Below are 57,671 nucleotides of genomic sequence, written 5' to 3'. Positions count from 1 at the left end.
CAGCTGCAATTGGTGTTGGGGTAGATATAATGGAGCCAAAAGGAAATATGATTATAGATATTGGTGGAGGTACAACAGAAATTGCTGTAATTGCTCTAGCAGGTATTGTTTGTGATCAATCTGTAAAAGTGGCGGGAGATTTATTTACCAACGACATTATGTATTATATGCGTACGCAACATAACTTATATGTTGGGGAAACTACCGCAGAAAAAATAAAAATAAGTATTGGTGCAGCTACAGAAGATTTAGAAAATCCGCCAGAAGACATGTTAGTTCAAGGTAGAGATTTACTAAGTGGTAAACCAAAACAAGTACAAGTTTCTTATAGAGAAATTGCAAAAGCTCTAGACAAATCTATTCTTAGAATAGAAGACGCTGTCATGGAAACTTTGTCTAAAACACCACCAGAACTAGCTGCTGATATTTACAATACAGGTATTTATTTAGCAGGAGGTGGCTCTATGTTAAGGGGGTTAGATAAAAGGTTATCTCGTAAAACAGATTTACCAGTTTATGTAGCAGAAGACCCTTTACGAGCTGTGGTTCGTGGTACAGGTATTGCTTTAAAAGAGTTAGATAAATACAAAAATGTATTAATGAAATAAAAACCTACTCGTTTAAAAAATGCAACAACTTATTTACTTTTTTCAAAAGTTTAAATATTTTTTATTCTTTTTGTTGTTGCAATTCATTGCTTTAGCAATTACGTTTAATAATCTTAGTTTTCAAAAAAGTAAGTTTGTAAATTCTGCTAATGCCATTTCTGGTGGATTATATTCTCAAGTTGCCAACATTTCTGATTACTTTAGTTTAAAGTCAGAAAATGAAATTCTTCTAGAGGAAAATACGCACTTACGAAATCTGTTAGAGCTTAAAAATATTGTAAGCTTAAATAAAGACTCCGCTATAGTAGACGCTACTTTGTATTTTCAAAAATATACCTTTTTAAATGCAGATATTATAAAAAATAGTTATGCAAATGCTTTTAACTTTTTAACTATAAATAAGGGTAAAAAGCAAGGTTTACAAAGAGAAATGGCGGTTATAAATAGTAAAGGAATTATTGGAATTACAGATAATTCTACTAGTAATTATACACGGGTGCAATCAATTTTAAATAAAAATAGTAGTATAAACGCGCGTTTAAAAAACAACCGCTACTTTGGGTCGTTAAAATGGAATGGAGAAAACTACAATGTTGTTCAGCTTACAGATATACCAAGACAAGCGCCTATAAAAGTAGGCGATACCATAGAAACAGGAGGTAGGTCTGCTATTTTTCCAGAGGGAATTTTAATTGGGTCTGTCATCAAAGTCAATAATACAAGTACTGTAAATAATAGTATAGATGTTAAGTTGTTTAATGATATGAGTAATTTGGGACCAGTTTATGTAATTAAAAACTTACATAAATTAGAGTTAGAAACTTTAGAAAATACAAACAATGAATAAAATAGTCTATTTTACACTATTGTTTTTAATTCTATTATTTTTACAAGTATTTGTATTAAATAATATTTTGTTTTTAGGTTACGTAAATCCTTATTTATATATTGCTTTTGTGTTTTTATTCCCTTTAAATAAAAACAGATTCTTATTTTTATTGTTAGCTTTTTTACTAGGTTTAGGTTTAGATATATTTTCAGATTCTGGAGGTATACATGCATTTGCAATCTTATTTATTGCTTATGTTAGATTGTTTTTTATAAAGTTATATTTTAGAAAATACGAGGCAGATTATCCATTTTTCGATATTCATACAGAGTCTTTTGGTAAAGTTTTTAACTATGTGGTAACTTTAACAATAATTCATCATTTTATCTTATTTACTTTTGCTAACTTTAGTTTTCAAAATATTACTAACGTATTATTAAATACACTTTTTTCAAGTGTTTTTACGTTATTATTATATTTCATAGCAACGTTTATTTTTACTAAAAAACAATAATGAAAAAAGGTTTTTTACTTTATTTTCTAATCACAGTTGTGTGTTTGGTTTTTATAGGACGTTTATTTCAACTTCAAATTTTAAGTAGAGATAATTATGATCCCATCCACAGTGCTGCAGTAAAAGTCGAGTACGATTATCCAGAACGTGGATATATTTACGATAGAAACGGAAAGTTATTGGTGGCAAATCAACTTTCTTATGATGTTATGGTGCAACCCAATCAAGTACAACCATTAGATACCCTAGAGTTTTGTAATCTTTTAAGAATTTCTAAAGAAGATTTTTTACATAGATTTGAAAAAGCGAACAATTATGCACCTTATTTATCTTCTGTTTTTTTAAAGCAACTAGCAAAAGAAGATTTTGCCTTTCTACAAGAAAAGTTACATAATTTTCAAGGTTTTTACATTCAAAAAAGAATTATAAGAGACTACCCTATAAATGCTGCGGCTAATGTTTTAGGGTATATTGGCGAAGTAAATGAAGCTTTGGCAAAAAAAAGTGATTACTACCAAGCCGGTGAATTAATAGGTAAAGACGGCATAGAAAAACAATACGAACAGTATTTAAGAGGTAGAAAAGGCAAAAAATATTTTAAAAGAAATAATTTAAATAAAGTTACAGGTTCTTATAAAAATGGAGAGCAAGACACTTTAGCAGAAAATGGAAAGGATCTAACTTTAACTTTAGATATAGAATTACAGCAGTATGCACAAAAATTAATGAAAGGTAAAAGAGGTGGTATTGTAGCAATAGAACCTTCTTCTGGAGAGATTTTAGCTTTGGTAACAGCCCCTACCTACAATCCAAACATGCTAGTAGGTAGAAAACGATCAAAAAATTCGGTACTTTTATTTAATGACACTATTAGTAGACCTGCATATGATAGAGGCTTATTAGCAGCGTACCCTCCTGGTTCTCCATTTAAAATGATGAATGCCTTAATTGGTTTACAAGAAGGTGTTATTAATAAAAATACTGGAGTTTACTGTAATGGTGGCTATAGATACGGAGGCAGAAAAAATGAATACATGAAGTGTCATTGTGAGATTTATGGAAGAAAAATTTTTCTAACTACTGCCATAGCAAAATCCTGTAATAGTTATTTTTCTAATACTTATAAAAGAATCGTAGAAAAAAACAACCAACCAACCAAAGGTTTAAATAATTGGAGTAAACATGTAAAAAGTTTTGGTTTGGGCAATTATTTAGGATATGATTTACCCGCTGGAAGTCCAGGGCTAATTCCTAGCGGAGATTATTACGATGCAAGATTAAATTACAGATGGAATGGTTCTTCAACAATATCGAATGCAATTGGGCAAGGAGAAGTTTTAACAACCCCCATACAATTGGCAAACTTTACAGCTGCAATTGCTAATAGAGGTTATTTTTACACACCTCATATTTTAAAAAAAGTTAATAATTCTCCTATTACACAAGCTGATTATACTGTAAAAAAACAAACCACCATAGCTAAAGAGCATTTTAATCCTGTAGTTGAAGCAATGCACGAGGTATTTAAAACAGGAACAGGTAAATGGAGTCAAGTAAAAGGAATTGAAATTTGCGGAAAAACAGGGACCTCAGAAAATTTTGCTATTATAAATGGTGTAAAAGAACAATTAGCAGATCATTCTATTTTAGTAGCTTTTGCTCCTAAGAAAAATCCAAAAATTGCCCTTGCTATCTTTGTAGAAAATGGTGGTTATGGCTCTACAATTGCTGCACCAATTACAAGTTTATTGATAGAAAAGTATTTAAATGGAGAGATTTCTGAAAAAACAAAATATAGAGAGCAAAATATGTTCGCAATGAGCTTACAATCAGAATACGATAAATTAATACCAAAAACTAAAGAAATTGCGTCAGGAACGAAATAATATTTTTGCAGGTATAGATTGGTTTTTAGTACTTATCTTTGCTGTTTTGGTTGGTTTTGGTTGGCTAAATATTTATTCGGCTTCTAAAACAGAAGATATTGAACCTTTGTTAAGTTTTTCTACAAAATATGGGAAACAACTTATTTTTATCTGTTTAGCAATTCCTTTAATTATTATAATTCTTTTTTTTAACGCTAAATTTTACGAAAAATTTGCAAGTGTTCTCTATGTTGTTTCATTGATTTCTCTTGTTGGATTGTTTCTTTTCGGAAAAAAAATAAATGGCGCAACTTCTTGGTATAATTTCGGTGTAATTGGTTTGCAGCCTTCAGAATTTGTAAAAGCTTTTACAGCCCTAGCTGTGGCAAAATTATTAAGTGATAGACAATATAATTTTAAGTTGATTAAAAATCAAATAAAGGCTTTTGTCATTATATTTATACCAGCTTTTTTAATCATGTTGCAGCCAGATGCAGGTTCTGCCATAATTTATTTTGCCTTCTTTTTTGTTTTAAATAGAGAAGGTTTAACCTTAAATTACATTTTACTAGGTGTTGCTATAATTGTCTTGTTTCTCTTAACAATTCTATTGGGTGTCAAATGGGTTTTAGTTTCCTTGTTTTCTATCATTACTCTATTTTCAGGGTATGCGTTATATAGAGGGGGAAAGCGATTTTTTCGTTTTAATTGGTATAAAATATTAGGTATATATTTAATAATAGGTATTTTTATTTTAGGTACAGGTTTCACTTATAACAATCTATTTAAACAGCATCATAGAGATCGTTTCGAGATACTTTTAGGTCTTAAAAAAGACAATCAAGGTATTGGGTACAATTCGTATCAATCAGAATTAACAATTAGTTCTGGTGGTTTTACAGGTAAAGGCTTTTTAAAAGGAGATTTAACTCAGGGAGATTTTGTACCAGAACAACATACAGATTACATATTTAGTGTTATAGGAGAAGAGTGGGGGTTTCTTGGCACAACCTCTGTAATTTTATTATTTATGCTAATGCTTTATCGAATTATTTATTTAGCAGATACACACACCAATAAGTTTGGTAGAATTTATGGCTATGGTCTAGCTTCAATTCTCTTTTTTCATGTAATTGTTAATATTGGTATGGTGATAGGTTTGTTGCCAACTGTAGGAATCCCTTTACCGTTTTTTAGCTATGGTGGTTCATCGCTTTGGGGTTTTACTATCTTACTGTTTATATTTATTAGATTAGATGCACATAAAAATTACGATTGGTAATTTGTGGTTTTTTAAAAATACTACTACAAAAAAAGCTCTGAATTAAATTCAGAGCTTTTAAATTATAATAATTTTATTTGTTACTACAATGCAGCAACATGTTTTGTTAATTTAGATTTTAAATTAGCAGCCTTATTCTTATGAATAATGTTGTTTTTTGCTAATTTATCTAACATAGAAATAACAGTGTTTAATTTTCCTGCTGCATCTTTCTTATCTTCAATAGAACGTAAGTCTCTTACAGCATTTCTTGTAGTTTTATGCTGATATTTATTACGTAACCTTTTAGCTTCGTTACTTCTAATTCTTTTTAATGCTGACTTATGATTTGCCATAATTTCTTTTATTCGTTTTTTTATTAAAACTTTGTAGTCCGTACGGGAATCGAACCCGTGTTACCAGGATGAAAACCTGGCGTCCTAACCCCTAGACGAACGGACCATAACAATTAAATATCTCTCAATTGCGGATGCAAATATACAACGTTTTTTAAATTCTGCAATTATTTTTTAATTTTTTTTAAAAAATTAATATGCCTTTGCAAAAAGCACTCTTTTTGTTGATGGTTTTCCTGTTAAAACACAGGTTCCGTTTTCTTCTTTAGTGTCATTTGGTATGCATCTAATGGTTGCTTTTGTATATTCTTTTATTCGATTTTCTGTCTCCTCAGTACCATCCCAATGAGCAGATACAAAACCACCTTTCTTTTTTATCGCTTTTTCAAATTCTTTAAAATTATCTACAACAGTAGTATGTTCTTTTCTAAAGTCTATTGCTTTTTGAAATAAGTTTTCCTGAATTTCTTCTAATAGAGAACTCACAACATTTACTAAATTGTCTTGCAATACTGTTTGTTTTTCAAAAGTATCTCGTCTAGCAATTTCTACAGTGTTATTTTCTAAATCTCTTTTTCCAATAGCAATTCTAACAGGCACTCCTTTTAACTCATATTCAGCAAATTTTGCACCAGGTCTAAAAGTATCTCTGTTGTCAAACTTTACAGAAATGCCTTTTTTGCGTAATTCTTTTGTAAAAACATGTACTTTTTTAGAAATTTCTTCTAACTGGTCTTCACCTTTATAAATTGGCACAATTACAACTTGTATTGGTGCTAATTTTGGAGGTAAAACCAAACCTGCATCATCAGAATGCGTCATAATTAAACCACCAATTAAACGTGTGGATACACCCCAAGAAGTGGCCCAAACATGTTCTTGTTTTCCTTCTTTAGAAGTAAATTTTACATCGAAAGCTTTGGCAAAATTTTGACCTAAAAAGTGACTTGTTCCTGCTTGTAATGCTTTACCATCTTGCATCAACGCTTCTATTGTATAGGTGTCTTCTGCTCCAGCAAAACGTTCACTATCAGATTTAATACCTTTAATTACAGGCATTGCCATAAAGTTTTCTGCAAACGCTGCATAAACTTCCTGCATTTGTTTAGCTTCTGTAACAGCTTCTGCTTTGGTTGCATGTGCTGTGTGACCTTCTTGCCATAAAAATTCTGCAGTTCTTAAAAATAAACGTGTTCTCATTTCCCAACGTACAACATTTGCCCATTGGTTTATTAACAGAGGTAAGTCTCTATAAGACTGTATCCATCCTTTATATGTATTCCAAATAATAGCTTCTGATGTTGGTCTAACTACTAATTCTTCTTCCAATTTTGCTTCTGGATCTACTCTTAATTTCCCTTCATTATCAGGATCATTTTGTAGTCTATAATGTGTAACAACAGCACATTCTTTTGCAAAACCTTCTGCATTTTTTTCTTCAGCTTCAAACAAACTTTTGGGTACAAAAAGCGGAAAATAAGCATTTTCATGACCTGTTTCTTTAAACATTTTATCTAGTTCAGCTTGCATTTTTTCCCAAATAGCAAAACCATAGGGTTTTATTACCATACAGCCTCTTACAGCCGAGTTTTCTGCTAAATCTGCTTTTACAACTAGCTCATTATACCACTTAGAATAGTCTTCTGTTCTTTTTGTTAAATGTTTACCCATAATTAAAAGTTTGGCACAAATGTTGTTATATTTATACTGAAATTAATGTTATATAGTTTTTGTGTCCCGCAAAATCAATGCAAAACTACTACAAAAAGGTTATAGACCAAGTAAAGTTTTAATTTTTTGATAACATTTATTTCGTTACTGTTTCTCTTAAAACAAAAAAATATGAAATTATCACATAAAAATAACAGATTTAATTCAGTAGCATTATTTATAATAGCAAATTTGTTGCTTGTTTCTTGTGGTACTTATCAAAGTGTATATAATGATGATGGTATTTATGGAGATGACCGACCCACAAAAAAAGTTATTGTTGTAAATGAAAGAGAATATGAAGACTACAACACTAATTATTTTACACAAGAACTTGAGCGTTTAGAGAATGTAAATAATAATGATATTTTTACAGACGTAGATACATATCATACTGCAGATACTTTATATGTAGAAGATGGTTTAAATTATAATACAAACCCATCTTGGGGAAATAACTCTAATGACGTTATTGTAAATGTAAATGTTGTAGATCCATACTGGAATAATTTTTACAATCCAGCTTTTGGAATGTGGGGCTATAATAACTTCGGATGGAATCATTGGGGTTGGAATGATTGGAGATTTAGAAATAGATGGGGCTGGAATCCTTATTGGTACCCATACCATAACAACTTTGCTTTAGGCTGGGGCTGGAACAATTGGGGTTGGAACAGAGGTTATAACAACTGGGATAGAAATAATAGATTTAATGATAGATATATTAGAAATACAACTTTTGGAAGAAGAGTTGCCTATAATAATAGTACAAGAAGAAATGGAGTTACTACTAGAAGATCTCCTATAAGTTCAAGAAGAAGTACAAGTACTTCTAGGTATAATTCATCTACTGTAAGGAGGAACTCTAGAACTGTTAATCCAACTAGGAGAAGTTCTACTACAACAAGAAGAAGTTCGTCAACCACTGGAAGAAGCTCTGGTAATACAACTAGAAGATCATCTTCTAGTACACGAAGAAGTTCATCTTCTACAAGAAGAAGTTCGGGCAGTTCTAGGGGTTCTTCATCTAGTTCTAGAAGAACCAATAATATAAGTAGTGTTAATAGAAATGCTACTAATAGTAGAAGTACTTACAAGCCTTCTACATCTAGTTCTGTTAGAAGAAGTACTAGTTCTACAAGAAGCACTAGTTCATACAGGCCTTCAATTTCTAGTAGCTCTTCTTCAAGAGCAACAAGTAGTAGAAGTTCTTCTACAAGAAGTTCATCTTCATCTAGAAGAAGAAATTAAACATTTAATTATAATCTATTAAAGCATAAAAATGAAAAAATTAATAACGTTTGCGATTTTGTTCGCAGTAACTCTTACATCCTTTTCGCAATCATTAGGATATCAAGATTTGGCATTATTGTTCTCTGAAAATGATGCAAATGGTACAGCACGTTTTACGTCTATGAGTGGTGCTTTTGGAGCATTAGGTGGAGATATTTCTTCAATAAATATAAACCCAGCAGGTATAGCTGTTTTTAATAATAGTGCTTTTTCTGGTAGTTTTAATTCTAGAAATACAGATATTATTAGTAATTATTATGGTACTTCTAGAAATAACCAAAACCAATTTTTAAATTTAACGCAAGCGGGTGCAGTATTAGTTTTTAGAAGTGCTTATAATTCTGAATGGGAAAAATTTGCCATAGGTTTTAATTATAGAATGAAAAAAGATTATAACAACGGGTTTAGTGCTGTTGGTAATAGTGGTATTGCAACTTTTAGAGATTTTCCTTTAGATAATAATACACCAACGATAGATTATAATGTAGCAGAAGAACAACGTTTTCGGAATAATTACACAGGCGAATTAAATGAAGTAAGCGTAGCTTTTTCTGCGGTTCATCAAAATAAATTATATGTAGGTGGTGGTTTAAATTTTTACGATTTAAATTTTAGACAACGTGCTACTTTAACAGAGTTCAATAATGATGGAAATGGTAATACATTAGATGCTAATTTGTATCAAGAAAATTTTGTAACTGGTGCAGGAGTTTCTTTAAACGCCGGTTTTATATACAAAGCAAGTAAAAACTTTAGATTTGGTTTGTCTTACCAAACACCCACATGGTTTACAGAAGTTTTAGAAGAATCTAATATTGTAAATAATGAAGGTTATATGGGCGATACAGAAATTGTTGTAAGTAATGACAATGTTATATACGATAATACTGCTGGAGGAAATTTTCCGTCTCAAAATTTTATTTATAGGCTAAAAACACCAAGTAAATTAACAGCAAGTGCTGCCTTAATTTTTGGTAAAAGTGGTTTGTTAAGTGTAGATTATTCAAACAAAAACTTTACAAATATGAATTTATCTGATGCAGATTTTTCTGGAGAAAATCAGTTTTTTCAAAATGAGTTAAGAAATGTCTATGCATTAAATATTGGTACAGAATGGCGTTTTGATAGATTTAGCGTTAGAGGAGGTTATAAATTTGAACAAGATCCATTAAAAACAGCTTTAGATTCAGATAATTTACAGGGCTATTCTTTTGGTGGAGGTTATAACTTTGGTAACTTTAAAATAGATTTTTCTTACAGCGATAATAACAGAACCGCTTTCTATAATTCGTACCCACAGTTTCCCTCTGTAAATTCTACAGAGTTGGCAATTAGTAATAAAGTTTTTACAGGTACTGTAACCATCAATCTATAAAAAAATAAACAAAATTTATGATTAAGACGTTACTTAAATGGTTGTAAAAAATCATTAAAGTAACGTCTTAAAGTTTATCTCAATTATACAATAGTATTTATCTTTTTTGCCTTAATTTTGCAATTCAATTTTTAGCAGATGTCAGAAACTAAAATAACAATACAAGAAACAACCAATAATACTATTATTAAATACAACAGTACTAGTGTTTTAATTAATGGAGGTAGTTACGAATTTAATAATATAGATGAAGCTAAAAACTCTCCTTTAGCACAACAATTGTTTTATTTACCATTTGTAAAAAAGGTATTTGTAACCGCCAATTTTATTGCCATACAACGCTTTGATATCGTGGAGTGGGAAGAGGTTCAAGAAGAAGTAAGAGAACAAATAGCAGCTTATATAAATAATGGTAACGCAGTTGTAAACGAGCAAACAACCTCTAAAAAAGAAGCTATAGAAGTATATGCAGAAGTTACGCCAAACCCAGCAGTAATGAAGTTTGGTACCAATAAAGCATTAACACAAACAGATGTAGAATTTAAAAATATAGATGAAGCAAGTGCGTCATCGCCTATAGCGCAAGCTATTTTTAATTTTCCGTTTGTAAAACAAGTTTTTATCTCAGACAATTACATATCTATTACAAAATATGATATGGTAGAATGGGATGAGGTTTACGGAGAAGTAAGAACTTTTATAAGAGAATATTTAGCAGCAGGTAAAATTATCATTAAAGAATTACCAAAAGAAGAAGCTATCACATCAGCAGAAAATAAGGCTGTAAAACCAACCATAGCTTTAGAAGGTACTGCAGCACAAATTGTAGATATTTTAGACGAATATATAAAACCAGCAGTAGCCGGTGATGGAGGTAATATTGCCTTTAGATCTTATGATGAGCAAAACAAAGTAGTAAGCGTAATTTTACAAGGTGCTTGCAGTGGTTGCCCATCATCTACAGCAACTTTAAAAAACGGAATAGAAAATTTGTTAAAAGAAATGTTGCCCAATCAAATTAATGAAGTTGTGGCAATAAATGGTTAAAAACAAGTTTAAGCCGAAACCAAAACAATATGTCAGCAGAAAAAATAAACCCATACAAAGATTCAGCATTAGGTAAAAAAGAACAGGTAGCACAAATGTTTGATACTATTTCTGGTAATTACGATGGTTTAAATAGAGTAATTTCGTTAGGGATTGATGTAAAATGGCGTAAAAAAGTTGTTGAAATTGTTAGCAAAAACAATCCAAAACAAATTTTAGACATTGCAACTGGTACTGGAGATTTAGCATTAATGATGTCTAATTTAAACCCAGATAGAATTGTTGGTTTAGATATATCTGAAGGTATGTTAGAAGTTGGCAAGCAAAAAATAGCTAGAGCAAAGCTATCAGATAAAATAGAAATGGTAGTTGGAGATTCTGAAGAAATGCCATTTGAAGACAATACTTTTGATGCCATTACAGTTTCTTTTGGCGTTAGGAATTTTGCTAACTTAGATAAAGGTTTAAAAGAAATTGCTAGAGTTTTAAAACCTACTGGTGTTTTGGTAATTTTAGAAACTTCAAACCCAACAAAATTTCCATTCAAACAAGGTTATAAATTATATACAAGTGTATTTTTGCCAATAGTTGGTAAATTATTCTCTAAAGATAAAGCAGCTTATTCTTATTTGTCTGAAACTGCAAATTCTTTTCCTTTTGGAGAGTCCTTTAACAATATTTTGAGAAAAAATGGGTTTACATATACAGAAGATAATCCTGTAACTTTTGGTGTTGCTACAATTTACACAGCACGTAAGTAATTATGAGTAAAAGAAGTCTTTTTTTTTCTTTTTTTTTGATAACAAGCATTTCATTTTATGCGCAAAGTGAACGTGTAGAATATTTACCTACTTTTGATAGAAAACCTTTGCATTATGGTTTTTATTTTGGGATAAATCAAAACGATTTTAAACTAAACCTAAGAGAAAGTAATGTTACAGATGCCAACATAACAGTAGAACCAACAGCAGGTTTTAATGTGGGTTTAATAGCAGATTTCAAATTACATAAAAACTTAAATTTACGTCTAGAACCAGGTTTGGTAAGTAATTCTAAAAGAATACTGTTCAATCATCTAAACACATCATCTAACCCACAAGATAGTATTAGAGAAATTGGATCTACTTATTTACACATACCGTTGGTTTTTAAATTTAGTACAGATAGGTATAAAAATATACGTCCTTATTTATTAACGGGTGTTTCTTACAACTACAACTTTTCTAGTAACGAGGCAAATCAAGATGATAACTCTGCAGGACAATTTAGAATGACAACCCACAACTTTATGTACGAAGTTGGTATAGGTCTAGATTTTTACTTGTATTACTTTAAATTTTCTCCTTCCATTCGTGGTTTTTTTGCATTTAACAACGAAATTAAATACGATGATGATCCAAACAGTCAATGGACATCACCTATTAATTTTATGGGAACTAGAGGTATATTTTTAAACTTTGCTTTCGAGTAAATTTAAAGTTTAAGATTTTTAAATTTTATTTCTAGAAAACTCACTCAATAAAATTGCAGTAGCAGTCGCTACATTTAAACTTTCGGTTTCTTGTGTTTCTCCAAATCTTGGGATAGAAATTGTATGAGAAATTAATTTTTTAATTGTTTCAGAAACCCCATTAGCTTCATTTCCCATTATTAAAACACCTTCTTTAGGTAAGTCGCTTTTGTAAACATTTTCTCCATTCATATCTGCAATAAAAGCAGGTAATTTTGAATCCTTTAAATAATCATATAAGTCTACATAATTGATGGTAACTCTAGTTAAAGAGCCCATACTTGCTTGTACAACTTTGTTATTATAGCAATCTACAGTATCTTTAGAGCAAATTAATTGTTGCACACCAAACCAATCGCATAAACGAATAATGGTACCCAGGTTTCCCGGATCGTTTATAACATCTAAAGCAACAATTAAACCTGAACTTTTAGGTGATTTTTTTTCGGGTATTTTAAATAAAGCTAAAACTTTATTTGGCGTTTTTAAAGAGCTAATTTTTTTTAACTCATTTTCGGAAACAATTGTAATTTTATCTACAGCTGTCATTGTTTCAAAATTTTCGGTACAAAATAGGCTATATACTGTAAAGTTAGAATTTAGCAATTCGTTTACCACTTTTATACCTTCAGCAATAAATAATTGATGCTTTTCTCTATACTTTTTTTGCGATAAACTTGTTATTAATTTTAGTTGATTTTTAGAAATACTCATTAAATGTATCTATTTATAAATAAACGCTTGAAAAATGTTATTTTTGAGGTTGAATGTATTGCTAAAGTAATGAAAAAACTTTCTTTTTACTTTTTATTCTTTTTGTTTTTAAGCGCATGTAACTCTACAAAACATGTTGCAGAAGATAAACACATGCTTACACAAAATTATATTTATGTGGACAGTGTTAGAAATAAAAGCTCAGAGCTTCAGAAGTATATTCTTCAAAAACCCAATTCCAGGTTTTTAAATTTACCTTTTGGCTTGTATTTTCATAATTTAGGCAATCATGATAAGTCAAAAACCCCATCAGAGTGGGGAAAGGAAAATCCTAATAAATATAAATTTATAAAAAATATTTTTTCAGAAAAACAAAGTATTGCCTACGCAAACACATTTATAAACTTAAATAATTGGTTTTTAAGTTATGATAGCCCAGTTATAGTTAACGAAAATAAAGTAAAAAGAACCGCAGATAATTTATGGGCTTATTATAAAAATAAAGGATATTTCGATTCTAAAGTAAAGGAAACCATTAATAGGGATGGTAATAAAAAAGCCACTGTAGACTATCATGTAACTTTAGGAAAACCTACTTTATTAGATACGATAAAAGTACATATAGAATCGCCTGTTTTAGATTCTATCTATAAAGCTTCTAAAACAACAAGTTTATTAAAAAAAGGAGCTCAATACAATGATGAACTTTTTAGAAACGAAGCCAAAAACATAGTTAAACTCTTTAAAAACAATGGTGTTTATTATTTTTCTGAAGCTGCATTAGGCTTTTATGTAGATTCTACTAGAACAGACCATAAAATAAATGTAGCGTTTTTAATAGCGAAAGATCGTTTTAAAGAAGTAAACAATAAATTTGTTAAAAGAGATTATAAAGTACATACAATAAAAGAAATCAATGTTGTAACAGATTATTCTTACACGCAAAAAGGCAAAGTATATCAAGATACCCTACAATACAAAGGAATCAATTTTTTAGCGCATCAAAAATTAAAATACAACCCTAAGTATTTAGCACAGTCTATCTTTTTTAACCCAGGTGATATTTATAAAGACACTTTAAGTAATTTAACCAGAAACCACTTAAAATCACTTAAAAATTTTAAGTCTACTATTATAGAATTTATTCCAATTTCTGGTACAGATGATGCTTTCAAAATGAATCTAAAATTGTCTCCAAGAGATAAATACACTTTAGGTTTCGAAACAGAGTTAACACACTCTAATATTAGAGAAATTGGTACTTCTGCAAAGTTTTCATTAACCAATAGAAATGCATTTAAAGGCGCAGAAATATTAAAATTTTCTTTTTTAGGTTCTTACTTTAATGCCCAAAATGGCCCTGGTTGGGAGGTTGGTGCAGACGCATCTTTAGAAATACCAAGATTTTTAGCCCCTTTTGGATTAAACAAATTAGTGCCAAAGAGAATGAATCCAAGAACTTTATTTTCTTTAGGTTCTAGTTTTCAAAAAAATATTGGTTTAGATAGGCAAACTTTTACCTTTTTATCTGATTATAGGTGGCAGTATAATCGTAAAAAAACCATGCAGTTAGAGATTTTTAACACACAGTATATTCAAAATTTAAACGTAAATCGTTTTTTCGATATTTATAGTTCAGAATTTAGAAATCTAAATACTGTTGGCCAAAATTACGATGCAATCAATGGCACTAATTTTTCTCCTTTATCTACAGATTTAAATGTGCAATCTACTGAGGCGTTAAATTTTATTAGAGAGGTTGAGGCTAATAATACAGGTTTTCAAACAACAAATCCTGATGATTATGACACTGTATTAAATATTCAGAACAGGTATAACATAGTTACTTCAGATTTTTTAATACCAATAATTGCTTATTCATATACATATAATAACCAAATAGATTTTAAAGACAATAATTTTACCTTTTTTAAAGCGAGAGTTGCAAATTCAGGTAATTTATTGGGTTTATTGTCAAATAATTATAATGCAAATGGTAAAAAAACCTTGTTTAAAATTCCTTTAGCGCAATATTTTAAAACAGATATAGAATACAAACGTTTTTGGGACGTTGGATTAAACGCTGTTTTTGGGATTCGATCTTTTTTAGGCGCAATTATTACTTATGATAATTCAGATATACCATTTACAAGAAGTTATTTTGCAGGTGGTTCTAATGATATTAGAGCGTGGCAAACTTATGAGTTAGGACCTGGTAGTAGAAACACTGGATTAGAATTTAACGTAGGAAGTTTTAAATTTTTAACTAGTGCAGAATATCGTTTCAATCTTTTTGGAAGCTTAAAAGGAGCCCTATTTCTAGATGCTGGAAATATTTGGGATATTTCTAGATCTAAATTTATAGACGATGCATCTAAATTTAGTGGTCTTGAGTCTTTAAAAGAAATTGCCATAGGCTCAGGCCTAGGAGTTAGATACGATTTAAACTTTTTTGTTTTAAGATTTGATGTAGGTTTTAAAACTTACGAACCTTATTTAGAGCAAGGTAAATGGTTTAAAAACTTTAATTTTGGAAGTGCTGTTTATAATATAGGTATCAACTACCCTTTTTAATAAAACTGGAACTAAAGTCTATAACGTTTTCGTTATTTTTTGTAAACTACAAAGTTAAAAGCAGCTATTTTTAGTATTTTTGAGGTCAATAAAAATCAACAATATAAAACACAATTTATGAGTCACAATATAAGGCCAGGTGTAGCAACAGGTAAAGAAGTGCAAGATATCTTTAACTATGCTAAACAAAAAGGATTTGCATTACCAGCAGTAAACGTAACCGGTTCTAATACAATTAATAGCGTTTTAGAAACAGCTAGAGATTTAAACGCTCCAGTAATCATTCAATTTTCTAATGGAGGTGCTCAGTTTAACGCAGGTAAAGGACTTTCTAACGATGGGCAACAGGCAGCAATTGCTGGTGGAGTAGCAGGTGCAAAACACATTCATGAATTAGCCGTAGCTTATGGAGTGCCAGTAATTTTACATACAGACCACTGTGCAAAAAAATTATTACCTTGGATTGATGGTTTATTAGACGCATCAGAAAAACATTTCGAAGAAACAGGAAAACCTCTCTATAGCTCACACATGATAGATTTATCTGAAGAGCCTTTAGAAGAAAATATCGAAATCTGTAAAACCTATTTATCAAGAATGAGTAAAATGGGGATGACTTTAGAGATTGAGTTAGGTATTACTGGTGGAGAAGAAGATGGTGTAGATAATTCTGATGTAGATGTTTCTAAGCTATACACACAACCAGAAGAAGTAGCTTATGCTTACGAAGAACTATTAAAAGTATCTCCACAATTTACTATTGCAGCAGCATTTGGTAACGTACATGGAGTTTACAAACCAGGAAACGTAAAATTAACACCAAAAATCTTAAAAAATTCTCAAGAATTTATTACAAAGAAATACGGGGTTGAAGAAAATCACATTGATTTTGTATTTCATGGTGGATCTGGATCTACCCTAGAAGAAATTAGAGAATCTATTGGGTATGGTGTTATTAAAATGAATATTGATACTGATTTACAATTTGCATTTACAGAAGGAATTCGTGACTATATGCAAGAAAAAGCAGATTATTTAGCAACACAAATTGGAAACCCTGAAGGAGCAGATCAACCAAATAAAAAACACTACGATCCTAGAAAATGGTTACGTTTAGGAGAAGAAACTTTTAAAGCGCGTTTAAAGAAAGCTTTTGAAGACTTAAATAACGTAAATACTTTATAGTACACACATTTTACATATTTAAAAAGCATTTTGATTGAAAATCAAAATGCTTTTTTTATGAACAAATAAGGAATAAAATCAATTGTGTTTTATAAAGACACGCTTTAAAAAAGTATTTTTAAAGAAAAAACTTTTACATTTGTAGCTCATTTATTGCTTTAAAAAAGTAAGCAAAAAATTAAAATATATACTTAATATGGCTTGGTTTAAAAGAACAGATAAAGGTATTCAAACTTCTACAGAAGATAAAAAAGATACACCCAAAGGCTTGTGGTATAAAACCCCAAGTGGTAAAATTATAGATACAGAAGAGTTAAAAAGAAACTTATATGTAAGTCCAGAAGATGGTTATCATGTAAGAATTGGTAGTAAAGAATACTTTGAATTATTTTTTGATGAGAATAAGTTTACAGAATTAAACGAAAGTTTAACCTCTAAAGATCCATTAAAATTTGAAGACACCAAAAATTATCCAGATCGTTTAAAAGCAGCACAAGAAAAAACAAAATTAAACGATGCTGTAAGAACAGCAGTTGGTAAATCTTTAGGGAAAGATTTGGTGATTGCAGCTATGGATTTTGCTTTTATTGGAGGTTCTATGGGTTCTGTTGTTGGAGAAAAAATAGCAAGAGCTATAGATTATGCAATCAAAAATAAAATACCATTTTTAATGGTTTCTAAATCTGGTGGTGCAAGAATGATGGAGGCATCCTTATCTTTAATGCAGTTGGTTAAAACATCTTCTAAATTAGCGCAATTAGCAGACGTTAAAATACCTTACATATCTTTATGTACAGATCCTACAACAGGTGGCACAACAGCATCATATGCAATGTTGGGCGATATTAATATTGCAGAACCAAACGCATTAATTGCATTTGCAGGCCCAAGAGTTGTAAGAGACACAACTGGTAAAGATCTACCAGAAGGTTTCCAAAAGTCTGAGTTTGTATTAGAACATGGATTTTTAGATGCTATTTACGAGCGTAAAGACTTAAAAAAACAAGTAAACTTATATATAGATTTAATACAGAATCTTCCAATTAGAAAAGAGGAAGTGATATCATAAAATAAAAAAGCCAGCATAAGCTGGCTTTTTTATTTTTTTTAGAATCTCCAACCAACATTTAAACCTAATCTTGGAACTAAAATTGGTGAGTTAGAGCCGAATAAATTTCTACCCAAACCAAGATAAGCATCAATAGTTAAACCACCTTCTGCAATGTATTTGCTTCCTATAGCAACTCCTAAAGCAGCATCAGTATATTTTAAATCGTAAGTGCCAGAATCGGCTATAGATTCTTTTTTACCTGTATTGACTCCCAGAAAACCTTCTCCAAAGAAATTCCATTGTGCTTCTGAGGTAAAATAATGACGAAAATAAGGTGTCATCATTATGTTTTCATTATATCTAAATTTTGCGTCTTGTTTGGTAAGGTTAAATAACGCAGAAACTCCAAAAGAACTTACATCATTAATATAAGTTTCATAAGAAAACTCTAAACTTCTTATACCAATAGCATCTGCAACATCTAATTTAATTTCTTGTTGTGCGTAACTAAAAGCACTTATTAAAAATGTAGCAACTAAAATTATTTTTTTCATTGTTTTTAATTTATAACAAACTTACTAAATTATCTCTTAAAATCTATAACCTAAAGAAATGCTAAACCTACCTACAATATTAGTATCTATAAAATCATCTCTATTTTTTTCAGAAATAAGATTTCTACCAACACCTAATAGAACTTCTGTAGTAAAACCATTTTTTGTTACAAATTTGCCACCTAAAGAAATTCCTAAAGCAAAACCAGTTTGATACTCTACTGAGCTTGAGTTATTAGTATTGTAAAAATAATCGTGTTGTGTGTTTAACATTCCAAATCCCTCAACAAAAAAACCTCTTGCGAATCTAGATTCATTAAAAAACCAACGATAATAAGGTGTTAAAGAAAATTTTCTATTAATATAAACATCAGCATTTACAATATCTGTAAAATTATAAAAAAGTGAAACTCCAAAAGAGAGATCCTTGTTAATTAATTTTTCAAAAGAAACATCTAAAGAATTAAATACAATTAAATTAAAGGCATTCAGCTTTAATTCATATTTCTTATTAAGATCTTGTGGATATTTTTTTTCGGTTTCCTGACCAATAATATTTAAAGAAATAAATACAATTGTTACAAAAAGGGCTAGTTTTTTCATGTTTTATTTTTTTATAAAAATAACAATAATTAAAATGATATAGCCTTATTTTAAAAAATTAAATTTCACTAAACAAAGAGATCCCTTTTTTGATAAAAGACTTATTTTTTAATACCTCTGGATTTAGAATTTCAATACAATCTTCATTTGTAGCACCAACTTCCAACAAAACTTTTTCTAAATAAAGAATCTTATTTTTTCTTTCTTTAAAACCAATGCAAAATAATGGGTATCATTTTTTAAAGTTGCACTTTTGGGCATCGCAATTTTTTTGTTTGGATCTACAAAAATTGCTGCTTCTACAAACATGCCTTTAATAAAATTTACCCCTCATTTTCTAAATGTCCAAGTACTTTTATGGTTCTATCTCTATTAATTGATGTACTGTACAAATGTACATCTGCATTAAAAGATGTATCTGTTTCATTTATTACTAGAACTTAGAATATCATAGTTACTAAAAACAAAACTTTAACAAATTAAAAAACGGCTCTTAATTGAATGCTACCTGTATGAATTGTTTTAGAGTTGTCGCTTTTTCTACCTGAATAATTTAGATTTAAATTTAAAAAAGAATTTAATTTTTTATTAAATAATACATTCCAAGTGTAATTTCTGCCAGCTTGCAAACCTTCTAACATTTGATAAGCCACAGGTGTATTTGTATTCCCTGTAAAATTATTTATAAAAGCATTTATATTGGCTGTAACTTGATTTTTTTTATTGCTCAAGTAAAAATATTCGAAGCCAATTTTATGTTGTTGTAAAGTTTCAAAATCGGCTACATTATTTGTTTTGTTTTTAAAGTGATAAAATGCTGATAATCTGTTGTTATCACTATATAAAAAACTGATTTTAGGTTGTAATTCTGTACTTTCTATGGTGTAATTTCTATTGTTAAAATTTTCAGTTTTTAAATCGTTTTCTGCCAATTTACCTAAGAATTCTATCAACCAAAAATTGGCAAACTTATGCGCAAAATCTACTTGATGACTTTTGGTATTGTTTTCTTGTGTGCCAATTAAAAACTGTTGCTTGTTTCTTAAAGTACCATAGGTATACGTGGTGCTATATTTTTGTAGATTTCTGTTGAAGTAAATGCTGTTTCTAAGACTAAAATTTAAACCTAATAAATTGGTTTCGTTAAAATTAAAAGGGTTAAAATTAAAAGAATTACCAACCTTGGTCTGTTCGTTTTCTATGCTAATAAAATTATCGTTATGAAAGTAAGAAAGTGCTTTTTTAAACCCTTTTTCTTTTTTCCATTGATTAAAATTTAAGTTAATTGTTTGTCTAAATTTTGCTTTTTGGGTAGCAATAAAACGTAAGTTAGGTTTGGGTACTCTTAAATAATTGGCTTGGTCTTGAAATTCTGCAATTTCAAATTCATCAAAATCTTGTACACCGTCATTATTGTAATCTATCCAAGTATAATAGCCAAAACCGGGTTCTGTTTTAATATAAATAAACTCTTGTCTAGCAATATTGCCAGAAGAAGTTTCGTACAATGTACTTAAGTTTACAAAGTTTTTAAATAATTTTTGTGTGAATAATAGTCTAGAGTTTACTGTTTTTTCATCTTCTGAAAAAGCATTTTCTGTAAGTCTGTAATTTGCATATATACTTAAGTTTGTTTTTTTATTTTGTATCAATTTACTGTTGATATAAAATGATTTTCTGTTGTTAATTTGTGTAAATTTATTGGTTTTAATACTGTCATTATTTCTATAATTTACACCAATTTTCGCAAATACTTTAGCAGTATCTCCAATACCAAAATAGGTTTCGAGTTCTTTAAATCGATGACTTGTATTGATAAAATTATTACTTGTAATTTCTTTTCTGCTATTGGTTTCTAGGTTTGTAAAAGCACCAATCCAAGTTTTTTTAAAAGAATGTTTTACTGTGGCTTTGGCTCTTAAAAAATTATTGTCTTCTAAAGTAGACGTGTTTGTTAAAAAACTACCATCCACAAAAAAGGAAGTATTATTTAGTTTTATTTTGACATTAAGAGCATGTTTGTTTCCATTATACGTGTCTATATAATTTAAGTGATTGTACTTGTATTTTAAAAAACCTTTTGTTTTGTTTTCCAAAACAAATTCTGATTGAAAATAATTTTTAGTCGCATTATTGGTTAGTAAATTCCAATCTCTATTAAACTCTACACGTTCCCATCTTTGTAGAGTTTTAAAGTTTTTTTGTGCAAATTCGTGATTGATATGACTAGTTAATTGCCATTTTTTATCCATTAAAACTTGCTGCCAACCAATTTTTGCAGCAATCCCATTATTTTCTGTATTGTCTATGCTAGAAAATAAATTGGCATCGTTATTACTAATTGCTATTTCAGATGAAAGGGTTGTTTTTTTGGTGGGTGCATAATTCGATTTCACCATAAAAATTTGAGATTTTGTTGGTGGAATCAATCTAGTGATAGGGCTGTAATTCCCTTGGTTTTTACCTGCATAACTAAAAATATTTCCAATGGCTGTGCTACTTTCTAATATATAATCACCATTATTGCTACCCACATTTGTAAAGGTTACAAAATAGAGTTCCTCATTAGAATCTGTAGAGTATTCAAAAATTTCTACAGCACCATTTGTGGCTTTTTTGTAGAGAATTTTATTTTCATCAGAAGTATCTACAAAAGCACTTTCTGCAAACATTAAATTGGTATTGTTACCAGCATTTGCTAAAATTTGTTTTTGTGGGTCTGTTAAAGCTTGTTGTAAAGGTTGATTTTTAGCATCGTTTTCACTGTAAAAAAAACTACTTATATCTAGTTTTTCTGAATTGTATTTTACAGATTCATACGTAACAAAACGGGTATAATTTCTGTCTGAATATTGAAAATCTATCCAGATCCTCATATCATTCGTAATAGGGTAGGTAGTGTTAAACGTTATTTCGCCTAAATTATAATCTATGGTATAGTCTTTATTTTCTCCTCTTTTTATTTGAATTCCATTAATGTATACCTTTTCGCTACCACTAATAATTACAATATTTGGCTCGTTATTTGCGCCCACAATTTTGTAAGGACCTTGGTTGCCTTCTCTACCCACAATTGTAAATGTATTAAATTTACCACGCACAACAGCGCCAGAAGCACTTACTTTTAAATTGTTATTAATATTTGCTTCTACCTCTAAACCAGCGGCTTGTTTTACAAAAGGAGCAAAAAAGCTTTCGCTATTTTTTAGTGATAAATCTCCAGCTCTTACACGCCAATCTTTATGAAACATTTCTATAAAAATTCTATCAAAATCGGTAATATTTTGAGAGTATCCATTTTCTTGTATGGGGATGTTTGTATCCCAAATATTGGCTTTTAACGTGATTTTATCCGATAATTTTCCTAAAATTTCTAAATCTAAAGCCGCATTTGTAACCGCATTTTGATTATTACCAGATGTGATTCCTCTAGAAATAAACCCCTTGGTTTGTAGGCCATCAAATAATTTTATGTTGGTAGCTTCTTTATTGCTAGTTAAGCTATACAATTTATCAGTACTTGTAGTGTTGGGTAAAATTAGCCGTTCATCAAAAACTGAATATGTTTTGGTAACAAACTCAGGAAATCTAAAATATTCTATAGTTATTTCTGGATATTTTTTAGCATTAATAATTAATGTTGCCTCTGTATGATTTATAATATAGTTTGTAGGATTTATCGGTTTTAAAAACGTATTTACTACTTTAAAACGCATTGGATTAATGGCAACAGAATCGAATTTTAAGGTGTCTTTTTTTAGCAGAAATTTTTTAGATCTAAAATCTGTATGAATTGTTTGTGCTTGTATGGAGTACCCAATACAAACCAGCCATAAAAAAAGAAATTTTTTATTCATAAAAAACGTTACGTTTTTAACGTAAAAATATGTTTTTTAATATGTAGTAACTAAATTAAAACAGCGTTTGTTGTTTTACAGGATTTTCATGTTCTAACAACCATTTTTTTCGCCAAATGCCACCATCATAACCTGTTAAAGAACCATCAGAACCTATTACTCTATGACAGGGAATAATAATCCAAAGTGGATTTTTACCATTTGCTGTGGCTACTGCTCTAATTGCTTTTGCGTCTCCTAAAGCTTTGCTTTGCGCCAAATAATTGGTGGTTTTGCCATAAGGTATGGTTAGTAAATATTTCCAAACTTTTATCTGAAATGCAGTTCCTTTAGGGTTTACAGTTAAATTAAAACTAGCTCTTTCACCTTTAAAATATTCTTCTAGTTGCACAACACAATCTTGCAAACAATAAGGTATAGATTTTTTTAAATCAGTAACAGAAACCTCTTTTACATCTAAAACAGAAACAGCTTGTATGCCGTTGGTGTCGCCTACAATTTTTGCAATACCTATGGGTGTTTTGTAGTATGTGATTTCTGTTTTCATTACTTAATTATATACCAAATATGTCTTTAGAATTCTTGGTTGTTATCGCTGCAATTTCATCAAAAGAAAGACTATAAATAGCTACTAATTTATCAATAACATTGGTTATATATGAGCTTTCATTTCTCTTTCCTCTAAATGGAGTTGGTGCTAAATAGGGTGCATCTGTTTCTAAAACAATGTGTTTTAAATCAATCTCATTTAAAAATTTATCAATTTCACCATTTTTAAACGTAACAACCCCACCAATACCTAATTTCATGTTGTAAGATATGGCTTTTTCTGCCTGTTCTTTTGTACCTGTAAAGCAATGAAAAATTCCAAATAAATCGTCTCCTTTTTCAGACTCTAAAACTTCAAAAATCTCATCAAAAGCATCTCTACAATGAATTATAATAGGTAATTTTTTTTCTTTTGCCCATTGTATTTGCATTTTAAAAGCCTCTTGCTGTTGTTTTAAAAAGGTTTTATCCCAATACAAATCGATACCAATTTCTCCAATGGCATAAAAATCTCTTTGATCTACCCATGTTTTTACGTGTGCCAATTCTTCTAAATAATTTTCTTTTACAGATGTAGGATGTAAACCCATCATTAAAAAAACATCCTTTGGAAAATTTTTTTCTAATTGCAACATGCTTTCTGTGTAAGAAGAATCGATGGCAGGAATAAAAAAACGAGAAACACCTGCATCTTTAGCACGTTGTATCATTTCTTTTTGATCTTCGTTAAATTGACTCGAATATAAATGGGTATGTGTGTCCGTAATCATTATTACCTAAGTAGTTTGATAGCAAAATTACAAATAATAACAGTCTTTAGGTAGTGTTGTAAAACATTTTATAAAACGTACCTTTGCATAAAATTTTAAAGCATGACTTTTAAAGAATTAGACTTATCTAACCAGTTGCAATATGCTATTGACGATTTGGGTTTTGAAACTCCAACACCTATTCAACAAAAAGCATTTTCTGTAGTTAGGTCTGGTAAAGATGTTGTAGGAATTGCACAAACAGGTACAGGTAAAACCTTTGCCTATATGCTGCCAATATTAAGAGATTTAAAATTTTCTAAAGAAAAACATCCTAGAATTTTAGTTTTAGTGCCTACTCGTGAACTCGTGATACAAGTGGTAGATGAAATTGAAAAACTAGCAAAATATATCAATCTACGTGTGTTAGGTGTTTACGGTGGTACCAATATTAATACACAAAAACAAGCTATTTTACAAGGACAAGATATTATTGTAGCCACTCCAGGACGTTTGTATGATTTGGGTTTAAGCAATGCTTTAAAGCTTAAAAATATTCAGAAACTTGTAATTGATGAAGTGGATGTAATGTTAGATTTAGGGTTCAGATTTCAATTAATGAACATTTTTGAAATTATTCCAGAAAGAAGACAAAACGTACTGTTTTCTGCAACGATTACAGAAGATGTAGACAATTTAATTTACGATTTTTTTAAAAATCCGCAGAAAATATCTATTGCTGTAAGTGGTACACCTTTAGAGAATATAAAACAGCAATCTTACAATGTACCTAACTTTTTTACCAAAGTAAATTTGTTAAATCATCTTTTAAAGGATAAAGAAACCTATAACAAAGTATTAATTTTTGTAGGATTTAAAAGAACTGCAGATTTGTTGTTTAAGCACTTAGAAGAAGCTTTTAACGATGAGATGTGTGTGATACATTCTAACAAAACACAAAATTACAGAATTCGTTCTATCAAACAGTTTGATGAAGGTAAAAATCGAATTTTACTGGCTACAGATGTTATGGCACGTGGTTTAGATTTTGATGAGGTTTCTCATGTTATTAATTTTGATACTCCTGATTTTCCAGAAAATTACATGCATAGAATTGGTAGAACTGGTCGTGCAGAAAAAGAAGGAGAAACATTTCTTTTTTCTACAGAAAAGGAGCAAAAAGCAAAAAATGAAATAGAAACTTTAATGGATTATACAATTCCGGTTTTAGAAATACCAGAAGAAGTAGCCATTTCTACGATGCTTACAGAAGATGAAAGGCCAAAAGAAGACAGAGAACAATCTAAAAACAGAACTGGTTTAGAGTATGTGCCTGGGCCAGCTTTTCATGAAAAAAGCGAAAAAAATAGCAAGGTAAACTTAGGAGGTTCTTATAGAAGAGAAATTGCAAAAAAATATAAGAAACCTAAAACTAGGGGAGATAAAAATTATCATAAGCGCAATAAAAAGAAAAAATAAAAGTAAAGGTCCTGATGAAAATCAGGATTAGTTCAACCTATAATATTGAATACGTTTTTTAAACTTTTCAATATTTAGTTTCACTAAAAAAAAATAAATTATGCAGGTTTTAACAGCTCAAGAGTTACATAATTTAGCAATGAATATTGTAGGCGAAAAGCTAGAGAAAATGGGGTACGAGTTTCAGGCCATAAATAGTACGTTAAAAAGACATCCGCAGTTTGTATTATTTAAAAAAGGCGAACCCACTATTTTTGTTTTGGTAAAAGCTACCAATAATTTACAAAACCCAAATGACTACGATACTATTTGGATGGAAACTTTTAAGAATCACGCAAAAAAACAGAATGCCAAAGTGTGGTTTGCTGGTGTGGGTATTGCCAATGCAGAAAGTGTAGAAAGCCCTGTGTTTAAAAACCAACCCTATTATGTGGCTTTTGAAAACTTTATAAAAATTTTGGAGTAGTTTCGTTTAACGGTCTTGTGTATGGTTAGTGGCGGATTTCGAAGCACTTAACTTTCAGTTTCGCACTTAGCTTATTAAATGCTAAAACATTATTAATGAGTATATAACCGCCATTAACTATATGCCCTGTTAGCTGCTTTGTTTCTATTTTACGCATTATCATTTCAATTTTTCTAACTAATTATGGGTTGCAATAATCACAATACATGGGGTCTTCGCTTGTTTTTTTATGCGGGTACATTTCTTCTTTTGTAAATTGACAATGTTGACAAATATAAATATAGCTTAATGTCGAATTGGTTGCTGAACCGCATAAGCTACATTCTAGTCCTTTTTTTGCGTCTGTCATTCCAAAACCTGGAATATTGCATTGAGGGCAGCAAGAATTTACCTTGGCAACTAATTTCTTGGCTGTATTTTCAATCACAGACATTCGGCTCGGGTTGTACATTGCCCTCATATCGGTTTCAGCGTAAACCCCGTTGAATTTTTTATGCAGTAAATGGAATGCTTTTTTTAAGTCTTGTAATTTTGTAATGCCTTTAATTATATCGTTGTTGTCTTTTTTTGATCTGCGAAGTATGAGTCCGTGAGATGGAAATTTTACTGCTTCAGCAAATTCTAAAAGGTCTTTTTCATTTTCAATTTCACTACCATTGAAATTGGTTTCCATACTCAGTTCTCTGGCGATTATTTCTAAGTTGTTCTTTTTGTCAATGAATATTAAAAACTCGTCATCTGCACTTGCAAAAAATATTGTTGGATGAGAGCCGAAAGAACCTTCACTTGCCACACCCAAATCGCAGTTACTCAGTTCCATAGCTGAAAGGCATTTTTGCCTAGCAGTTGCTATAGGGTCAAGTTTCCTTTCAATCTCTCCTGTAAAAGTCCCCAATGTATCCGTGTCGAATGTTTCATCTGTAAAACACCTTACTCCCAAACCTTTTTCAAGAATTGGTGCGATTACACTTTCCTTTTTGTGCTTAGTGGCAATGATTAATTTTCTACCGTTGAACATAAGGCGATAATCTCTTTAATTTGATTGTGTTGTTATCGTTATTTCCATTCCTTTAATTGTTTCGTTAAATCTTCCATTATCGTACACCAAATTTCCATTCACAAACGTTTGTTTGATTGCCGTTAGAAATGTCGTCCCTTCTAATGGCGACCAACCGCATTTGTACAAAAGATTGTCTTTAGTGACTGTCCATTTGCTGTTTAAATCCACCAAGGTCAAGTCGGCAAAATAGCCTTCTCGGATAAATCCTCTTTTAGTCATCTTGTATAGAATCGCAGGATTGTGGCACATCTTCTCAACTATTTTTTCTAACGATATTAAGTCTTGCTTATAAAATTCCAACATACAATTCAAAGAGTGTTGAACCATTGGCGCTCCTGACATTGATTGAAAGTAAGGTTGCTCTTTTTCTTCCAAAGTATGAGGTGCGTGGTCGGTTGTAAGAATATCAATTCTGTCGTCAAGTAATGCTTTTAATAAACCTTTTTTGTCTTTTTCTGTCTTTATTGCCGGATTCCACTTTATAAGCATTCCAAGTTGGTCATAATCTTTGTCTGAAAACCATAAATGATGTACAGAAACCTCAGTAGTTATTTTTTTCTCTTTTAAAGGAATGTTATTTTGAAAAAGGTGTGTTTCTGCTTCTGTTGTTAAATGTAAAATATGTAGTCGAGCATTGTGTTTTTTGGCGATTTCAATTGCACGTTTACTAGCTTCAAAACAGCCTTCTGTATTTCTAATAATTGGATGGAATTTTGCGGGTACATCTTCTCCGTACTTTTTTATAAAAGCCTTTTCGTTTGCCTCTACGATTTCTTCTTTTTCAGAATGAATTGCAATAATGGATTTGCAGTTAGCGAATAGTTTCTCCATTTTTTCTGGACTGTCAGCCAATAGATTTCCTTTTTTGGTAAAGTATAAGCCGTCATCAGAAACGCCAATAAATTGGCTGGTATCCATCTTAATTACATCATCAATATTATCTCCGTTTACACCAAGGAAAAACGAATAGTTTGCTAAAGATTTTTGGGATGCAATATCATATTTTTCTCTTAGGCTCTCAACATTCAAAATATTCGGAACAGTATTTGGCATATCAATAAAAGAAGTTACGCCACCCGCTATGGCTGCTTTGCTTTCGGTATATAAATCTCCTTTGTGTGTAAGTCCGGGGTCTCTAAAATGAACTTGTCCGTCAATAATCCCCGGGAATAGGTGTTTTCCTGTTCCGTCAATTATTTTGTGAGTTGCTTCACTATCAATATTTCCAATTTTCTCAATTAGTCCGTCTGATAAAAGTACATCAGTGACATATGATTTCCCTTCATTTACTATTGTCGAATTCTTAATTAAAATACTCTGGTTCATTCTTAATTTTCTGTGATTGGTGTTGGTTCTTTTTCATTGCAGCTAACTAATATGATATGGAACGTTTTAATGTTTTATATCAAAAGTTAAACAAATTTAGTGGTTTTTATAAGAAAGAAAAAATTTGGTAATTCTATGAAAAACAAAAAAAACCACTCAGATTTGAGTGGCTTTAACATATTTTAAAACTAAATAATTATTTAGCATCTTGCTCTAACAAATCAAAAAACTGATTTAATCTAGGCATAATAATTATTTTGGTTCTTCTGTTTTTTCCTTTATTTTCAGGAGAGTTGTTTGGTACTAAAGGCACGTATTGGCTTCTACCAGCAGCAATTAATCTTTGTGGTTGTACACCAAATTTGTATTGTAATATTCTAGTAATAGAAGTTGCTCTTAAAGCAGATAAATCCCAGTTGTCTTGTATTAAATTTCTTTTAATTGGTGTAGCATCTGTATGTCCTTCAATCATTACATCCATTTCTGGTTGATCGTTTACTACTTTAGCTATTTTTTCTAATACAGTATATGCATTGTCAGTTACGTTGTAGCTTCCGCTTTTAAATAATAATTTATCAGAAATAGAAATAAATACGACTGTTTTTTCTACATTAACTTCAATGTCTTTATCTTGTATACCTTCTGTTAAGTTTTTAGTTAAGTGGTATTTAATGGCCAAGTTAAGAGAATCTTTCTGCGTCATTGCATCTCTAATTCCGTTGATATATTTGTCTTTTTCACTTAATTGAGAAATAACACTTTTAATATTATCAGAAGAAGACTGCGTTAAAACCGTTAAGTCTTCTACTTGTTTTAAAGCTGTCTTTTTATCTTGTTTTAAATACTTTACTTGCTCTTTTAAAGCAAACATTTGTGCATCTTCTTTTTCACTGTCAATTAAACATTTCTGTAAATTGGTTTTTACAGCTAATAATTCTTTTTCAGTTTTTTGTTTTTCTGTTTGTAATGCAACAAATTCTTTTTTAGAAACACAAGAACTTAGTATTACTGTAGCTAATAAGATAAATGATATTTTCTTCATTATAAATAGGCTTAATGATTTTTATTTCTACAAATTTAACAAATTAGACGAATTAAAAGTACGATTAACAAGAATTTGTGAAAAAATTATATTGTATTTTTGTTACCATAACATTTCTTTATGAAACAACTATATTTTCTAATAATTTTTAGTGCAACTTTATTTTTTTTTAGTTGTAATAAAAAAGTAGATTTATCTGATTACACTCTAAAAGGAGCTGTTTTTGGCACCACTTATAAAATTACCTATTTAAATGCAGATAAAAGTTATCAAAAAGACATAGATAGTTTGTTTTTAAAAATAAACAACTCACTTTCTACTTACCTCCCTAATTCTGCAATATCTAAAATAAATCAAGGAGATACAGCCGTTGTTGTAGACGATTATTTTATAGAAGTTTTTAAAAAATCTAAAAGAATATTTAAAGAAACTAATGGTTATTTTGATCCTACAGTTGGTAATTTGGTTAATGCTTGGGGTTTTGGTCCAAAGAATCAAAAAAAAGACTTAAACCAAGATGAGGTAAAGGCGGCAATGCAGTTTGTGGGATTGCAAATGGTTTCGTTAAAGAACCATCAAATTATAAAGAAATATCCAGAAATTTATTTAGATTTTAACTCTATTGCAAAAGGTTTTGGTATCGATGTGGTAGCAAGATTTTTAGAAAAAAACAACATACAAAGTTATTTAATAGAAATTGGAGGAGAGATTCGAACAAAAGGCCTAAAAACAGCAAACAAACCTTGGGTGATAAAGTTGGTAAACCCAATAAATACAACTACTGGCTTTAAAAAAATAAACTTATCTAATAAGGCTATGGCTACTTCTGGAAACTACAGAAAATTTAGAATTACTGATGCTGGTAAAAAATATGTACATACTATTAACCCAATAACAGGTTTGGCTAAAGAGAGTAACATGTTAAGTGTTTCTGTAATAGCTAGTTTAGATTGTGCAGATGTAGATGCTTATGCAACAGCATTTATGGCAATGGGTTTAGAGAAAACAAAATCATTTTTAAAGAATAACCCTCAGCTTAAAGTGGTTTTATTGTACGTAAATACTGATCATAATTTAGAAGAATTCTCTAATTACACCTACGAATAGGTATCTATTTCTGTCGTTTATTTGTAACATACAGGAAGTATTTCATGCTTCATCAAACAAAATTGTTCTCGTTTTTCTGGTGCGATTTTTTTTGTGTAATCCACTTCATCTACCTTAAAACCAACAGCTCTTAACTTATCAAAATAATCTTTACCATATACTCTTACATGATCATATTGACCAAAAATTTTAGCACGTTCTTTTTTATCTGTAATTGTATTATCTTCAAAAGTGGTTGCTCTAGATAAATCTTGCGGAATTTGAAAAATACCCAGTCCACCAGGTTTTAAAACACGGTATAATTCTTGCATTGCTTTTTTATCATCAGGTATATGTTCTAAAACATGATTACAAAAAACAACATCAAATTCACTTTCTTTAAAGGGTAAATCGCAAATATCTGCTTTTACATCTGCAATAGGAGATTCTAAATCTGAGGTAATATACTCTAAGTTTTTTTGCTTTTTAAAAATATCTAAAAAACACTGTTCTGGTGCAATGTGTAATGTTTTTAGCTTTTTTGTTGATGTAAAAAAATCGGTTTCATCTTTTAGGAAAAGCCACATTAATCTGTGTCTTTCTAATGATAACGTTGATGGAGAAAGTGCATTTTCGCGCTGCTTTCCATATCCGTAAGGTAAAAATTTACGAAAAGATTTACCATCAATTGGATCTGTGTAGGTATTGCCTTTTAAAGCAAATGCAATAATAGGTCTAACCAAGTAACTAACTTTTATCAACCAAGGTCTTGGCACCGTGTTTAGTATGGATTTGAAAACAGTTTTCAATAGGAATATTATTTATATTCTTCTCTAACAGGACAAAAGACATCGGTAATCTTACAATCGGTTAAAGCTTTACCTGAGTGTTTTGCAAATGAAGGAATTTTTAAAATAGAGCCTGGAGTATAAATCTGTGTTATTCCATTAACAGTCATTTCAAATTTACCTTCCATAACTTGAGTGGTTTGCTCACTAAAATGGGAATGTTCTGGAAGTTCAGAATCTTTTTTTACCTCCCAAAAAGCAATTGTAAAAGTTTCCATATGAACAAAGCGTCCATTAAAGCCTTTTATAATTTCTTTGGGATTGATGTCTTTAATTTCCATTTATAATTTTTGTCTAAATTCCTCTTCTTCATCAGTTTCTATGCCTAACGCTTCATGTACATGTTTAAAAGTAGAAAGTAATTCTGGTTTCCCATTTAGAATAGCTACATCGTGTTCAAAATGTGCAGAGGGTTTGCCATCTAACGTGGTAATTGTCCAACCATCATTATGTTGTTTTATTTTATGCGTACCTAAATTTGTCATAGGTTCAATGGCTACAACCATCCCTTCTACAAACTTTTTTCCTCTTCCTCTTTTACCATAATTGGGCATGTTTGGGTCTTCGTGCATCTTTCTTCCTAAACCATGACCAACCAACTCTCTTACGACACCATAACCATGATCTTCTGTGAATTTTTGAATGGCATAACCTACATCTCCAACTCTGTTACCAACTTTAAATTCGCGAATACCCACATATAGACTCTCTCTAGTTACGTCTAATAATTTTCTAGTTTCATCAGCAATTTCTCCAATGGCAAAGGTATAGGCATGATCTCCATAAAAACCATTTTTTTTAGCACCACAATCTATAGAAATAATATCTCCTTCTTTTAAAGGGTCTTTATTTGGTATTCCATGAACTACTTGAGAGTTTGGACTCATACAAAGTGTATTTGGAAAATCGTACAAACCTAAAAAACCAGGAATTGCACCTTCTGCTCTAATAAAATCTTCAGCTAATTTATCTAAATATAAGGTGGAAACTCCAGGTTTTATTTCTTTGGCAAGCATGCCCAATGTTCTAGAAACAATTAATGCACTTTCGCGCATAATTTCTATTTCTTCTTTGGTTTTAATTTTAATCATGTTAAAAAAAATTGAAGGGCAAAGTTACTATATTTTAAAGAAATTAGGTGAAAATGATTGTTGTTTGAAGACAGATAAAAAATCTTTTTTCTTTTTTAGTGCTGGGTCGTAATTAAAAATTTGTTTGTTACTATTTGTCCAGCCAAAAAAAATAGCAATATTTCTATCGTTTATAAAAACATTTACATTAATTTTTCTGTTATATTTTTTATCAAAATTTTTTTCTGAAAAACTTTTATTTACAATTTAAAAGCAATACCATTTGCCTAATGTTTCAAAAGTAAATCATTGTGTTTTGCCAATTTTAGCTTACGCATCTTTTACAATGGCATTCTTAAATTTAAGGCAATAATTATATTGCCGGAATTTACTTACTTCTGTCGTAAGAATGTTTATAAGGTTGTTCTGTAACAATTTTTAAGATATCTGTTTCTAGATTTTTCCTTGCATATTCTACATAACGCCCAATTTCTTTACCCTCTTTATAAAAAATAAATGTGGGTACTCTTTTAATATTTAAGCCTTCTTGTAAATTATCTGGTGTTTTTTTAGAACGATTTACCGTAACTAAATCTAAATTTTTAAAATTAAAACCTGCTAATTCTAAAATTTTATAAAAACGAGGTGTTTCTCTTTTACTATCTCCACACCATGTGCCCATAAAACCTTTAATTTTGACATCTTTCAGTTCTTTTTTTAAGGCAGAAATTGTAGCTTCATCTGGTTTGTAATTGTCAAAATTTTTAGTAAACCAGGTGTTGTATGGTGCTTGCAAAAAAGATTCTTTATTGGCAAAACCAACCAAGTCTCCAGATTTGTTTTTTGTAGCAGTAATTTTTTGTTGTACACTGCTACAAGAAATTAGTGCTACTGAAAAAAATAAGATGAATATATATTTCATTGTTTTTAAATTATAGTAAAGAATGTTGTGTCATTTCTTTTGGTTGTTCTACCCCCATTAATTCTAATATAGTTGGTGCAATATCACCTAAAATACCACTTTTTATCGATTTTATTTCTTCATCAATTAAAATGAAAGGTACAGGATTGGTTGTATGTGCTGTATGAGGTGATCCATCAGGATTCATCATAGTTTCACAATTACCATGATCTGCAATTAGCAATGTAGAATATCCATTTTTTAAACCAGTTTCTATAACTGCTTGTGCACAATTATCTACAGCTTCACATGCTTTTATTGCAGCTTCCATAATACCTGTGTGACCAACCATGTCTCCATTCGCAAAATTTAAACACACAAAATCTGCATCTCCTTTTTCTAAATCGTTACACAAGGCTTCTTTTAATTCGTAAGCACTCATTTCTGGTTTTAAATCGTATGTTGCTACTTTTGGCGAATTTCTTAAAATTCTAGATTCGCCTTCAAAAGGTGCTTCTTGTCCACCAGAAAAGAAAAAAGTAACGTGTGGATATTTTTCTGTTTCTGCAATTCTAATCTGTTTTTTACCAGCTTTAGAAAGTACTTCGCCTAAGGTGTTTTTAATATTATCGTTATTATAAATTACATTTATCCCTTTAAAACTCTCGTCATATAAGGTAATAGTTGTAAAATATAAATCTAGTTTTTTCATGCCAAATTCTGGAAAATCGTTTTGAGATAACGCATTGGTTAACTCTCTACCTCTGTCTGTTCTATAGTTAAAAAACAACACAACATCACCCTCTTTTATTTGTGCTTTTGGTGAACCCTCTGCATTGGTTACCACAATTGGTTTATGAAACTCGTCTGTTAAACCAGCTTCATAATTTTTGTTGATAGTTGCAATTACGTCTGTCGTTTTTTCTCCAACTCCGTTTACAACTCCATCATAAGCTTCTTTTACACGTTCCCATCTATTATCTCTATCCATAGCATAATAACGTCCAGTAACAGTAGCCAATTCTCCTGTACTTTCTTTCATGTATTCTTGAATATCATTTATAAAATACGTACCAGATTTAGGGTCGCAATCTCTACCGTCTGTAAAAGCATGCAAATACACATTATCTACTTGGTTTTCTTTAGCAACATCTAAAATACCTTTTAAGTGATTGATGTGTGCATGGATACCACCATTTGAAACCAAACCTAATAAATGTATATCTTTATTATGTTCTTTGGCATATTGTAAAGTGTCTAACAATACTTTTTCTTTGCCTAAAGATTTTTCTTCTACAGCTTTATTAATTCTTGCTAAGTTTTGATATACAATTCTACCAGCACCTAAATTCATGTGTCCAACCTCAGAATTTCCCATTTGTCCTTCTGGTAAACCAACATTTAAACCATCTGTTCTTAATTCGGCATTAGGATATTTATCATATAAACCGTTAATAAATGGTGTTTTTGCATTGTAAATAGCAGATACTTTTCGGTCTTGGGTGATGCCCCATCCATCCAAAATCATTAAAATTACTTTCTTATTCATTATTCTATAAATTGAACAGTAAAAATAAGAAAGATTTTTTTCTTTTTTTTAAGATTCTACGAAACCGATAAAGTAAATACAAATACAAAGTAATAATAGAATAATAGCTGATTTTTTATAGAAAAGTAAATTATTTTTTTGGTATTATTTTAATTTTTCTGAGCTCTTTTGTAGGAGCTTTTACAGAGAAGTATAATTCTGAGGGTATCCTATTTTCAAAGTTTTTTATTTTTTCAAAAGTAGAAATACGATTTCTCTTATTTGCTTTTAAACTAGCAATCTTATGTGTAATAAAACCTTACTTAACTATAATGTTAAATATATAGGAGAAAGTAGTGTAAAATAACAAATTACTAAAAAAACGTTTTTTTAACGCTTTTTAAATGAAGTATTTTTATTTTTATAAGTAATTTTGTGATAATAATTCAATATTTAGATGATTATGCACTTTCAACTGAATGATGTTACCAAAAAACTCCCAAAGCACTTACATAAATTTATTGTAAAACAACCTTATGATGAATATACAGCACAAAACCAAGCTGTTTGGCGTTATGTAATGCGCATGAATGTAAATTATTTGCGTAAAGTTGCTCATAAATCTTATTTAGAGGGTTTAGATAAAACAGGAATTTCAATTGACGAAATACCACATATGGAGGGCATGAATCGTATTTTAAAAGACATTGGTTGGGCAGCCGTTTCTGTAGATGGTTTTATACCACCCAATGCTTTTATGGAGTTTCAAGCTTACAATGTTTTGGTAATTGCTTCAGATATGAGAACTATTAACCATATAGAATATACCCCTGCACCAGATATTATTCACGAAGCTGCAGGGCATGCACCTATTATTGCAAATCCAGAATATGCAGAATATTTAAGACGTTTTGGCGAAATTGGTAACAAAGCAATATCGTCTGCCAAAGATTACGAAATGTATGAGGCAATTAGACTTTTATCCATATTAAAAGAAAACCCGAATGCTACTGAAAAAGAAATTCAAGAAGCGCAAAATGCAGTAGAATATTTACAGGAAAATATGGGCGAATTGTCTGAAATGGATCAAATTAGAAATTTACATTGGTGGACAGTAGAGTATGGGTTAATTGGCACGGTAGAACAGCCAAAAATTTACGGAGCAGGTTTGCTCTCATCAATAGGAGAAAGTGCTTGGTGCATGCAAGAAAAAGTTAAAAAAGTACCCTATACCATAGAAGCTGCAAACATAAATTTTGATATCACAAAACCACAACCACAATTATTTGTAACTCCAAATTTTGCCCATTTAAGCTTGGTTTTAGAACAATTTGCCAATACAATGGCAATTCGTAAAGGAGGTTTAAAAGGCATACAAAAGTTAATCAATTCTAAAAATTTAGGAACAATAGAGCTAAGTACAGGAATCCAAATTTCGGGTATTTTTACAGAGGTAATAGAAGATGATAATGGTAAACCCATTTACTTTAAAACCCAGGGAAATACAGCATTGTCTAATAGAGATAAAGAGTTAATTGGCCATGGAATAGAACATCATAAAAAAGGTTATGGAAGCCCCATAGGAAAGTTAAAAGGTATTAACATTGCTATCGAAAATATGAGTCCAAGAGATTTAGAGGCTTATCAAATCTATGAAGGTAAAAGAATTACTTTGGTTTTTGAGGGAGGTGTAAAAGTAGAAGGAAATGTAATTACAGGTACAAGAGATTTAAGAGGTAAAATATTAATAATAACTTTTAAAAATTGTACGGTAACTTGTAAAGATAAAGTATTGTTTCAGCCAAATTGGGGTTTGTATCATATGGCAGTTGGTAAAGAAGTAGTTTCTGCTTACTCAGGTGCTGCAGATATAAATTCTTTTAAAGATATTACAGAGGTTTCTAAAACCAAAACACACAAAATAAAATATACAGATAAAGAAAGAGAATTATACACACTTTATAGTAATGTAAGAAAAATGAGAGCAAAAAAAACAGTGACAGAAGAGAAATTAACTGTAATATATAATCAATTAAAAAATAATTTTTCTAATGATTGGTTGCTCTTTTTAGAATTGTATGAATTAGCTTTGCAGCATAATTTTTCTATTCAACAAGAATTATTAGTAGCTTTACAAAAATTAAAATGTAACAAAAGCTACACAAAACTGATTGAAAATGGATTAACTTTGTGCCAATAAATTATAAATAAATAAAACATGGGTTTATTTGACATGTTTAAACGAAAAGACATGAGTGCAGAAATTAAAGAATACTTAGCCAAAGACGCAGTAATTTTAGATGTTAGAACTTTAGCAGAATGGAATGAAGGTCATATAGAACAGGCAAAAAACATTGTATTAAATTTAATACCTTTAGAAATAGAACAAATAAAAGCTTGGAAAAAACCTGTTATAGCAGTTTGTAGAAGTGGCGCTAGAAGCGGACAAGCTACCCAGTTTTTAACTCAAAATGGTGTAGATGTAATTAATGGTGGGCCTTGGCAAAATGTTGCGAAACATTTAGAATAATTTTGCCATTTTTTTTATTGTTAAAAAGTATAATAGAGACAACAAATATACTTACTAAAGCTCCTGTTTATAACGTTAATATTTTTTCAAACATCTTACAAAGATTTAGTTTAAGAGGATAAAATAGAAAACAGCTAAATAAAGTTTCTTTTTTGAGCTTTTATTACTCTTTCTGTTTTACTCTCTACTTGTATTTTTTAAAATTTAATAAACGGAAATTGCTTTGTGAGTTTTTCTTTTTTAAATTCTAAATTTTTTAAAAACTGCTGATGTTGCTCTGATTTTTCATTAAAAGGTTTGTGATAAATTCCTTTTTGAATGTTTTCTACTTCCTGTAAGGTTGAAAGTGCATCTTGAGTTAACCAAGTGTTTACAAATTTTTCCCAAATGTAATTGATCGCAGTTTTGTTGGGATGAATCATGTCTTCTGTGTAAAAACGATAATCACGCAACTCATCCATCATAATTTCAAAACTTGGAAAATAGTAGGTTTTATTTTTTAGGTTAATTGTATGATGTATGGCTGCAATTAAATGACTTTTACTCTGTGTATTTTCTACAAATCCATCCTTTAAATGTCTTACAGGAGAAACTGTAAAAAGGATAGTTGCATTTTTGTTGATACTTTTAATTAACGCAGAAATGGCCTCTAGACTTTCAGAAATTTCATTAACAGATAAGATTTCTTTTAAAAATTTTTTTTGTGGTATTTTATGGCAATTGGCAACAATTTTATCACGTTCTATAAAACGATATACCCAAGAAGTACCCAATGTAATACTAATATGTGTAGCTTCTAAAAGTGCTTTTCTTGTTTTTTCTAATGATGTGTTTAGGTTCTTTAAAAGCTCGTTTTTAGAACTTTTACTTATGCTAGAATGTGCATCAAAACAATGCCAACGTTCGTTTTGAAAAATAAAATCATCCTCGGCATACATTTTTAAGTTGATGGCTCTAGTAATTAAATTTTCAATAGCTTTTGGATGAAATAAAATACCAAAAGGATTTTGAGTTACTTGAAACTTATAATACCCCAACTTATTACCAATATTTTCTGAGAAACAAGAGCCGAGTAAAACAATTTTAGACGAATAATCAATTGCATTTTTAGTTTCTTTTTTTAAAAAAAGTTGGGTTTGTAAGTTCATTTTAAAAACAAAATATTTTTATAATAAATATATATAAATAAGTAAAAGTGTAATATAACCTAAAATTATTTAAAAAGTATAACTCATTATTTTAATACTTAACCAATTTCTTAGTTTTAGAAATGTTTTTAGTTTGAAAGTTAATAAAATAATTCCCTTTAGGGAGTTGTTGTATGTCTACAACTAAAGTATGTTGTGCGGTTGTGTAATTTTTATTGATAATATTTTTTACAACTGCACCAATTGTGTTGTACAGGGTTATTTTTACAGTCTCATTATTTCCTGTAAATTTAATAGAAATACTATGTGATGCAGGGTTTGGATAAACGTTAATATCTAATATTTCTTCTAAAAAGTCATTAGTAGAAAGAGCTGCAGAACAGCCAGATTTAAATAGTGGTAAAGTATTAAAATTTTTAAATAACACAGAATCTACGTTTGTTTTAGAACCCCCCATCCAATCAGTTAAAATAGTGCTGTAAATATTTCTAAAATCATATTGCATTGGCACGCCCTCTTTGATATCTACTTGTGTGTCAATTTCTGGAGTATCACCTAAAATTTGGTTTTTAGCACAAGAACCAAATAAAAACAGAGGAGCTGCAGTACCATGATCTGTACCTAAACCTCCATTAGATCTAATTCTTCTCCCAAATTCAGAGTAAGTCATCCCCATTACTTTTTTATCAATTCCTAAAAGTTGTAAATCATCTTGAAAAGCGGCAATTGCATCTGACAACTCCTTTAATAAACTTCCATGTCTTCCTGTTTTTTTATCTACATCAATTATTTGATTGTCATGTGTGTCAAAACCACCCAACTGAACAATGTATACTTTTGTTTTTAAGCCTCCAGATATTAATCTTGCTACATTTTTTAGTTTACCGGCTAATTTGTTTTTATTGCTAGTGGTATATTTTTCTGATAAGTTGTTTCCTTTGTTAGAAGCTGTTTTAATTGCATCTGCATAGGCGTTTGTTTGCTTTACAGTATTGTTTACAAATGTTAAAGCATCTCCATAACAGTTATTTGGTATGTTACCTGAATTGGCAGCAAAAGCAGTTCCAGGATTTTCTGGATCTGACAAAGCCATAGAAAAATTAATATTTGGCCCTTGGCACGTTTCTGAAACAATTTTGCCAACAGTTATAGCAAATGGATCTGGGTTTTCTGTATTTGGATAATTTTCTGGAAATTCTGAATGATTTTCATTAAAAAAACGTCCTAACCAGCCAGATGAAACATAGTCTTCTGAATCTGAGGCAGAATTCCAAATATCTGTAGATCTAAAATGACTTCTATTTTGGTCTGGATAACCAACATTTTGTACAATCCCTAATTTTTCTTCATCATACATTTTTTTCATACCCATCATAGATGGATGTAAACAGTTTTCATCATGTAGAGTCAATAACTCGTTTTCTGGAATGATAATATTAGAACGTACGCTTTGTAAATTATCATATTGATTGAGATTAAAAACCGTATTTAAACCATCATTACCACCTTGTAATTGAATCAAAACTAAAATGTTTTCATTATCTTCTAAAAAACTATATTCCTTTGGCTTTTGATTGGCAAATAGTGAAAAACCATTTAATGTTAATGGTAAAGAAGCAGAAGCAATGGTGCTTAGTTTTATAAAATCCCTTCTATTTAATTTTACTGTCTTTTTCATTATTACATTATTTGAAATTCAGACATTTGTACCATAGTTCCTATTAAATCTCTCAATTTTTTATCAACAGAAATACGCAGGGCTTCATTAGAGGTATCGCCTAAATAATTTGTATACTCTACAGTCCATTCAAAATCTGGTAAACCTGGTATTAAAATATCTTTTAATGCATTTAATTGATCATTAGAAATACTATAATTAAACAGCTGGTTTGCTAATTCTGAAATTAAAGTATTTGGGTTTTCGGCTCCAGTTATACCTGCTGTTATTTCTAAAACTGGAACTAACGGTGGTATTGTGTATTTTTTTTCATCGATAATAATTATACCTCCAACAACTAAAGATTTACAATATTCTAATCTTTTAGGTAGTAAATAACTATTTATCCAAGTTTTGTGAAATAATGGCTCTTGGTAATAAGCTTTCCAACCTGCTACATCTGGATGATGATAGATAGATTGTTCTAAATCTGTTGCCATTAAATACAATACATAAGCAAATTCATATTCTTCTTTTACAGAGGTTTTTGGGGCTATTAAACCTAAAGATTTTGTTGTAGAGAATATTAAATCTATAGGGCTTTTAATCATGCAAAAGGTACTTTCAAAAAAATGATCTGAACTAAATAAGATTTTTAAAGCTGGTGATACTTCATAATTATTTTCTTTAATAATTTTTGCTAAAGGAACAATTATATTAGTTTCAATTTCTTCGGTTATCTCAGTATTCACAAACCATTTGTATAATTGTCTTGTAATAAATTTAGAACATTCTTCTTGTTGAAAAATAATGTCTATAATATCTTTATATTCCTCGGCTCCGTTTTCTGTAATTATAGCGTTATTAAATCTGTGTGATAGTATTTTGTCTCCTTTTGTGTGTCTGCCATTTGTAAAATATGCCTTTAAAGGTGTTTCATGTCTAATCCATCTTGCTCTCCACCCAGTTAATACTTTTGCTATTTGTACTACATCTTGTTCTGTATAATTGGTATAATCTCCATTACCTAAGGCAGCACCTTTGCCAAGCGTAAATAGTTCTAGTAATTCTCTTGAGTAGTTTTCGTTTGGAGCTGTATTTGTGTTTTCATTACCACTTAAATAAATTAGCATATTGGGGTCTAAGGTAATTTGCTTGGTAATTTCTTTAAAGTTACCTAGTGCGTTTTTTCTTAGAATATCCATGTAAAAAAACTCTCTATGAGGATGCTGGTTTTCTGATACAAAATGATTGTGCCAAAATAAAGTCAGTTTTTCTTTAATGGAAATTCCGGCGTTTTGCATTTGTAAAAAGGACCAAGCATATTGCGATCTGTTTCTAGCTATAAAAACCCGATTTCTTTCTTGAGAAGTTGGTAAATCTGGATATAAAGGTGCATTTACCCATGTGTTTCCATAAGTAACATCTGGGTCGTTTACTTCTCCTCTTTCTATTCCATCAGGTTCGTATTTTAAGGGGAAATTTTCTGGAGATGATTCTTCAAATAACTTTTTTATGGTTTCTGTTAAACCTATTGTTGTAGCTTCTAATACTAAATCTTGTGTAACTCCAAAAGAAGTTCTTTTTAATAAATGCCTAGCTTCCTTATTTGTAAAATCACCAGAAAAAGTGTCTAAATATGCCATAAAATTGTAGTTTTTAAATTGATAAAAACTAACTTGATAAAATCAAATTTAACCTAATAAATTGAGATATCAAATCTTTATTTTATGATAATTAGATATTTAGTTAATTATTTTATTTGAACTTTACAAAGTATTATTTTAAATAATCTTTAGATCTTTCTAAAACTTTAGGAATCCCTCCTGGATTTCTGCCTCCAGCAGTTGCAAAAAAGTTTTGGCCACCACCACCACCATGTATTAATTTACCTAATTCTCTAACCACTTTACCAGCATCATACCCCCGTTTGTTGGCTAATTCTTTAGAAATATAACAGGTTAGCATAGCTTTTTCTTTGGTAGGTGCAGTTGCAAATAATAGAAATAAATTTTCGTATTCTTTGCCTAAACCAAAAGCTAAGTTTTTTATTCCGTTTGCATCTAAATCTACTTTCGTAGCTAAAAATTGCACACCATTAATTTCTTGTAACTGATTTTTAATTTCTCCAGACAAGTTTTGTGCTTTTTCTTTTAAAAGAAGCTCTATTTGCTTTTGTAAATCGGTATTTTCTTCTTGTAATTTTTTTACAGCCTTTACAGGTTCTTTGGGGTTGTTTAGTAACTCTTTAATTTCGAATAAGGTTCTGTTGTTTTCAGAATAAAAATCTTTAACAGCATCATTGGTAATTGCTTCAATTCTTCGTATACCAGAAGCAACAGCGCTTTCAGACTTTATTTTAAAGTGCCAAATATCACCTGTATTTTTTACGTGAGTACCACCACATAACTCTACAGATTTTCCAAATTTAATGGCTCTTACAGTATCTCCATATTTCTCTCCAAACAATGCAATTGCGCCCTCATTTAAAGCCTCTTGCATCGGAATGTTTCTTTTTTCAATCAACGGCAGTTTACCAACAATTCTTCTATTTACAAAATTCTCTACATCACGCAATTCTTCTAAGGTTAATTTAGAAAAATGAGAAAAATCAAATCGTAAATATTTAGAGTGTACAGCAGAACCTTTTTGTTCTACATGTGTGCCCAAAATTTCTCTTAAAGCTTGATGTAATAAATGGGTTGCTGTATGGTTACATTCTGTTCTATAACGTTGTTTATTATCTACAACAGCTTTAAAACTGTCATTTAAATTTTTAGGGAGGTTTTTTGTAAAGTGAATAATTACATTATTCTCTTTTTTGGTGTCTAAAATATAAAGCACATCACCTTGTGTAGTTTCTAAATACCCTTTGTCTCCAACCTGTCCGCCACCTTCTGGATAAAAAGGTGTAAGGTTAAATACTAATTGATACATTTCGCCATCTTTTTTAGAAGTAACCTTTCTGTATCTTGTTAATTTAACATTGGTTTCTAAGGTATCATAACCAATAAACTCTTCTTCTAAATCATCAATTAAAATAGTCCAATCTTCTGTAGAACTTTTACTTGCAGCTCTAGATCTATTTTTTTGTTTTTGCAGCTCTTCATTAAACCCTTTCTCGTTTAAAGTATATCCTTTTTCCGATAAAATTAAAGCTGTTAAATCTATTGGAAATCCAAAAGTATCATACAATTCAAACACTTTTTCTCCAGAAATTTCCTTAGTGGATGAAGATGCAATAATAGCATCTAATAAAATAAGACCTTTGTCTAAAGTTCTTAAAAAAGAGGTTTCTTCTTCTTTAATTACATTTTCTATCAGTTGCTTTTGTGCTTTTAATTCAGGAAAAGCATCTCCCATTTTTTTACTTAAAATGTCTACCAATCTGAAAATAAATGGTTCTTTTTTGTCTAAAAAGGTAAATCCGTAACGAATGGCACGTCTTAAAATTCTACGAATAACATAGCCAGCACCCGTGTTACTTGGCAGTTGCCCATCTGCAATAGAAAATGCAACAGCTCTAACATGGTCTGAAATTACACGAGTGGCAATATCTTGTTTTTCATTGATACCATATTTTGTGTTCGTAATGGTTTCAATTTCGCTAATTATAGGTTTAAAAACATCGGTATCGTAATTAGATTGTACGTTTTGTAAAACCATACACAAACGCTCAAAACCCATACCAGTATCTATGTGTTTGTTGGGTAGGTCTTCTAAAGTTCCGTTTGCTTTTCTGTTGAATTGCATAAAAACTAAATTCCAGATTTCTACCACCTGTGGATGATCTTCGTTAATTAAACTACGTCCGTCTATTTTTGCTTTTTCTTCTGCAGAACGAATGTCAACATGAATTTCTGAACAAGGTCCACAAGGTCCTTGTTCGCCCATCTCCCAAAAATTATCTTTTTTAGTTCCTTTTAAAATACGGTCTTCAGCAATGTATTGTTTCCAAATATCATAAGCTTCAGTATCCATTTCTAAAGCATCTTTATCATTAGAACCTTCAAAAACAGTTACATATAAAATGTCTTTGTCAATTTTATAAACTTCGGTTAACAATTCCCAAGCCCAAGCAATTGCTTCTTTTTTAAAATAATCTCCAAAAGACCAATTCCCCAACATTTCAAATAATGTATGGTGATAGGTGTCATAACCCACTTCTTCTAAATCGTTATGTTTCCCAGAAACACGTAAACATTTTTGTGAATCTGAAATTCTATTCTTTTTTGGAGTACCATTTCCTAAAAAATACTCTTTAAATGGAGCCATACCAGAATTTACAAAAAGTAAAGTAGGGTCGTTTTTAGTAACCATAGGTGCAGAAGGCACAATTAAATGATTTTTCTCTTTAAAAAAATTTAGAAAAGTAGCTCTTATATCTTGAGATTTCATAAAAAAGAAAGGTTTTCCCAAAAAAATGGGATGTTAATTTGTTAATATACTTTTAAAAAAACTACGCTAAAAAGGTAGTTGTAAAACATTTTGTAAATTTGTGAATTAATAAAAGCGAATATTTAAATTAAATTCGATTTTAAAAAGCAAAAATAGCACAATTACTATTATGGCAAAAGTAAAATATTATTACGATGCAGATACGCTTTCTTACAGAAAAATTGCGGTTAAGAAAAGCGATTATTATAAAAGAAGTATTTTTGGTTTCTTAGCTATTTTATTAATCGGCTTTATTGGTTTTATTGTTTTTAGTCAATTTATTATGTCTCCAAACGAAAGAGCATTAAAAAGAGAAAACGAAAACTTAAAGCTAAACTACGATTTGTTAGCTAAAAGAATGGAAGAAAGCTCTAATATTTTAGCACAACTACAAGAAAGAGATAACAATATTTATAGGTTGTATTTTGAGGCAAATCCAATACCAGACGAACAACGAAAAGCAGGTTTTGGAGGTGTAAATAGATATAAAAGCTTAGAGGGGTATGAAAACTCTAAAATGATAAAAGAGTTAACTAAAGATATAGATATATTATCAAAACAGTTGGTAGTGCAGTCTAAATCTTTAGATGAAATAGTTGCTTTGGCAAAAGAAAAAGAAAAAATGTTGGCTTCAATACCTGCTATTTTGCCTGTAAAATTAGAAGATTTAACAAGAATGGCTTCTGGTTATAAATGGAGAATGCACCCTATTTTAAAAATTAGAAAGTTTCACAAAGGAATGGATTTTACAGCTCCTTTAGGAACACCAATTTATGCTTCTGGAAATGGAAAAGTGATTCGATCTGGAAGAAGTGCTACTTATGGTAAAGTAGTCTATATAGACCATGGTTATGGCTATAAAACTATCTATGCCCACATGAGTAAAATTAAAGCTAGACGCTGGCAAAAAGTAAAACGTGGAGATTTAATTGGGTATGTGGGTAATACAGGTAGATCTGTTTCGGCACATTTACATTACGAGGTTCATAAAAATAATAGAACTCTAAACCCAATCAACTTTTATTATGGTGATTTAACACCAGAAGAATTTGCTGCTATGCAAAAAGCTGCTGAAGAAGAAGGGCAATCTTACGATTAATATATTTGAAAATCATTTATTTTATCAATTAAATATTGCTAAGTTTTAAAGACTAATAATGCACATAGACTTACCTGAAAAACGATATTACAAAATTGGCGAGGTTGCCAAAGCTTTTAATGTAAATACCTCTTTAATTCGTTTTTGGGAAAAAGAGTTTGACATTATTAAGCCCAAAAAAAATGCCAAAGGAAACAGACTTTTTACTGCAGAGGATATTAAAAATTTTAAGTTAATTTTTAATTTGGTAAAAGAAAGAGGTTTTACGCTTGATGGTGCAAAACAAAAATTAAAACAAAACCCTAATACTACCTTGCACAACCATGAATTAATAATAAAATTAGAGTTTGTAAAAGCAGAATTGGTTAAAATTAAAAATCAATTGTAACAGAAAAGCCAAATTGCTGTCTAATTAAAGTAGATTGCATAAAACACGGCTTTATACTGTCAAAAATAATAGGTAAATTTTTTACAGTCAAAAATAAAAATCAATTAAAATCAATATAAAAATTATGAAAAAATGGTTACCACTTATAATTATAGCGTTACTAGTATATGTAGCATATAGTTGGGTAAAAGGCTTTAATAACAAAGCTGTTGTGTTACAAGAAGATGCAAAAACAACTTGGTCTAATGTAGAAAGTGCTTACCAGCGAAGAAACGACTTAATAGGCAACTTGGTAAAAACCGTACAAGGTGCTGCAGATTTTGAAAAAGAAACCTTAACACAAGTCATAGAAGCAAGGTCTAAAGCAACTTCTACAACAATAAATACAGGAGATTTATCACCAGAGAAAATGGCGCAATTTCAACAAGTTCAAGCGGGTTTAAGTGGTGCATTATCTAAATTATTATTAGTGGTAGAGCGTTATCCCGACTTAAAAGCCAATAAAAACTTTTTAGAATTACAGAGTCAATTAGAAGGTACAGAAAATAGAATTAATGTTGCAAGAGACCGTTTTAATGAAGGTGTAAATATGTACAACAAACACATAAAAGTTTTTCCAGGCTCTTTGCTAGCGGGTATTTTAAATTTTGATGAAATGGCTCGTTACAAATCAAATCCAGGTTCAGAAAATGCACCAGATGTAAACTTTGATTTTAATAAAAAATAAATGTCTATAGTAAAAGAATTTCTTACTCCCACAGAAGAACAAGAAATTATTTCTGCAATTAGAACTGCAGAAAAAAATACTTCTGGCGAAATACGTGTACACATAGAAGCCACTTCAAAAAAGGAACACTTTGAACGTGCTTTAGAAGTATTTCATCTCTTAAAAATGGACAATACTAAAGATTCTAATGCAGTATTATTATATGTTGCTGTAAACGATAAAAAGTTTGTTATTTATGGTGATAAGGGTATTAACGATGTGGTGCCAAAAGATTTTTGGGATTCCACAAAAGATAGTATTCAAAGCCAGTTTAAACAAGGTAATTTTAAACAAGGTATGGTAGATGGTATTTTAAAAGCAGGAGAAGAATTACAATCTCATTTTCCCTATCAAACAGATGATGTAGACGAACTTTCTAATGAAATTTCTAAAGGATGATATTCAGTAAGCAGTTTTCAGTAAGCAGTTTTCAGTTGGTATTTTTGAGTAAAAGTTCGTTATTTTTCTTTGCGCTGTTTTTTTCTTTAAATACCTTTTCTCAAGGATTTAATATTCCAGAAAAACCAAAATTTCAAACCAGTGTTTACGACTATGTAAACTTACTTTCAGCTTCACAAAAAAAATCTTTAGAAGATAAGTTGGTAAGATATTCAGATACAACAACAACACAAATTGTAGTTGCAATTATACCATCTACACAAGGTGAAAACATTGCGTACTTAGCTGCAAATTGGGGCGAAAAATGGGGAATTGGGCAAGCAAAAGAAGATAATGGTGTTTTAATGTTGTTGGCAAAAAATGACAAAAAAATAACTATTAGCACAGGAAAAGGTGTAGAGTATTTACTCACCGATTTTCAATCGAAAAGAATTATAGACAGAGTTATTATTCCTGAATTTAAAAAAGGGGATTTTTATGCAGGTTTAGATAAAGGAGCAGATTATATCTTTAGAACTTTAAATGGCGAATTTAAAGGAATAAGAAAGCAAAAATCAAAAGATTTTGATCCAGGTATTATGCTCTTTATCATCATTATAATTATTTTTTTCATCTTAGTTTCTAGAGGGAACAAAAACAATAAAGGAGGGGGAAAACACTATAGAAGAGGCTCTTTGGCAGATACTATTTTTAGTGCCATTATTTTAAGTAATGCAGGTAGAGGTAGTGGAGGATTTGGTAGTTCTTCTGGCGGAGGTTTTGGTGGTTCTTCTGGTGGTTTTGGTGGTGGTTTTGGTGGAGGTAGTTTTGGCGGAGGTGGAGCCTCTGGAGGTTGGTAAATCTCCGAAAAAAAATATTTTCTACTATTTACTTTTAGATTTTTCTTCTTCAAAATAAAATAGTAATATGCTTTCATATTTTATGATGCATTTACATAGACGGCTATAAAAAGACTTAAAAATTATAAATAGAGTCTTTTCATTAATTTCATATGAAACAGTAATAACTAATTTAAAATAGAGTTTTTAAAGTTTTGTAGGTCTTTTTCTGTATCTATATCTATAAAATTGGTTTGTTTTGGCATTACGAAAACATTTATGTTTTTGTTTAAAATCTCTTTAGCACCAAAATCTCCTTGTAATGACTTTAATTGTAAAAAATAATGATTTGGAAAAATTGCTGGTACCCCTATTTTGTTCTTGTAGTTAGAGGCAATAATTTTTGATTTATCTTTAGAAAAAAGATGTATCATATCTTTTAAATATTCTTTTTCGACTGCAGGCATGTCTCCTAATAAAATTAAAACGCCATCATATTTATTGGGTTTTAAATGTATAGCATTAATGCCAGAAACAATACTAGCACTTAAACCTGTATCAAAATTATTGTTGTAAATAAAATGTATGTTTGATGATGAAATTTCTCTTCTAATAGTAGTCGCATTTGCACCCAAAACACAATATACATGGTTTTTATTGATTGCTTTTGCTTTGGATAAAACAGTTTCCAATAAAAAATTATTACCAATTTTTACCAGTTGTTTTGGCGTTTTCATCCTCGTAGATTTACCAGCAGCCAACACTAAAATTGCGATGTTTTTCATCAATTAACTATGTATTTTTCCATTTAATTCTCTTAAAGAATGAGGCTCTTTTTTTCTAATGATTGCTAAAATTTCTGCCACAATTGATACTGCAATTTCCTCTGCTGTTTTAGCACCAATTTGCAAACCAGCAGGTGTGTAAATACAATTTAAAAACGCAGTTGTAGTTTCTGGTGCGTATTCAAAAAGTTCATTAAATAACTTTTCTCTTCTTTTTGGAGCCCCTAAAATACCAATATAAATAGGTGTTTCGTTTACCAATTTTATTAGGTATTTTAAATCTTGTACATAACTATGATTCATAATAACAATGGCAGTATTGTTATCAATCTTAGAAAGTTGTATTATTTCTGGTGTTGAATTTACCAAACTACTTGCTCCAGGAAAATTAGTAATATCTTTACTGTCTTTGGCAGCAGTAATTATTTCTATTTGCCAACCTAAATTAGAAGCTATTTTACACAATTTTACAGCATCATGTTCGCCACCAATAATTAGCAATTTAAATAAAGGTTGCAAGGTTTGCTTAAAAATAAGGCTGTTTTTTTTTGATTGTATTTTGTGAGTAGTAAAAGTAAATTCTAACTTATTTTTAAAAGAGATAATGGTGCCAAAAGCACCAAATGCCTCATCTTCTTTTTTGTAAAAACAGGTAATATTTACTTCTTCTCTTTTTGCTAAAGCTGCCGTAAATTCATTTACAAAATCAGTAGAAATTTCAAAAGGTTCTATTAAAATATATAAAATACCCTCACAACCTAATCTGTATCTGCCATCATAAGTTATTATTTTGGCTTTGTTATCTTTAAAAACAGTTTGTGCTCTTCTAACAATTTCTTTTTCTACACAGCCACCACTTACGGCTCCTGTAAACGTGTTATTCTCAGAAATTAACATTCTAACACCAGGTTTTCTGTAAGAAGAACCTTCTAAATCTACAACTGTAACTAAAACATTTTTAATGCCTTTTTGTTGATTTATAAGTGCTGTGTTGATTATTTCTTTAAACTCATGCAACATAAAATAAACTTTCTTATAATTTATTACTAAGATAAAACATTAAATGGAATCTGCTTATTTTACTCGTTTAGAAAAATTATTTTTTAAAAAGTTTATTTTTGGGTGGATGTATTTTTTTACAAAAGGGTTTTTATGGATTGGTTTTGTAATAAATTTGAAACTTTAAAGAGGATGGTTTAAATTGATGAAAAGGTAATAGTTACGTGATAATTTTATTAGAAAATGTTGATTGTAAATCAATAAGAATTTGTTCACATACTTCTTTTTGAGTTCAATAAAAATAATAAATCGCAGAGCGATATTTATTTCTCATAGAATGATTTTTGGTGCTTTTATGGGTATGTAAATGTATTTCTATTAATGTTTTAAGATCGATTTTCTGGGTAAATTTTATAACTACAGCTTCAGAAAAACTATTGTGTTCGTCTTTAGAAGCTACTCAGCCTTGGTTTACTTTTTTTACACCAATTAACGATTGAAAAACAGCTTCAGTACACTAATGACAAACACCACCAAAAGCAATTTTTGTTAGTTCCATGATAAGTTTTTGCGCTCTTTCCAATAAAATTCTGGAGAAACTTTACAAGATTTTAGTTTTTGAATTTCAGAATTTGAAAGTGAAATTTTTTTCGATAATAGATTTTGTTGTAATTGTACTTTAGAACTAGCACCACTTAAAACGATAGCGTTAGGAATGCTTTGCAAGCAGAATTGTAAAGAAATAGCATCAACACCAACTTTGTATTTTTTAGCTAAATTTTCTAAGATGGTGTAGGTGTTTTTATAATGATTGTATTTTTTATTTTTAAAAATTCTACCATTTGCTAAAGCTTCTTTAATAACAATTTTCTTGTTTAGTACTTTAAGTTCATCAGTAATTTTTAACAAACTTTGGTCTAAAAAATTATAGGTAACTTGATAAACATCAAATAAAAAATCTCCATTTACTTTAATAGTTAACGCTTTTTTAATTACTTCTACTTGATTTGTGCCAGTGGTAGATAACCCAATTTTTAGCTGATGATTTACTTTTAATTTGTGTAAAAACTCAAGCACTTCTGTGTTTTCTAACACACCAGTTTCTAGGGTTGCAGAATGTATTTGATACACTTTTAAATAGGGTAGTAGCTGTTTAGAAATGCTCCATTGCTCTTTTAATTTGGCAATACTGTGTTCTTTTACTTCGTGTACAGTTGCCTTTGCATCAAAATTTGCAGTATAAGTATAGCCCCATTTTGTAGCAATTTCTATAGTATTATCTTTTTTAGATTGCAACCATTCTAAAACTAATTCTTCTGCCAAACCATAACCAGGAGCAGTATCAAAATATCTGATACCTAATTGATAAGCGTCTTCTAAAACCTGAAAACTCTGTTTTCTAAAGGCTTTTAAATTAGAATTATCACATTCTTCTGTACGAACATTAATATACTGTGGTCTTCCCAAAGCTGCTGTTCCTAGGGCTAAATTCATTTTTATTTATGTTTTATAGACCTCACAGGTTTTTTAAACCTGTGAGGTCTTTTTAAATTCTAAACTTTTTACGAGCTACAAGACAACATAGAACAACCCACTTTATTTCTAGCCCATTCAGGTCTTTTAGTAAACCATTTTTTATATTTTGGTTGCTCTGAATAAGGCTTTTTTAAAAGTTGAAACAATTCGTTTATCAAAGAATAATCTCCATTATCTGCTGCATCAATAGCCAATTGAGCCATGTAATTTCGCAATACATATTTTGGGTTTACAGCATCCATTTTTTCTTTTCTTTGTAGCTGATTTAAAGATTCTTTTTGAAGTCTATCATCATAGTTTTGAAACCATTTTTCCCACTTTTCTTTTATGTCTTTAGAAACTTCTGCAGTAGTATAAAAAGCATTTTCTAAAATTTCAAAGAAATTGGTTCCTTCAAAATCACTTAAGTTTCTAAAGAAAATGGTCATGTCTGTTTCTGTCAACTGCAAGCAATCTTCTAAATCTTGTATTAGCTTTAGATCTTCTTTATCATTCATGTATAAACCTAATTTAGATTTCATCATTTGTAAAGACTTGGTTTCAAAATCAATTTTATATTGATTTAAAATTGCTTCCAAAGGTGCTACTTCTTCAATTAATGGGTACAAAGCATTTGCCAATTGGTACAAATTCCATAAGCCAATATTTGGCTGGTTGCCATACCTATAACGTCTATTTTGTCTGTCTGTAGTATTGGGTGTCCAGCTATAATCGAAATCTTCTAACCAACCATAGGGTCCGTAATCTATGGTTAATCCTAAGATAGACATGTTATCTGTATTCATAACTCCATGCACAAAACCCACTCTTTGCCAATGGATAATTAGATCTAAAGTACGTGCTACAACTTCTTTAAAAAAGTTGATATAGGTTTCTTTAGACGGTTTTCCTAAATGCGAAAAATGATGGTTGATGGTATAATCTGCTAAAACTTTTAAGTTTTTATGGTCATTTCTAGCTGCAAAAATTTCGAAACTTCCAAATCGTAAAAATGAAGGGGCAATTCTAGATATTATTGCGCCTTTTTCATAAGCAGGATTTCCATCATATAAGACATCGCGTAAAACATCGTCTCCAGATACACTTAAAGACAAAGCTCTTGTTGTTGGAATGCCTAAGTGAAACATGGCTTCACTGCATAAATATTCTCTAATAGAAGAACGTAATACTGCCAAGCCATCTGCAGTTCTAGAATATGGGGTTTCTCCAGCCCCTTTTAATTGTACTTTCCAATTTTTTTGTTGATGCTCAACTTCAAATAAATTAATAGCTCTACCATCACCTAATTGTCCTGCCCAATTGCCAAATTGATGCCCAGCATAACACATGGCATAAGGTTTTGTGTTGGGATAAACTTGGTTTCCAGTAAATACATTTTTAAACAATTCTGATTGTGTTTCTTTTTCAGAAATACCTAATTGGTTTGCCATTTCTTGAGAAACATGTAAAACTTTTGGGTTTTTAGTTTGTTTCGGATTTACAAAAGAATACGCCGCATTTTCTACTTGACGTCTTGTATTTTCTAGATTACTATCTGCAGGTAAATTGTTTATAAAAGTATTTTTTATGGCTAACTTCATTTTTCTTTCTTCTTTTAAAACGTTTATTTGGCAACTTACTTAATCTTTTATTTTAATTTATCTGCATGCAGTTTTCTTAAGGTTGCCAATTTGGGTGCTATTACAAAACTACAATACCCTTGTTGTGTGTTTTCTTTGTAATAATTTTGATGTTCAGATTCAGCCTCATAAAAAATAGGTAACGCACTTATTTCTGTTACAATTTTAGCATCAAAATAACCTTGTAGCTGTTTTAAAACTTCTTCTGCAATTACTTTTTGTGTTTCTGTATGATAAAAAATTACAGATCTATATTGTGTGCCTTTGTCTGCACCTTGTTGATTTAAGGTTGTTGGGTTGTGTGTTGTCATAAAAATAACTAAAATATCTTCAAAAGAGATGCTATTTGCATCAAAAGTAATTTGTATTACTTCTGCATGACCTGTTAAACCAGAGCAAATTTCTCTATAAGTTGGTTTGCCCGGAACATTACCACCTGCATAACCAGAAACCACTTTTACGACACCTTTTACTTCTTGAAATATAGCTTCTGTACACCAAAAACAACCACCACCTAAAGTGGCAATTTGTATATTTTTACTCATTTTTTTCTTTCTTATTTAAAAAAGTAGGAGAAACTTAATCGTTTTTATCTAAAACCATAGATTCTGAATTGATACAATAACGCAAGCCACTTGGTTCTGGTCCATCTGGAAAAATGTGTCCTAAATGAGCATCGCAAGTATTGCATAAAACTTCTACTCTTACCATGCCAAAAGAAACATCTTTATGATATTTAATCGCATTTTCTTTAATGGGTTGTGTAAAACTGGGCCATCCAGAGTTAGAGTCGAATTTTATCGTAGAATCAAATAATGGGGTGTTGCAGCAAACGCAATTGTATTTGCCTTCGTCATAAATAGAACAAAGTGCTCCAGAATGTGGTCTTTCTGTACCTTTTTTTCTGGTAATTCTATATTGTTTTACTGTTAAAAATTCTTTCCATTCCTCTTCAGATTTTTCTACTCTTCTATCAGGAGTTGGGTTTCCTTTTGTAGTAAAATTGATAATGTTTTTCCAAGTTAGCATGTTTAAATTTTTTCTTTTTTTATTTGATGAAAAAAGGTTTAAAAAAAACACTTTTTTGGCACATTGAAAGTGTTATATAAATTTATGACAAAATTCAAAATAAAAGAAACTATTATTATTTGTTTATTTTGAAAAAATACTAAGGGCTAGATTACAAGTTTTATAGACAAGGCGGTAAAACTGATTGGGAATTACTTTTGTCTAAAATAAATGGTAATTGGTACACCAGAAAAGTCGTAAATTTCTCGTAATTTATTTTCTATAAAACGTTTGTAAGGGTCTCTAACATACTGAGGTAAATTACAAAAAAATGCAAATTGAGGTGTTTGTGTTGGCAATTGCATGCAATATTTAATTTTCACAAATTTTCCTTTAGTTGCTGGTGGTGGGTAACTTTTTATCACATCTAACATTACGTCATTCAACTTACTGGTAGGTATTTTGTTTTTTCTTTTATCAAAAACTTCTACAGCAGTTTCTATGGCTTTAAAAATTCTTTGTTTTGTTAAGGCAGAAATAAATACAATAGGCACATCTGTAAACGGTTCTATTTGTTTTCTAACCATGGCTTCAAAATCGCGCATGGTATTGGTTTCTTTTTCAACTAAATCCCATTTATTTATAAGGATTACAACCCCTTTTCTATTTTTTTCTGCGAGCCAAAAAATGTTTTGGTCTTGCCCTTCAAAACCACGAGTGGCATCTACTACCAGCACAATAACATCAGAGTATTCTATAGAACGTACTGCCCGCATTACAGAGTAAAACTCTAAGTCTTCTTTTACTTTAGATTTTTTTCGGATGCCAGCTGTGTCTACCAAATTAAAATCGAAACCAAATCTATTGTATTTAGTATCAATAGAATCTCTTGTGGTACCAGCAATGTTGGTTACAATGTTTCTATCTTCTCCAATTAAAGCATTTATAAAAGAAGATTTTCCTGCATTTGGTCTTCCAACAACAGCAAATCTTGGCAACTCTTCTTTTTCTAAGTCTACTTCTTCTGGTGCTGGCATTTTTGCTGCTATAGCGTCTAATAAGTCTCCAGTTCCACTTCCGTTTATAGAGGATATTGTATGATAATCGCCCAAACCTAAGTTGTAAAATTCTACAGCATCCGCATCACGCATTGCGTTATCTACCTTATTAACTGTTAAAAAAATAGGTTTTTTAACTTTTCTAAGCAGTTTTGCAACTTCTGCATCCATAGGTGTAATTCCTTCTTCAACATCTACCACAAAAACAATACTATCTGCTTCATCGATAGCTAAAGCAACTTGTTTTCTAATTTCTTCTTCAAAAATATCATCAGAACCAATAGCATAACCACCCGTATCTATAACAGAAAACTCTTTTCCATTCCAATCAGATTTTCCATAATGCCTATCTCTTGTAACTCCACTAACAGAGTCTACAATGGCTTCTCTACGCTGCACAAGTCTATTAAAAAGTGTCGACTTTCCTACATTCGGTCTTCCTACAATGGCAACAATACTGTTCATGTTATTCATATTTTTTGCAAAGATACAATTTACTGTATGATAATTTATTGTAAATTTAGACTTATAAAATGCTTTTTTATGAGTTCAAAAAAGAATCTTTTAATAGAAAAAAGAAATAGCGAGCTTTTTTTAAGACCTCGATTTTCTATTGATTTAGATGAAAGTTATACAGCTGTTTTAGAACGGTTTTCTAACGAATTTAAAAAAGAAGAAACTGTCTTTAGAGGTAATATTGTTGATGGGCATATTTTTATTTCTGTACCCAAAAAAGACGAACATTTTTGGTCGCCACAACTTCATTTAGAAGCTGTAGAGGTTTCAGCAAATGCTTGCAAACTAAAAGGCCTTTTTGGGCCTACACCCCAAGTTTGGACGCTTTTTATGTTTGTTCACTTTGTGGTAGGCATTTCTTTTTTAGGCTTTTGTGTATTGTTATACACCAAATTATCTTTAAAAGAATCTGTAGTTTTACCTGTAATAATGCTTGTAATTTTACCTTTATTGTGGCTTTTGCTATATTTTTTAGGAAAAGTTGGAAAAGACACAGGTAAAAGTCAAATGAAAAAATTACACGATTTTATGATTAAGAATATTTAGCTTTCTACTTAAAATCGAGCAACAATTATTTTTGATTGTACCCAAATCTCTTTAATTGATTTTTATCGCTTCGCCAATTTTTATTCACTTTTACAAAAAGCTCAATAAACACTTTTTTCTGAAAAAAGCGTTCTAAATCTTTTCTAGCTTCTGCACCCACACGTTTAATGGCAGTTCCTTTATGGCCTATGATAATTCCTTTTTGAGTATCTCTTTCTACCATAATTACAGAACGTATTTTAACAATATTTTCTTCTTCTATAAAACTTTCTGTTTCTACTTCTACAGAATAAGGAATTTCTTTTTTGTAGTGCATTAGAATTTTTTCTCTAATTTTTTCGTTTACAAAAAAACGTTCTGGTTTGTCTGTTAATTGGTCTTTTGGGTAAAAAGGAGGTGCTTCTGGCAATAACTCTTTTATTTTATCAAAAACGGCAGTTACATTAAAACCCTCTAGAGCAGAAATTACAAAAACAGCTGCATTAGGTACTTTGTTTTTCCAATATTCTATTTTATCTTCAACTTCATCTTGTGAGGATTTGTCAATTTTATTAAGTAATAAAATTACCGGAATCTCACTATGAATAATTCTATTAAAAAAAGCCTCGTTTTTTAGTTCTTTTTCACCAACCTCTACCATATAAATTAAAATATCGGCATCTTCAAAGGCAGATTTTACAAAATCCATCATAGAAGATTGTAATTCATAGGCAGGTTTTATAATTCCTGGTGTATCAGAAAATATAATTTGATGATTTTCATCATTTACAATTCCTAAAATTCTGTGTCTTGTAGTTTGTGCTTTGGGGGTAATTATCGAGAGCTTTTCGCCTACCAAAGCATTCATTAAGGTAGACTTACCCACATTAGGATTTCCAATAATATTTACAAAACCAGCTTTATGTATCATTTTGCAAAGGTAAATACTTTTTGTAGTTGATAAGAATTAAGTGTGTAAAAATAAAACAAATAAAGTTTAGATTATTGCGTGTATAATGTGTATTAATACGCTAATTTTTAATACTTTATTGATTTGTAAATATATTTTACATTATTTAAAACACTCATAATTAAACAATTAAACGTTGTTAACTTCTATTTTTTATGTTTCAATAAAATTGTATTGATATAATGGTTTTATCTAAATGTAGGTTGATGAAAATTGGCTCTCATTCTTTAAAGTAATGCTTGTATTTTGGTTGATGTTTTTTTAAAAAAAAATACCATAACCCGTTGTGCATTATGATTTAAGATAAAAAAGTTGCTCATATTACTGAAAATCAGTAAATTGATTTAACCACAAATCATTAAATATGAACAACTTAAATGCAAATTACGAAAGAATTTTGGAA

The 57,671-nt window shown here is 30.2% G+C and carries 52 protein-coding genes and 1 tRNA gene (1 of these 53 running past the window's edge); 24 read left to right on the top strand and 29 right to left on the bottom strand.

Annotation, left to right across the window (positions count from 1 at the left end; translation table 11 throughout):
- The 5 genes in view from AC2D6T_RS09490 to rodA are tightly spaced (at most 19 nt apart) and all read left to right on the top strand, a layout consistent with a single transcriptional unit that may run on beyond the window.
- Positions 1–608: the 3' portion of a rod shape-determining protein gene (locus AC2D6T_RS09490; protein WP_298947595.1), read on the top strand. It extends 421 nt beyond the left edge of the window; 608 of the gene's 1,029 nt are visible here — the last part of the coding sequence; its start codon lies off the left edge, out of view; it ends in the stop codon at positions 606–608.
- 19 nt (positions 609–627) lie between these two features.
- Positions 628–1,455 (top strand): rod shape-determining protein MreC, encoded by an 828-nt coding sequence (gene mreC / locus AC2D6T_RS09485; protein ID WP_438989155.1) that lies wholly within the window; start codon positions 628–630, stop codon positions 1,453–1,455.
- Complete coding sequence (locus AC2D6T_RS09480; RefSeq protein ID WP_484681318.1) at positions 1,448–1,951, top strand: hypothetical protein; 504 nt, start codon at positions 1,448–1,450, stop codon at positions 1,949–1,951. Before mreC ends, AC2D6T_RS09480 begins: the two co-directional genes overlap by 8 nt.
- On the top strand, positions 1,951–3,837 hold the full coding sequence (mrdA, locus tag AC2D6T_RS09475; protein WP_484681317.1) for a penicillin-binding protein 2: 1,887 nt from the start codon (positions 1,951–1,953) through the stop codon (positions 3,835–3,837). Before AC2D6T_RS09480 ends, mrdA begins: the two co-directional genes overlap by 1 nt.
- Entirely contained in the window at positions 3,818–5,098 is a 1,281-nt protein-coding gene (gene rodA / locus AC2D6T_RS09470) for a rod shape-determining protein RodA (RefSeq protein WP_438989158.1), read from the top strand. The genes mrdA and rodA overlap by 20 nt, the downstream gene beginning before the upstream one ends.
- Before the next feature lie 83 nt (positions 5,099–5,181).
- Here rodA and rpsT read toward each other — a convergent pair whose 3' ends face one another.
- The 3 genes from rpsT to proS form a co-directional block, all read right to left on the bottom strand.
- Positions 5,182–5,433, bottom strand: coding sequence for a 30S ribosomal protein S20 (gene rpsT / locus AC2D6T_RS09465; RefSeq protein ID WP_438989159.1), 252 nt, complete (start codon positions 5,431–5,433; stop codon positions 5,182–5,184).
- Positions 5,434–5,467: 34 nt separating this feature from the next.
- Positions 5,468–5,539: transfer RNA gene (locus AC2D6T_RS09460), tRNA-Glu, on the bottom strand.
- 86 nt (positions 5,540–5,625) lie between these two features.
- The gene (gene proS / locus AC2D6T_RS09455; RefSeq protein ID WP_484681316.1) at positions 5,626–7,104 is read right to left on the bottom strand and encodes a proline--tRNA ligase; all 1,479 of its coding nucleotides are present in this window, start codon (positions 7,102–7,104) and stop codon (positions 5,626–5,628) included.
- Positions 7,105–7,275: 171 nt separating this feature from the next.
- Here proS and AC2D6T_RS09450 point away from each other — a divergent pair, with 171 nt between their 5' ends.
- The 5 genes from AC2D6T_RS09450 (at position 7,276) to porT (ending at position 12,329) form a co-directional block, all read left to right on the top strand.
- On the top strand, positions 7,276–8,394 hold the full coding sequence (locus tag AC2D6T_RS09450; protein WP_484681315.1) for a hypothetical protein: 1,119 nt from the start codon (positions 7,276–7,278) through the stop codon (positions 8,392–8,394).
- Between the two features lie 31 nt (positions 8,395–8,425).
- Positions 8,426–9,811 carry an OmpP1/FadL family transporter gene (locus AC2D6T_RS09445; protein WP_484681314.1) on the top strand — a complete coding sequence of 462 codons (1,386 nt, stop codon included), beginning with the start codon at positions 8,426–8,428 and terminating at the stop codon, positions 9,809–9,811.
- Positions 9,812–9,949: 138 nt separating this feature from the next.
- A complete protein-coding gene (locus AC2D6T_RS09440; protein ID WP_298947614.1) occupies positions 9,950–10,858 on the top strand; it encodes a NifU family protein in 909 nt (302 codons plus the stop codon).
- A gap of 29 nt (positions 10,859–10,887) precedes the next feature.
- Positions 10,888–11,619, top strand: a complete 732-nt coding sequence (gene ubiE / locus AC2D6T_RS09435; protein ID WP_484681313.1) for a bifunctional demethylmenaquinone methyltransferase/2-methoxy-6-polyprenyl-1,4-benzoquinol methylase UbiE — start codon at positions 10,888–10,890, stop codon at positions 11,617–11,619.
- Between the two features lie 2 nt (positions 11,620–11,621).
- Positions 11,622–12,329 (top strand): type IX secretion/gliding motility protein PorT/SprT, encoded by a 708-nt coding sequence (gene porT / locus AC2D6T_RS09430; RefSeq protein ID WP_347186515.1) that lies wholly within the window; start codon positions 11,622–11,624, stop codon positions 12,327–12,329.
- A gap of 18 nt (positions 12,330–12,347) precedes the next feature.
- Here the strand turns inward: porT and AC2D6T_RS09425 are convergent, their stop codons facing one another.
- Complete coding sequence (locus tag AC2D6T_RS09425) at positions 12,348–13,082, bottom strand: TrmH family RNA methyltransferase (protein ID WP_484681312.1); 735 nt, start codon at positions 13,080–13,082, stop codon at positions 12,348–12,350.
- Positions 13,083–13,151: 69 nt separating this feature from the next.
- On the opposite strand from AC2D6T_RS09425, the gene tamL reads away from it, so the two are divergent.
- The 3 genes from tamL (at position 13,152) to accD (ending at position 17,910) form a co-directional block, all read left to right on the top strand.
- Positions 13,152–15,656 (top strand): translocation and assembly module lipoprotein TamL, encoded by a 2,505-nt coding sequence (tamL, locus tag AC2D6T_RS09420; protein WP_484681311.1) that lies wholly within the window; start codon positions 13,152–13,154, stop codon positions 15,654–15,656.
- 117 nt (positions 15,657–15,773) lie between these two features.
- Complete coding sequence (gene fbaA / locus AC2D6T_RS09415; protein WP_298947625.1) at positions 15,774–16,841, top strand: class II fructose-bisphosphate aldolase; 1,068 nt, start codon at positions 15,774–15,776, stop codon at positions 16,839–16,841.
- Between the two features lie 196 nt (positions 16,842–17,037).
- Entirely contained in the window at positions 17,038–17,910 is an 873-nt protein-coding gene (gene accD, locus AC2D6T_RS09410) for an acetyl-CoA carboxylase, carboxyltransferase subunit beta (RefSeq protein WP_298947627.1), read from the top strand.
- Positions 17,911–17,948: 38 nt separating this feature from the next.
- Here the strand turns inward: accD and AC2D6T_RS09405 are convergent, their stop codons facing one another.
- The 5 genes from AC2D6T_RS09405 to AC2D6T_RS09385 form a co-directional block, all read right to left on the bottom strand.
- A complete protein-coding gene (locus AC2D6T_RS09405; RefSeq protein ID WP_298947628.1) occupies positions 17,949–18,446 on the bottom strand; it encodes a DUF3575 domain-containing protein in 498 nt (165 codons plus the stop codon).
- Between the two features lie 36 nt (positions 18,447–18,482).
- Positions 18,483–19,049 carry a DUF3575 domain-containing protein gene (locus tag AC2D6T_RS09400; protein ID WP_438989519.1) on the bottom strand — a complete coding sequence of 189 codons (567 nt, stop codon included), beginning with the start codon at positions 19,047–19,049 and terminating at the stop codon, positions 18,483–18,485.
- A gap of 479 nt (positions 19,050–19,528) precedes the next feature.
- Positions 19,529–22,906, bottom strand: coding sequence for a hypothetical protein (locus AC2D6T_RS09395; protein WP_484681310.1), 3,378 nt, complete (start codon positions 22,904–22,906; stop codon positions 19,529–19,531).
- A gap of 55 nt (positions 22,907–22,961) precedes the next feature.
- Positions 22,962–23,453, bottom strand: a complete 492-nt coding sequence (locus tag AC2D6T_RS09390; RefSeq protein WP_484681309.1) for a methylated-DNA--[protein]-cysteine S-methyltransferase — start codon at positions 23,451–23,453, stop codon at positions 22,962–22,964.
- A 7-nt stretch (positions 23,454–23,460) separates the two neighbouring features.
- The gene (locus AC2D6T_RS09385) at positions 23,461–24,225 is read right to left on the bottom strand and encodes a TatD family hydrolase (RefSeq protein WP_484681308.1); all 765 of its coding nucleotides are present in this window, start codon (positions 24,223–24,225) and stop codon (positions 23,461–23,463) included.
- A 102-nt stretch (positions 24,226–24,327) separates the two neighbouring features.
- Between AC2D6T_RS09385 and AC2D6T_RS09380 the strand changes: the two genes are divergently transcribed.
- Both AC2D6T_RS09380 and AC2D6T_RS09375 read left to right on the top strand, forming a co-directional pair.
- Complete coding sequence (locus AC2D6T_RS09380) at positions 24,328–25,683, top strand: DEAD/DEAH box helicase (RefSeq protein WP_484681307.1); 1,356 nt, start codon at positions 24,328–24,330, stop codon at positions 25,681–25,683.
- 100 nt (positions 25,684–25,783) lie between these two features.
- A complete protein-coding gene (locus AC2D6T_RS09375; RefSeq protein ID WP_298947644.1) occupies positions 25,784–26,149 on the top strand; it encodes a Na(+)-translocating NADH-quinone reductase subunit F in 366 nt (121 codons plus the stop codon).
- Between the two features lie 181 nt (positions 26,150–26,330).
- Here AC2D6T_RS09375 and AC2D6T_RS09370 read toward each other — a convergent pair whose 3' ends face one another.
- The 3 genes from AC2D6T_RS09370 to AC2D6T_RS09360 form a co-directional block, all read right to left on the bottom strand.
- Positions 26,331–27,167 (bottom strand): DUF6671 family protein, encoded by an 837-nt coding sequence (locus tag AC2D6T_RS09370; protein WP_484681306.1) that lies wholly within the window; start codon positions 27,165–27,167, stop codon positions 26,331–26,333.
- Positions 27,168–27,182: 15 nt separating this feature from the next.
- On the bottom strand, positions 27,183–28,535 hold the full coding sequence (locus AC2D6T_RS09365) for a dihydroorotase (RefSeq protein ID WP_484681305.1): 1,353 nt from the start codon (positions 28,533–28,535) through the stop codon (positions 27,183–27,185).
- Between the two features lie 196 nt (positions 28,536–28,731).
- On the bottom strand, positions 28,732–29,577 hold the full coding sequence (locus AC2D6T_RS09360; RefSeq protein WP_484681304.1) for an OmpA/MotB family protein: 846 nt from the start codon (positions 29,575–29,577) through the stop codon (positions 28,732–28,734).
- Positions 29,578–29,697: 120 nt separating this feature from the next.
- Between AC2D6T_RS09360 and AC2D6T_RS09355 the strand changes: the two genes are divergently transcribed.
- Entirely contained in the window at positions 29,698–30,684 is a 987-nt protein-coding gene (locus AC2D6T_RS09355; protein ID WP_484681303.1) for an FAD:protein FMN transferase, read from the top strand.
- A gap of 17 nt (positions 30,685–30,701) precedes the next feature.
- On the opposite strand, the gene AC2D6T_RS09350 is transcribed toward AC2D6T_RS09355, so the two are convergent.
- From AC2D6T_RS09350 to gpmI, 5 genes are all read right to left on the bottom strand, one after another.
- Positions 30,702–31,472 (bottom strand): class I SAM-dependent methyltransferase, encoded by a 771-nt coding sequence (locus AC2D6T_RS09350; protein WP_484681302.1) that lies wholly within the window; start codon positions 31,470–31,472, stop codon positions 30,702–30,704.
- An 8-nt stretch (positions 31,473–31,480) separates the two neighbouring features.
- Positions 31,481–31,792: a cupin domain-containing protein gene (locus AC2D6T_RS09345; RefSeq protein WP_484681301.1), complete on the bottom strand. Its 312-nt coding sequence runs from the start codon at positions 31,790–31,792 to the stop codon at positions 31,481–31,483.
- Positions 31,793–32,602 carry a type I methionyl aminopeptidase gene (gene map / locus AC2D6T_RS09340; protein ID WP_298947657.1) on the bottom strand — a complete coding sequence of 270 codons (810 nt, stop codon included), beginning with the start codon at positions 32,600–32,602 and terminating at the stop codon, positions 31,793–31,795.
- 367 nt (positions 32,603–32,969) lie between these two features.
- Positions 32,970–33,503 carry a thioredoxin family protein gene (locus AC2D6T_RS09335; RefSeq protein ID WP_438989762.1) on the bottom strand — a complete coding sequence of 178 codons (534 nt, stop codon included), beginning with the start codon at positions 33,501–33,503 and terminating at the stop codon, positions 32,970–32,972.
- Positions 33,504–33,513: 10 nt separating this feature from the next.
- Positions 33,514–35,031, bottom strand: a complete 1,518-nt coding sequence (gpmI, locus tag AC2D6T_RS09330; protein ID WP_484681300.1) for a 2,3-bisphosphoglycerate-independent phosphoglycerate mutase — start codon at positions 35,029–35,031, stop codon at positions 33,514–33,516.
- Positions 35,032–35,467: 436 nt separating this feature from the next.
- Between gpmI and AC2D6T_RS09325 the strand changes: the two genes are divergently transcribed.
- Both AC2D6T_RS09325 and AC2D6T_RS09320 read left to right on the top strand, forming a co-directional pair.
- Entirely contained in the window at positions 35,468–37,210 is a 1,743-nt protein-coding gene (locus AC2D6T_RS09325; RefSeq protein ID WP_347187107.1) for an aromatic amino acid hydroxylase, read from the top strand.
- 18 nt (positions 37,211–37,228) lie between these two features.
- Complete coding sequence (locus AC2D6T_RS09320; RefSeq protein ID WP_298947665.1) at positions 37,229–37,540, top strand: rhodanese-like domain-containing protein; 312 nt, start codon at positions 37,229–37,231, stop codon at positions 37,538–37,540.
- 197 nt (positions 37,541–37,737) lie between these two features.
- On the opposite strand, the gene AC2D6T_RS09315 is transcribed toward AC2D6T_RS09320, so the two are convergent.
- The 4 genes from AC2D6T_RS09315 to alaS all read right to left on the bottom strand — a co-directional run bounded on the left by AC2D6T_RS09315 (position 37,738) and on the right by alaS (position 44,743).
- Positions 37,738–38,688 carry a GSCFA domain-containing protein gene (locus AC2D6T_RS09315; RefSeq protein WP_484681299.1) on the bottom strand — a complete coding sequence of 317 codons (951 nt, stop codon included), beginning with the start codon at positions 38,686–38,688 and terminating at the stop codon, positions 37,738–37,740.
- 91 nt (positions 38,689–38,779) lie between these two features.
- Entirely contained in the window at positions 38,780–40,366 is a 1,587-nt protein-coding gene (locus AC2D6T_RS09310; RefSeq protein WP_347187105.1) for a DUF1501 domain-containing protein, read from the bottom strand.
- 2 nt (positions 40,367–40,368) lie between these two features.
- Positions 40,369–41,991: a DUF1800 domain-containing protein gene (locus tag AC2D6T_RS09305; protein ID WP_484681298.1), complete on the bottom strand. Its 1,623-nt coding sequence runs from the start codon at positions 41,989–41,991 to the stop codon at positions 40,369–40,371.
- A 133-nt stretch (positions 41,992–42,124) separates the two neighbouring features.
- Positions 42,125–44,743 carry an alanine--tRNA ligase gene (alaS, locus tag AC2D6T_RS09300; RefSeq protein ID WP_484681297.1) on the bottom strand — a complete coding sequence of 873 codons (2,619 nt, stop codon included), beginning with the start codon at positions 44,741–44,743 and terminating at the stop codon, positions 42,125–42,127.
- A 169-nt stretch (positions 44,744–44,912) separates the two neighbouring features.
- On the opposite strand from alaS, the gene AC2D6T_RS09295 reads away from it, so the two are divergent.
- From AC2D6T_RS09295 to AC2D6T_RS09275, 5 genes are all read left to right on the top strand, one after another.
- Complete coding sequence (locus AC2D6T_RS09295; protein WP_298947676.1) at positions 44,913–45,881, top strand: M23 family metallopeptidase; 969 nt, start codon at positions 44,913–44,915, stop codon at positions 45,879–45,881.
- Between the two features lie 58 nt (positions 45,882–45,939).
- Positions 45,940–46,269, top strand: coding sequence for a MerR family transcriptional regulator (locus tag AC2D6T_RS09290; RefSeq protein ID WP_347186660.1), 330 nt, complete (start codon positions 45,940–45,942; stop codon positions 46,267–46,269).
- Between the two features lie 124 nt (positions 46,270–46,393).
- Positions 46,394–46,996, top strand: coding sequence for a LemA family protein (locus tag AC2D6T_RS09285; RefSeq protein WP_298947679.1), 603 nt, complete (start codon positions 46,394–46,396; stop codon positions 46,994–46,996).
- Complete coding sequence (locus AC2D6T_RS09280; RefSeq protein ID WP_484681296.1) at positions 46,997–47,434, top strand: TPM domain-containing protein; 438 nt, start codon at positions 46,997–46,999, stop codon at positions 47,432–47,434.
- Entirely contained in the window at positions 47,431–48,273 is an 843-nt protein-coding gene (locus AC2D6T_RS09275) for a TPM domain-containing protein (RefSeq protein WP_484681295.1), read from the top strand. The genes AC2D6T_RS09280 and AC2D6T_RS09275 overlap by 4 nt, the downstream gene beginning before the upstream one ends.
- 167 nt (positions 48,274–48,440) lie before the next feature.
- On the opposite strand, the gene AC2D6T_RS09270 is transcribed toward AC2D6T_RS09275, so the two are convergent.
- The 7 genes from AC2D6T_RS09270 to der form a co-directional block, all read right to left on the bottom strand.
- On the bottom strand, positions 48,441–49,037 hold the full coding sequence (locus AC2D6T_RS09270; RefSeq protein WP_438989773.1) for a nucleotidyltransferase family protein: 597 nt from the start codon (positions 49,035–49,037) through the stop codon (positions 48,441–48,443).
- Positions 49,038–49,040: 3 nt separating this feature from the next.
- On the bottom strand, positions 49,041–50,057 hold the full coding sequence (locus AC2D6T_RS09265) for an XdhC family protein (RefSeq protein ID WP_484681294.1): 1,017 nt from the start codon (positions 50,055–50,057) through the stop codon (positions 49,041–49,043).
- A gap of 528 nt (positions 50,058–50,585) precedes the next feature.
- Complete coding sequence (locus AC2D6T_RS09260) at positions 50,586–51,530, bottom strand: aldo/keto reductase (RefSeq protein WP_484681293.1); 945 nt, start codon at positions 51,528–51,530, stop codon at positions 50,586–50,588.
- A gap of 68 nt (positions 51,531–51,598) precedes the next feature.
- Positions 51,599–53,152, bottom strand: a complete 1,554-nt coding sequence (locus tag AC2D6T_RS09255; RefSeq protein WP_484681292.1) for a protein adenylyltransferase SelO — start codon at positions 53,150–53,152, stop codon at positions 51,599–51,601.
- A gap of 47 nt (positions 53,153–53,199) precedes the next feature.
- Positions 53,200–53,736, bottom strand: coding sequence for a peptide-methionine (S)-S-oxide reductase MsrA (msrA, locus tag AC2D6T_RS09250; protein WP_484681291.1), 537 nt, complete (start codon positions 53,734–53,736; stop codon positions 53,200–53,202).
- Between the two features lie 34 nt (positions 53,737–53,770).
- Positions 53,771–54,220, bottom strand: coding sequence for a peptide-methionine (R)-S-oxide reductase MsrB (msrB, locus tag AC2D6T_RS09245; RefSeq protein WP_484681290.1), 450 nt, complete (start codon positions 54,218–54,220; stop codon positions 53,771–53,773).
- Positions 54,221–54,411: 191 nt separating this feature from the next.
- Positions 54,412–55,722 carry a ribosome biogenesis GTPase Der gene (gene der, locus AC2D6T_RS09240; protein WP_484681289.1) on the bottom strand — a complete coding sequence of 437 codons (1,311 nt, stop codon included), beginning with the start codon at positions 55,720–55,722 and terminating at the stop codon, positions 54,412–54,414.
- 78 nt (positions 55,723–55,800) lie between these two features.
- Here der and AC2D6T_RS09235 point away from each other — a divergent pair, with 78 nt between their 5' ends.
- Positions 55,801–56,319 carry a GTP-binding protein gene (locus tag AC2D6T_RS09235; RefSeq protein WP_484681288.1) on the top strand — a complete coding sequence of 173 codons (519 nt, stop codon included), beginning with the start codon at positions 55,801–55,803 and terminating at the stop codon, positions 56,317–56,319.
- Positions 56,320–56,344: 25 nt separating this feature from the next.
- On the opposite strand, the gene era is transcribed toward AC2D6T_RS09235, so the two are convergent.
- Entirely contained in the window at positions 56,345–57,229 is an 885-nt protein-coding gene (era, locus tag AC2D6T_RS09230) for a GTPase Era (RefSeq protein WP_484681287.1), read from the bottom strand.
- Positions 57,230–57,671 lie beyond the last annotated feature (442 nt).

It is taken from the genome of Polaribacter sp. YIW18 (assembly GCF_057219325.1).
This window is presented reverse-complemented; position numbering and strand designations above follow the sequence as displayed.

Coding starts and splice junctions, on each gene's coding strand:
- AC2D6T_RS09480 (WP_484681318.1), top strand. CDS start 1,448: ATGAATAAAATAGTCTATTTTACACTATTGTTTTTAATTCTATTATTT.
- AC2D6T_RS09360 (WP_484681304.1), bottom strand. CDS start 29,577: ATGAAGAAAATATCATTTATCTTATTAGCTACAGTAATACTAAGTTCT.
- mrdA (WP_484681317.1), top strand. CDS start 1,951: ATGAAAAAAGGTTTTTTACTTTATTTTCTAATCACAGTTGTGTGTTTG.
- AC2D6T_RS09425 (WP_484681312.1), bottom strand. CDS start 13,082: ATGAGTATTTCTAAAAATCAACTAAAATTAATAACAAGTTTATCGCAA.
- mreC (WP_438989155.1), top strand. CDS start 628: ATGCAACAACTTATTTACTTTTTTCAAAAGTTTAAATATTTTTTATTC.
- tamL (WP_484681311.1), top strand. CDS start 13,152: ATGAAAAAACTTTCTTTTTACTTTTTATTCTTTTTGTTTTTAAGCGCA.
- AC2D6T_RS09235 (WP_484681288.1), top strand. CDS start 55,801: ATGAGTTCAAAAAAGAATCTTTTAATAGAAAAAAGAAATAGCGAGCTT.
- AC2D6T_RS09395 (WP_484681310.1), bottom strand. CDS start 22,906: ATGAATAAAAAATTTCTTTTTTTATGGCTGGTTTGTATTGGGTACTCC.
- AC2D6T_RS09405 (WP_298947628.1), bottom strand. CDS start 18,446: ATGAAAAAAATAATTTTAGTTGCTACATTTTTAATAAGTGCTTTTAGT.
- AC2D6T_RS09280 (WP_484681296.1), top strand. CDS start 46,997: ATGTCTATAGTAAAAGAATTTCTTACTCCCACAGAAGAACAAGAAATT.
- msrB (WP_484681290.1), bottom strand. CDS start 54,220: ATGCTAACTTGGAAAAACATTATCAATTTTACTACAAAAGGAAACCCA.
- der (WP_484681289.1), bottom strand. CDS start 55,722: ATGAACAGTATTGTTGCCATTGTAGGAAGACCGAATGTAGGAAAGTCG.
- AC2D6T_RS09370 (WP_484681306.1), bottom strand. CDS start 27,167: ATGTTCAACGGTAGAAAATTAATCATTGCCACTAAGCACAAAAAGGAA.
- AC2D6T_RS09275 (WP_484681295.1), top strand. CDS start 47,431: ATGATATTCAGTAAGCAGTTTTCAGTAAGCAGTTTTCAGTTGGTATTT.
- AC2D6T_RS09305 (WP_484681298.1), bottom strand. CDS start 41,991: ATGGCATATTTAGACACTTTTTCTGGTGATTTTACAAATAAGGAAGCT.
- AC2D6T_RS09320 (WP_298947665.1), top strand. CDS start 37,229: ATGGGTTTATTTGACATGTTTAAACGAAAAGACATGAGTGCAGAAATT.
- AC2D6T_RS09260 (WP_484681293.1), bottom strand. CDS start 51,530: ATGAATTTAGCCCTAGGAACAGCAGCTTTGGGAAGACCACAGTATATT.
- porT (WP_347186515.1), top strand. CDS start 11,622: ATGAGTAAAAGAAGTCTTTTTTTTTCTTTTTTTTTGATAACAAGCATT.
- AC2D6T_RS09265 (WP_484681294.1), bottom strand. CDS start 50,057: ATGTTGCATGAGTTTAAAGAAATAATCAACACAGCACTTATAAATCAA.
- AC2D6T_RS09390 (WP_484681309.1), bottom strand. CDS start 23,453: ATGAAAACAGAAATCACATACTACAAAACACCCATAGGTATTGCAAAA.
- AC2D6T_RS09400 (WP_438989519.1), bottom strand. CDS start 19,049: ATGAAAAAACTAGCCCTTTTTGTAACAATTGTATTTATTTCTTTAAAT.
- map (WP_298947657.1), bottom strand. CDS start 32,602: ATGATTAAAATTAAAACCAAAGAAGAAATAGAAATTATGCGCGAAAGT.
- AC2D6T_RS09380 (WP_484681307.1), top strand. CDS start 24,328: ATGACTTTTAAAGAATTAGACTTATCTAACCAGTTGCAATATGCTATT.
- AC2D6T_RS09325 (WP_347187107.1), top strand. CDS start 35,468: ATGATTATGCACTTTCAACTGAATGATGTTACCAAAAAACTCCCAAAG.
- accD (WP_298947627.1), top strand. CDS start 17,038: ATGGCTTGGTTTAAAAGAACAGATAAAGGTATTCAAACTTCTACAGAA.
- AC2D6T_RS09270 (WP_438989773.1), bottom strand. CDS start 49,037: ATGAAAAACATCGCAATTTTAGTGTTGGCTGCTGGTAAATCTACGAGG.
- AC2D6T_RS09365 (WP_484681305.1), bottom strand. CDS start 28,535: ATGAACCAGAGTATTTTAATTAAGAATTCGACAATAGTAAATGAAGGG.
- era (WP_484681287.1), bottom strand. CDS start 57,229: ATGATACATAAAGCTGGTTTTGTAAATATTATTGGAAATCCTAATGTG.
- AC2D6T_RS09335 (WP_438989762.1), bottom strand. CDS start 33,503: ATGAAATATATATTCATCTTATTTTTTTCAGTAGCACTAATTTCTTGT.
- AC2D6T_RS09450 (WP_484681315.1), top strand. CDS start 7,276: ATGAAATTATCACATAAAAATAACAGATTTAATTCAGTAGCATTATTT.
- AC2D6T_RS09290 (WP_347186660.1), top strand. CDS start 45,940: ATGCACATAGACTTACCTGAAAAACGATATTACAAAATTGGCGAGGTT.
- AC2D6T_RS09315 (WP_484681299.1), bottom strand. CDS start 38,688: ATGAACTTACAAACCCAACTTTTTTTAAAAAAAGAAACTAAAAATGCA.
- AC2D6T_RS09355 (WP_484681303.1), top strand. CDS start 29,698: ATGAAACAACTATATTTTCTAATAATTTTTAGTGCAACTTTATTTTTT.
- gpmI (WP_484681300.1), bottom strand. CDS start 35,031: ATGAATAAGAAAGTAATTTTAATGATTTTGGATGGATGGGGCATCACC.
- AC2D6T_RS09345 (WP_484681301.1), bottom strand. CDS start 31,792: ATGGAAATTAAAGACATCAATCCCAAAGAAATTATAAAAGGCTTTAAT.
- rpsT (WP_438989159.1), bottom strand. CDS start 5,433: ATGGCAAATCATAAGTCAGCATTAAAAAGAATTAGAAGTAACGAAGCT.
- AC2D6T_RS09385 (WP_484681308.1), bottom strand. CDS start 24,225: ATGATTACGGACACACATACCCATTTATATTCGAGTCAATTTAACGAA.
- AC2D6T_RS09285 (WP_298947679.1), top strand. CDS start 46,394: ATGAAAAAATGGTTACCACTTATAATTATAGCGTTACTAGTATATGTA.
- AC2D6T_RS09445 (WP_484681314.1), top strand. CDS start 8,426: ATGAAAAAATTAATAACGTTTGCGATTTTGTTCGCAGTAACTCTTACA.
- AC2D6T_RS09255 (WP_484681292.1), bottom strand. CDS start 53,152: ATGAAGTTAGCCATAAAAAATACTTTTATAAACAATTTACCTGCAGAT.
- alaS (WP_484681297.1), bottom strand. CDS start 44,743: ATGAAATCTCAAGATATAAGAGCTACTTTTCTAAATTTTTTTAAAGAG.
- AC2D6T_RS09440 (WP_298947614.1), top strand. CDS start 9,950: ATGTCAGAAACTAAAATAACAATACAAGAAACAACCAATAATACTATT.
- AC2D6T_RS09310 (WP_347187105.1), bottom strand. CDS start 40,366: ATGAAAAAGACAGTAAAATTAAATAGAAGGGATTTTATAAAACTAAGC.
- fbaA (WP_298947625.1), top strand. CDS start 15,774: ATGAGTCACAATATAAGGCCAGGTGTAGCAACAGGTAAAGAAGTGCAA.
- AC2D6T_RS09375 (WP_298947644.1), top strand. CDS start 25,784: ATGCAGGTTTTAACAGCTCAAGAGTTACATAATTTAGCAATGAATATT.
- msrA (WP_484681291.1), bottom strand. CDS start 53,736: ATGAGTAAAAATATACAAATTGCCACTTTAGGTGGTGGTTGTTTTTGG.
- proS (WP_484681316.1), bottom strand. CDS start 7,104: ATGGGTAAACATTTAACAAAAAGAACAGAAGACTATTCTAAGTGGTAT.
- ubiE (WP_484681313.1), top strand. CDS start 10,888: ATGTCAGCAGAAAAAATAAACCCATACAAAGATTCAGCATTAGGTAAA.
- AC2D6T_RS09295 (WP_298947676.1), top strand. CDS start 44,913: ATGGCAAAAGTAAAATATTATTACGATGCAGATACGCTTTCTTACAGA.